Genomic DNA, 55,414 nt, shown 5'->3' with positions numbered 1-55,414 from the left:
AGCACGCCGGCCGATGCCAAGCGCGGGTGCAGCATCAACGCGTGCGTTGCCGCCACTGCGCGCGCGACTGCCCCCAGATCTCCAGCGGCCCGCCTTCGTAGGGTGGCGGCAACCGGCCCATGCGCAGCAGGCCGCTGCCCAGCTTGCGCGCCACCGCCTTGGACTTCTCGTTGTCCTCGGCGATGGTGTGGATGACCTCGTCCCAGCCCTGCGTGTCGAACGCCCAGTCAATGGCGGCGACGGCGGCCTCGGGGGCATAGCCGCGCCCCCAGCTGGCGCGGCGGATGCTCCAGCCGACCTCGGGACCGGGCCAGCCCAGGGGTTGCCACGGGCCCATGCGGCCGACCCACTCGCCGCTGGCCTTCTCGATGACGCTGAACATGGAGAAGCCGAACAGCTGCCAGGCGCCGGCCAGGCTGCAGAAGCTGCGCCAGGCCACTGAAGGCAGCTGCACGCCGCCCAGGCTGCGCATCACCTCTTCATCGGCACAGAAGGCCAGGTAGGGTTCCAGGTCCTGGGCCTGCGGCGGGCGCAGGATCAGCCGATCGGTTTCGATGCGCAGGTCGAAGATGCTCATGCAGGCTCCGTCATATGCCGTGGCCGGCCATCATCGCCGATCCGGGCGCGGTGACGATGCCCGCAAACGGAACAGGCCGGCAAAAGCCGGCCTGTCCGATGGACGCTGCGGCAGAAACGTTACTGGCGGTTGGCCGCCGCTTCGCCGGCCGCTGCGGTCTGGGTGACCAGCTGGCCATCCACCACCGGCAGGCGGTCGCTGGCAGGCTTGTTGTCCATGCGCACGGTCTTCTCGGCGCCATCGTAGCGGTAGGTCACGTTGTAGCCCTTGACCACATCGTTGGTACCCATAGCGATGCGCGTGCCCGGCTTGCTGGCCATGCGCATGGTGCCGGTGGTGCCGTCTTCGTTGCGGTAGGTCACGTTGTAACCGGTGACGCGGCTCGACTCGGAGGTCGCCGTTTCAGTGTGGCACTGGCGTTCGGTGCGGTTGACCACGCGGCCACCGACGTGGCGCTTGTCCACCTGGTTGCCGATGAAGCCACCGGCCACGGCGCCCGCGGCAGTGGCCGCCTTCTTGCCGTTGCCGCCACCCACCTGGTTGCCGAGCAGGCCGCCGACCACGGCGCCCACCACGGTGCCGCCCACGTTGCCATCGCGCTCGGGCAGGCGCTCCTGCACCACCACGTCCTGGCACACCTCATGCGGGGTCTGGGTGGTGGACGTCTCGCGCACCGGCTCGGTGCCGATGACCGTCGCGTAGGCCTTCTGCTTCTCGGTGAGCGGGTCGACCTTCAGCACATCGGCGTATTCCAGGCCACGCGGTGCAGTGGCATCGACCGCGTCGCCGCGCGCGCCATCATCGGCAGCGCTGCCATCGACCAGGCGCGACTCGGAAGGATTGGCGGCGCCCAGCGAATCCGGGGCCTTGTCACCACTCTTCATGAAGGCGGCGGTTGCGATGCCACCCACCAGCAGCGCGCCCGCTGCGACCAGGACAGTTGTAGTTGTGCTTTTCATGACCTGCTCCTTGCGGATCGTCCGCAACGTTCTCGATGCAGATTGCAGCATGGCCTGCCTGAACGGAATCTCCACAATTCCTGCTCATGGCCGTAACCCATTCAGCATCGGGAAATGCAGGGCCCGTGGTAGCGTTTGCACCTCGCCCACGTGGAGCCCCGCCATGGCCAACCCGATGCTGCTGCCGGTCCTGCAATGGGCACGCCGGCTGCGCTACCCCACCCTGTTCAAGCTGACCGCCGGCCTGTTCGCGCTGACGCTGTTCATCCCCGACCCCCTCCCGTTCGTGGACGAACTGGTGCTGGGCCTGGGCACCCTGTTGCTGGCCAACTGGAAGAACCGCAGCGCGGCGACGCCACCGCCGCTGGAACAGCGTTGAACATGCTGGTCGACAGCCATTGCCACCTGGATGCCAGCGAGTTCGACCCTGACCGCACGGCGGTGATCGAGCGCGCCCGCGCGGCCGGCGTGCAGGCCCAGGTGGTGCCGGCGGTGACCGCCGCCAGCTGGCCGAAGCTGCGCGAGGTCTGCCAGCAGGCGCCGGGACTGTACCCGGCGTACGGCCTGCACCCGATGTTCTTGGCCGAGCACCGCCCCGGGCACCTGGACCAGCTGCGCGACTGGATCGAGCGCGAGCGCCCGTGCGCGATCGGCGAGTGCGGCCTGGATTTCTTCGTCGACGGGCTGGACGCGCAGGCGCAGCAGGACTATTTCATCGGCCAGTTGAAGCTGGCCCGCGACTTCGACCTGCCGGTGATCGTGCACGCGCGCCGCGCGGTGGATGCGGTGATCGCCGCGATCCGTCGCATCGGCGGCCTGCGTGGCGTGGTGCACAGCTTCCCCGGCAGCCCGGAGCAGGCTGCGCAGCTGGACAAGCTGGGCTTCCTGCTTGGCCTGGGCGGGCCACTGACCTACGAACGCGCGCAGCGCCTGCAGCGGCTCGTGCGGGACATGCCGCTGCAGCAGCTGCTGCTGGAAACCGACGCGCCGGACCAGCCCGACGCCGGCATCCGTGGCGAGCGCAATGAACCGGCCCGGCTGTCGGTGATCGCCCGCCACGTGGCCGCACTGCGCGGCACGGATGTGGAAACCGTGGCGCAGGCCACCAGCGAGAACGCCCGCCGGCTGTTCGCGCTGCCTGCCAGACAAGGGTAGTGCCGGCCAGCCCCACGCCGGTAGTGCCGGCCGCTGGCCGGCAACCCAGGAATGATTGAATCAGCGCGGAAGCCGGCCAGCGGCCGGCACTACCGTCAAGCCTTGAGCTTCTTCGGCTCCAGCAGCATTTCCAGCGCCTTGCCGGCTGCAGCGAAGGCGAACGCGCCGGTGATATGCGTGGCCGCACCCAGCCCGGCACCACAATCCAGCTTCAACGCGGCATCGGCGCCCAGGTTCGGCCGCAGGCCGCAGACGCTGCCATCGGCCTGCGGGTACTTCACGTTTTCCAGCGAGTACACCGCCGGCACGCCGAAGTAGCGCTTGGCGTTCTTCGGGAAGTTGAACTCGCTGCGCAGCTTCTTGCGGATCAGCGCCAGCATTGCGTCGTGCTCGGTACGCGAGACATCGCGGATGCGCACCAGGGTCGGGTCGGTACGCCCGCCGGCGGCACCCACCGTCAGCAGCGGCAGCTTGCGGCGGCGGCACCAGGCGATGGTTTCCACCTTCACCCGGAAGCTGTCGCAGGCGTCGATGACCAGGTCGAAACCACGGTCCAGCAGTTCGGCCATGTTGCCGGTGGTGAGGAACGCCTGCACCGCATCGACCTCGATCTGCGGATTGATCGCGCGGCAGCGGTCGGCCATCGCCTCGGATTTATTGCGGCCGTAGTTGCCTTCCATCGCCGGCAGCTGCCGGTTGGTGTTGGACACGCAGATGTCATCGGCGTCGATCAGGGTCAGGTGGCCGACCGCCGAACGGGCCAGCGCTTCCACGACCCACGAGCCGACGCCGCCCATGCCCACCACCGCCACGCGGCTGCCCTGCAGGCGCTCGAGCGCGCCTACGCCATACAGCCGTTCGATGCCGGCGAAGCGTTGTTTGACCTGTTCGTTCATGGAGCTATTTTAACGTGCAGGCAGCGGCGGCCATAGCAGGCCGCCATCGAACCCACCGTTGCACGCCCGGGCATCACCCATTCGCGCATCACCCACGGAGGAGCAAGCATGAACGCCAGCCCGACCCGTCGTCCCTCCAGCGCCCAGCGCTACCTGTTCGTGCTCGGCCTGGGCCTGCTGATCGGCCTGGTCGCCACGGTGATGGTGGGCCGGGCCCTGCAGGCGGGCCGCGATCCCTTCCCGCACAGCCTGATGCACGTGATGCAGCGGCAGGCCGAACTGCTGCAGCAGGCCCAGCAGCAGAACCGCTGCAGCCTGGCTGACAGCGTGCCGCGCCTGCAGTCGCTGCGCCTGCTGTCCAACGACCTGGACCTGGCATTTCCCGGGCTGAAGGAGGATGCGCGCTTCCAGCAGCACGCCAGCCAGTACCGGGCCAGCCTCAATGCCGCGCTGGCCGCGCCGCCCGCCGACTGCGCCGCGCTGGCCAAGGTCGTGCAGACCGTGCAGGACGACTGCCGGGCCTGCCACCAGGACTTCCGCTGATTCATCTTCCAGCCGGGGAAGGCCGGCGTGATTGGCACCTTGTTCACGTTGAAAAGTGGACGATTCGATCACCCTGCTGCATGACGCAGTACCACCCTTCCATCCGCCTTCACGGCCAGGAGACGCCCCATGAAGATCCAGCTCATCGCTGCCAGTGCCATTGCTACGCTCGCCCTGGCTGGCTGCGCCACCTCGCCCGGTTACGGCGGCGGCGGTTACAACAACGGTGGCTACAACAATGGCGGCTATGGCAACAACGGCGGCTACAACCAGAACCGTTGCGCCGACTGCGGCATCGTCACCCGCATCAATACCGTGGCCTCGGGCCGCACCGCGCCCAGCGCGACCGGCGCCATCCTCGGTGGCATCGTCGGCGCCGTGGCCGGCCATGAGATCTCCGACCACACCGGCGGCAGCCGGGGCAACAAGAACGTCGCCGCCGCCGCAGGCGCGGTGGGTGGTGCTCTGGCCGGCAACCAGATCCAGAAGAACGTGACCAGCGATACCTACGACATCACCGTGCGCATGGATGATGGCCGTACCGTCGTGGTCAACCAGCGCGACCTGGCCGGCATCCGTGAGAACACCTACGTGCGCGTGGTCAACGGCCGCGTCGTCCTGCGCTGATCCGGCAGGCGATGGTGGCAATGAAAAAGGCCCGCTTGCGCGGGCCTTTTTCGTGCAGCACGCTGCAGGCCGTTCAGACCGGCTCTACGGCGTCTGCCTGCAGGCCCTTCTGGCCCTGCACGACGGTGAAGGTGACCTTCTGGCCTTCCTTCAGGCTCTTGAAGCCCTGGGTCTGGATGGCACGGAAATGCACGAATACGTCTTCGCCGTTTTCACGGCTGATGAAGCCGAAGCCCTTTGCATCGTTGAACCACTTGACGGTACCGGTCTCGCGATCAGACATCTCACTCACTCCCTGGTGACTCTCTTGTTGTTGGAAACGCCTGTTGGGCGGCTGACAAGCAAGGGGGAAGCGAGGTGCAACGATGCAGCGGATCGAAGAGATCTTGCTTCATCAGGCCACGATCCACGGTGACCTTGCCAAGCTCAGCGACTGCAACTTAACCCGACCAAAACGAAAAAGCAACTGCCAAAATTCTTCACTGTCAACCCCAAAAAGACCACCATACTGGACAGCATGGACCTCTCATTCATCTTGTATCTGCTAGCGGTCATTTTTGTCCTTGTGGGTATCGCCGGCATCATCCTGCCGGCGCTTCCGGGCGTGCCGCTGGTCTTCGTCGGACTGCTGCTGGCGGCATGGGCCGACGGCTTCGCACATGTCGGCTGGCCCACCCTGGTCGTCCTCGGCGTGCTGACCGCGCTGTCCCTGCTGGTCGATGTCCTGTCCACGGTGGTCGGGGCGCAACGGGTGGGCGCCAGCCGCAAGGCACTGTGGGGCACCTTCATCGGCAGCATCGTGGGCCTGTTCTTCATGCCCGTCGGCCTGTTTGCCGGCCCCCTGCTGGGCGCCCTGCTCGGCGAGTACTGGCACACCCGCGAGCTTGGGCGCTCGACCAAGGTCGGCCTGGCCACCTGGCTGGGCATCCTGCTGGGCCTGGCACTGAAGCTGGCCGTTGTGATCGCCATGCTGGGCCTGTTCGCCTTTGCCTGGTTCCTGTAACCGCGCCGCCTTCACGCCACGCGCACGCCCGCGCCGGGCATAAACCAAGGGGCTGGCCGTTGCCACGGGCAGCCGCCACACTGTGCGTCTTCCCGTATTCATCCCTGAAGGGCCTGCTGCAATGACCCTCCCCACGCTGCTCCCCCGCTTCGCGCCGCTGGCGCTGGCCCTGGCCAGTGCGCCGCTTGCCGCGCAGGAAATCGCGCCCACTTCAACCGCCACGCCGGCCGGCTGCGCCGCCGTCGACAGTGACGCCGCGCGCCTGGCCTGCTACGACCGGCTGTTCGGCCGCAACGTCCAGGCCACGGCCGAGGCGGACGCCGCCGCCCAGCAGGCCGCACAGGCCCTGCGCGAACAACGCCAGGCGTCACGCCTCAGCCAGGGCGAAGAGAAGCTGCGCACCCGCGTGGGCGACCTCTTCCGCCCGGCGCCGGACGACAGCGCCCTGGCCAATGCCGGCCGCGGCTCGCTGCTGGACAGCCGCTGGGAACTGGCCGAGGACTCCAAGCTGGGCCCGTTCCAGCTGCGCGCCTACAAGCCGGTCTACCTGTTGCCCGCCTTCTGGACCAGCGACAAGAACCAGATGCCGCAGTCGCCGAACCCGGCCAACAGCGTAACCACGCCGCAGGTGCTGGACAGCACCGAGCTGAAGTTCCAGATCAGCTTCAAGACCAAGATCGCCGAGAACCTGTTCGGCGACAACGGTGACATCTGGGCCGGCTATACCCAGAGCTCGCGCTGGCAGGCCTACAACGCCGAGAATTCGCGCCCGTTCCGCGAAACCAACTACGAGCCGGAAGTGATGATGGTGTTCCGCAACGGCTACTCCATCGGAGGCTGGCGTGGGCGGATGACCGGCATCGGCCTCAACCACCAGTCCAACGGCCGGCCCGACCCGCTGTCGCGCAGCTGGAACCGGGTGATGCTCAACATCGGCCTGGACCGTGAGAACTGGGCGCTGGTGCTGCGCCCGTGGTACCGCATTCCCGAGTCGCGCAGCGAGGACAACAATCCGGATATCGAGGACTACATGGGCCGCGGCGATGCGACCCTGATCTGGAACCGCAACGGCCATGAAGTCGCGCTGATGGCGCGCCATTCGCTGCGCACCGGCGACCGTTCGCACGGCGCGCTGCAGCTGGACTACGGCTTCCCGATCAGCAACCTGCTGCGCGGCCATATCCAGGTGTTCGATGGCTACGGCGAGAGCATGATCGACTACAACCACAAGGCCACCTACGTGGGCGTGGGCGTATCGCTGCTGGAGTGGTTCTGATGACCGTGACGATCTGGCACAACCCAGCGTGCAGCAATTCGCGCGGCGCGCTGGCGCTGATCCGCGAAGCCGGCATCGAACCGGTGGTGGTGGACTACCTGGGCGCCCCGCCCGACGTGGCCACCCTGCGCCAGGTGCTGGCCGAATCCGGCCTGGCCGCCATCGACCTGGTGCGCAGCAAGGAGCCGCAGTTCGTTGAACTCGGCCTGGCCGGTGCCGATGAAGCCACCCTGCTGGCCGCCATGGCCGAGCACCCGCGGCTGATCAACCGCCCCATCGTGCGCACTCCCAAGGGCACGCGCCTGTGCCGCCCGCCGGAAACCGTGCAGGAGCTCCTGTAATCCGCCCCGCACTGGTAGAGCCGGGCCATGCCCGGCTGCTTTTTCGTAGAGTCGAGCTTGCTCGACTGGATGTTGACGGCAGTCGAGCAAGCTCGACTCTACAGGGTGCGACGAGCAGCCGAGCATGGCTCGGCTCTACAGATCAGGCTACCGCCAATCGGTGATGCCTTCGCGGCGGTAGGTCTCGATGAATGACGGTCGCGCCTTCAGGCGCTGCGCGTAGACTTTCAGCACCGGCAGGCTGTCTGCCGGGGTAGGCATGTTGCGCGACCAGCGCATCAGCATCACCAGCATGAAATCGACCACGCTCGGCGCTTCGCCCAGCACGTACGGCCCCTGCGTCTGCAGGTGCGCGGCCATCCGCTGCCACGCGGCTTCCAGGCGCTGGCGCGCCATCGCCTGGGTGGCGGCCGCGTTGGCTTCGCCGGGGGCTTCATGCGGGTAGAACCACGCGCGGTAGGCGGGCTGCAGGGTGTTGGCGCACCAGAACATCCAGCGATATGCCTGGCCGCGCGCGGGCGTACCCGGCGCCGGCAGCAGTCCCGCCTCGGGGTGGCGGTCTGCCAGGTACAGCGCGATGGCAGCCGCTTCGGTCAGCACCTGGCCATCGATCTGCAGCGTCGGCACCACGCCTGCCGGGTTCAACGCCAGGTACGGCGCCGCCTTGTGCTCGCGCGTGTCGAAATCCAGCAGCACCAGTTCGTGCTCGATGCCCAGTTCGACCAGCAGCCAGTGCACCACCAGCGAGGCGGTGCTGACAGCCCCATACAGCGTAGTGCGCATGCGACGACTCCGGTTGCGGGAAGCGCCGATTATGCGCTCAACCGCCGCCGCACGAGGCCATGCAGCTGTCGGCGTCCTGGCTGCAGCTGATCAACGGCGACTGGTCCATGCAGGCCTGCGCCTGTGACATGCACGAGCGCCGCATCTCGTCATCCTTGATCCGGTCGCACTTGCTTGCCGCCTGCGCATCGCAGGTCGAGCGGCGGTCCGAATCGGAACGGGCCAGGCAGGCGTTGCGGTACTGCTGGCACGCCATCACGCATTGCGCGCTGGCGTTGTTGCCGGGTGCGCCGTCGTAGAGATCGCCGCCACTGCTGCAGGCGGCGAGGGAAACAACACACAGCACGACAAGGCAACGGAACAATGACATTGGACACTCCCTGTTCAATACACCGGAAAAACGCCAACCGAGCCTAGCAATGCAGACCTTTGCACGGCGTTAAACAAAAAAACGGCGCCCTGCGGCGCCGTTCTTATGCTCCCGGTGGAATTACTCCACCACCACCGGAATCTTGCCGATGCGGGCCTGCCATTCGCGCGGGCCGGTCTTGTGCACAGATTCGCCGGTGGAATCGACCGCGACGGTCACCGGCATATCCTGCACGGTGAACTCGTAGATCGCTTCCATGCCCAGGTCGGCGAAGCCGACCACCTTGGCCGCCTTGATCGCCTTGGACACCAGGTAGGCCGAACCACCGACGGCCATCAGGTAGGCCGACTTGTGCTTCTTGATGGCCTCGATGGCGGCCGGACCGCGCTCGGCCTTGCCGACCATGCCCAGCAGGCCGGTCTGTGCCAGCACCTGCTCGGTGAACTTGTCCATGCGGGTGGCGGTGGTCGGGCCGGCCGGGCCCACCACTTCGTCGCGCACCGGATCGACCGGGCCGACGTAGTAGATGAAGCGCCCCTTCAGATCGACCGGCAGTTCCTCGCCCTTGTTGAGCATGTCGACCATGCGCTTGTGCGCGGCGTCGCGGCCGGTCAGCAGCTTGCCGTTGAGCAGCAGGGTCTGGCCCGGCTTCCAGTTGGCCACGTCTTCCGGGGTGATCGTATCCAGGTCCACGCGGGTGCCCTTGGACGCGTCGTAGGTCAGCTTCGGCCAGTCTTCCAGCGACGGCGGGTCCAGCATCACCGGGCCGCTGCCATCCAGGGTGAAGTGCGCATGGCGGGTGGCCGCGCAGTTCGGGATCATCGCCACCGGCAGGTTGGCCGCGTGGGTCGGGTAATCGTTGATCTTGATGTCCAGGACGGTGGTCAGGCCACCCAGGCCCTGTGCGCCGATGCCCAGCGCGTTGACCTTCTCGTACAGTTCCAGGCGCAGTTCTTCGATGCGGTTGGACGCCCCACGGGCCTGCAGCTCGGTGATGTCGATCGGCTCCATCAGCGCTTCCTTGGCCAGCAGCATCGCCTTTTCAGCGGTGCCGCCGATGCCGATGCCCAGCATGCCCGGCGGGCACCAGCCAGCGCCCATGGTCGGCACGGTCTTCAGCACCCAGTCGACGATGGAATCGGACGGGTTGAGCATGGCGAACTTGGTCTTGGCTTCCGAACCACCGCCCTTGGCGGCGACGATGACGTCGACGGTGTTGCCCGGCACGACCTTGACGTTGACCACGCCCGGGGTGTTGTCCTTGGTGTTGACGCGCTTGCCGGCCGGATCGGCCAGCACCGAGGCGCGCAGCTTGTTGTCCGGGTGCAGGTAGGCACGGCGCACGCCTTCGTTGGCCATGTCTTCCACGCCCATGGTCGCGTCGTCCCAGCGCACGTCCATGCCGATTTCCAGGAACACGGTGACGATGCCGGTGTCCTGGCAGATCGGACGGTGGCCTTCGGCGCACATCCGCGAGTTGATCAGGATCTGGGCCATCGCTTCCTTCGCGGCCGGCGACTCCTCGCGCTCATAGGCGGCGGCGAGGTTCTTGATGTAGTCGACCGGGTGGTAGTACGAGATGTACTGCAGCGCGTCGGCGATGGACTGGATGAGGTCTTCCTGCTTGATCGATGTCACGGCTTGCTCGCTTGCTCGAGGCTGGCGGGGGGTAATCCGCCCATTTTACCCCCTCCCCCGGCCGCAGGGGTGGTAGTGCCGGCCGCTGGCCGGCAAGATCGCACGACGTCCGTGTCACGCTTCATCCCTCCCCGGCGTCCTGGTCGACATGAACACTGAAGCCACCTTCCAGACCCACCGCCCGCGCCTGATGGCGCTGGCCTACCGCCTGCTCGGCAGCCGCAGCGATGCCGAGGACGTGGTCCAGGATGCCTGGCTGCGCTGGTCCGGCGCCGATGCGTCCGCCGTCCGCGACCCCGAGGCCTGGCTGGTCACCACCACCACACGGCTGGGCCTGGACCGGCTGCGCGCGGCCCGGCGCGAGCGGGTCCACTACGTCGGCCCGTGGCTGGCCGAGCCGCTGGAGATCAGCCTGGAACCTGAACCGTCCAGCGACCCGGCCCTGGCCCATGCCCGCGCCGATGAGGTGTCGGTGGCCTTCCTCACCCTGCTGGAGCAGCTCGGCCCGGAGGAACGGGCCGCCTTCCTGCTGAAGGAGGCCTTCGACCACGACTACCGGCAGATCGCCGCCCTGCTCGGCCTCAGCGAACCGAACTGCCGCCAGCTGGTACACCGGGCAAAACAGCGCCTGCAGGCCGGGCGGCCGCGCTTCAACGCCGACGCCAGCCAGCACCGGCAGTTGCTGGCGCGCTTCATGGACGCCACCCAGCAAGGCGACAGCGAGGCCATCCAGGCGCTGCTGCATGCCAATGCGCGGCTGGTGTCCGATGGCGGCGGCGTGGTCACCGCGGCGGTGCGCCCGCTGCTGGGCGCCGAGCGCATCGGCCGCCTGTTCTGGGCCATCGCGCGCCGCGGCCTGGGCCATACCGCGCAACTGGGCTGGGTCAATGGCGAGCCGGCGATCCTGCGCTTCCAGGGCGACCGCCTGCACTCGGTCACCACCATCGAAGTGGCCGATGGCCGCATCGCCAACGTGTACAGCGTGCTGAATCCGGAAAAGCTGCACGGGACTGTCACGAACGCGGACGGTGCGGCGTCCTTGTAATGAAAGACGGCCACCGTGGCCGTCGTGGAGCTGAAAATGTCCGACCACGCCTCTCCCCGCGTCCCCTACACCCGCCTGGCCGCCGAGGCCTTCAAGGGCCTGCTGGCCACCAGCAAGGCGGTGCATGACAGTTCGATCGACCCGACGCTGATGGAACTGCTGTTCCTGCGCGTGTCCCAGCTCAATGGCTGCGGCTACTGCATGGACATGCATGGCACTGCGCTGCGCAAGAGCGGCATCGAGCCGCGCAAGCTGGACACCCTGCCGGCCTGGCATGAAAGCCGTTTCTTCGATGCGCGCGAACGTGCCGCGCTGGGTTGGGCCGAGGCCCTGACCCGGCTGACCGAAGGCGCACCTTCGCAGGCCGCATTCGATGCGCTGGCACCGCACTTCGATGAGAAGGGCATCAGCGACCTGAGCATGGGCATTGCGGTGATCAATGCCTGGAACCGGCTGGGCGCGGGCCTGCTGCCGCCGCTGCCGTAAAGGGGTTTTCCTGGCCGGGCTGCGCCCGGCACCCGCAGAGGCGACAGCCGGAGCAAGGGCAACGTCAACGGCTGGCGTTCTGTGGGATGGGGGTGGGTCAGCTGCTGTTGGTGGGTGCCGACCGTTGGTCGGCACGGTGGATTCATGCCATGGATGGAGGACGGGGTCAGAGCCCTTTGCGCTGCAAAGGGCTCTGACCCCATCTGCACGCCGCACGCGCGCACAATGGCGGCATGCCTGCTGCCCCCGAGAAGAAACCCAGCCTGCGCCAGCGCTTCAAGGCGATGCGCAACCTGCCGCCCTTCCTGCGCCAGGTGTGGCAGACCAGCCCCGCGTTGACCCTGACCAGCCTCGGCCTGCGCCTGATCCGCGCGTTGCTGCCGGTGGCGATGCTGTACGTGGGCAAGCTCATCATCGATACCGCGCTGCACCTGAGCCAGCACGACGCCGGCTTCCCGCCGCTGGGCGAGGCGCTGTCCAGCGGCGTGCTCAATCCGCTGCTGGGCCTGCTGGCGCTGGAATTCGGCCTGGCCATCGCCTCGGACCTGCTCGGCCGGCTGGTCAGCTATGCCGATGCACTGCTGTCGGAACTGTTCGCCAACGCCACCAGCGTGCGCCTGATGGAACACGCCGCCACCCTGGACCTGGAGGATTTCGAAGACCCCGACCTGCAGGACAAGCTGGACCGCGCGCGGCGGCAGACCATGGGCCGGATGAACCTGATGAGCCAGTTGTTCGGCCAGGTTCAGGATGCGATCACCGTGGCCAGCCTGGCGGTGGGCCTGCTGGTCTACGCACCCTGGCTGATCCTGCTGCTGGCGCTGGCGCTGGTGCCGGCCTTCATCGGCGAATCGCATTTCAACGCGGCCGGCTACAGCCTCAACTTCCTGTGGACGCCCGAGCGGCGCCAGCTGGACTACCTGCGCCAGCTCGGCGCCAGCGTGGAAACAGCCAAGGAAGTGAAGATCTTCAACCTGCACCGCTTCCTGGTGGATCGCTACCGGCGGCTGTCGGCGGCGCTGTTCCTGGCCAACCGGGCGCTGGCGCGGCGGCGCGCGTTCTGGGGCACGGTGCTGGCCGCGCTGGGCACGCTGGGTTACTACACCGCCTATGCCTACATCGCCTGGCGCACGGTGCGCGGTGATTTTTCCATCGGCGACCTGACCTTCCTCGCCGGCAGCTTCCTGCGCCTGCGCCAATTGCTGGAAGGCCTGCTGATCGGCTTCTCGCAGGTGGCCAGCCAGGCGCTGTACCTGGACGATCTGTACTCGTTCTTCCAGATCGAACCGGAAATCCATTCGCGCGAGGGCGCGGTGGCCGTACCGCGGCCGATCCGCGAGGGTTTCGTGTTCGAGAACGTGGGCTTCCGCTACCCGGATGCCGAGCAATGGGCGGTGCGCCACCTCGATTTCCAGCTGCACGCCGGTGAAGTGCTGGCCCTGGTGGGCGAGAACGGCGCGGGCAAGACCACCCTGGTCAAGCTGCTGGCACGCCTGTACGAACCGGACGAAGGCCGCATCCTGCTCGATGGCCGCGACCTGCGCGACTACGACCTGGACGACCTGCGCGCCAACCTGGGCGTGATCTTCCAGGACTTCGTCCGCTACAACCTGACCGCTGGCGAGAACATCGGCGTCGGCCAGGTGGAGGCGATGGCCGACCAGGCGCGCATCGCCGATGCCGCGCGCCGGGGCATGGCCGAAGAAGTGATCGATGCCCTGCCCGGTGGCTACGGGCAGCTGATCGGCCGCCGCTTCAAGCAGGGCGTGGACCTGTCCGGCGGGCAGTGGCAGAAGATCGCCATCGCCCGCGCCTGGATGCGCGACGCGCAGGTGATGATCCTCGACGAACCGACTGCCGCACTCGATGCACGCGCCGAATTCGAGGTGTTCCAGCGCTTCCGCGAACTGGCCGACAAGCGCACCGCGGTGCTGATCTCGCACCGTTTTTCCTCGGTACGCATGGCCGACCGCATCCTGGTGCTGGCCGAGGGCCGGCTGGAAGCCAGCGGTGCCCACGACGAACTGATGGCCCAGGGTGGGCGTTACGCCGAGCTGTTCGAACTGCAGGCCGCCGGCTACCGCTGAACGGCCCTGAGAACGCCTCTCGTTCCGGATAATGAGAACCCCTCTCATTTGAGGTAGAATGGCGGGGACGAATCCATTGCCTGAATGTGCCCCCATGTCTTCCGCTTTCGGCGCCGAAACGGTGCTTGAGGTCCGCCACTGGACCGATGCCTACTTCAGCTTCACCCTCACCCGCGACAGCGGTTTCCGTTTCGAGAACGGCCAGTTCGTGATGATCGGCCTGGAAACCGAGGCGCGGCCGCTGCTGCGCGCGTATTCCATCGCCAGCGCCAACTGGGAAGAGCACCTGGAGTTCTTCAGCATCAAGGTGCAGGACGGCCCGCTGACCTCGCGCCTGCAGCACATCAAGCCGGGTGACAAGGTGCTGGTCGGCAAGAAGCCCACCGGCACCCTGCTGATCAGCGACCTGCACCCGGGCAAGAACCTGTACCTGCTGGGTACCGGCACCGGCATGGCACCGTGGCTGTCGGTCATCAAGGACCCGGAAACCTACGAGCGCTTCGAGAAGGTGATCCTCTGCCACGGCGTGCGCTACGAAAAGGACCTGGCCTACCGCGATTACTTCGAGAAGGAACTGCGCGAGCATGAGTTCCTCGGCGAGATGATCGGCGACAAGCTGCTGTACTACCCGGCCGTCACCCGCGAGCCGTTCGCCAACCAGGGCCGCCTCACCCAGCTGATGGAAAGCGGCGAGATGCAGCGCACCCTCGGCCTGCCCGAACTGAGTCCGGAAAACGACCGCGCGATGATCTGCGGCAGCCCGCAGATGCTGGCCGACCTGCGCACCGTGCTCGATGCGCGTGGCTTCCAGGTGTCGCCGCGTATCGGCCAGCCGGGCCACTACGTGTTCGAACGCGCCTTCGTCGAAAAGTAAGCCGCCGCTGTAGCGCCGGGCCATGCCCGGCGGATGAGTCAGCGCCTGCATCGCTCGCCGAACAACAGCCGAGCATGGGCTCGGCTCTACAGGAGCGCTTCATCGGTAGTGCCGGGCCCCGCGCCTCGGTAGAGCCGAGCCGACGCTCGGCTTGCGCGCGCAGCGCGCCTGCATCGTTCGCCAAACAGCAGCCGAGCATGGGCTCGGCTCTATAGGTAGCGCCGGGCCATGCCCGGCGGATGACGGTCAGAGCAGCGCTTCGATCGCGCTGCGCAGCTGCTCCGGTGCGGTGGTCGGCGCATAGCGCGCCACCACCTGCCCCTGCCGGTCGAGCAGGAACTTGCTGAAATTCCACTTGATGCGGGCGATGCCGAGCAGGCCGCGCTTCTCGTGCGACAGCCACGTCCACAGCGGGTCGGCACCCTCGCCGTTGACCTCGATCTTCTGCGACAGCGGGAAGCTGACCGGATAGTCCAGCGAACAGAACTGGCGGATCTGCGCCGCGTCACCCGGCTCCTGCCCACCGAACTGGTTGCAGGGGAAGCCGATCACCACCAGGCCACGGTCGCGGTACGCCTGCCACAGCTGCTCCAGGCCGGTGTACTGCGGGGTGAAGCCGCAGCGGCTGGCGACGTTGACCAGCAGCATCGGGCGGCCCTGGTACTGCGCCAGCGCCTGCGCCTGGCCGTCCAGGTCCACGAAACCGAAGTCGAAGGCGTTGGGCATGGCGTACGGTCCGGGTGGGGTGTCCCATGGTAATCGCAGGCCGTGCCGGTTGGCGCTGCCGGGCATGTCTTTTGACACAAGTGGCGCCCACCCCGGGCGGGTTACCCTCGGGCACTTGTTTGCCTTACCGGAGTACCGCCTTGACCACCCGCCTTGCCCTTGCCGTGGCCATGACCCTCGGCCTTGCCCTGCCCGCCTATTCGGCCAGCGCCGCCACCCCGGCCGCTGCTGCCAACGCCCAGCAGGCCAACCCGTTCTTCGCCGAAAGCCCGCTGCCGCTGCACTTCCCGCAGTTCGACAAGATCAAGGACAGCGACTTCGCCCCGGCCTTCGACGCCGGCATGGCGCAGCAGCTGAAGGAAGTGGAGGCAATCGCCAACACCAAGGCCAAGCCGACCTTCGACAACACCATCATCGCCCTGGAAAAGAGCGGCGACGTGCTGGACCGCGCGACCACCGTGTTCTTCAGCCTGGTCGGCGCCGACACCAACGATGCGCGCAAGAAGCTGCAGGCCGACTACTCGGCGAAGTTCGCCGCGCACAGCGATGCGATCGCGCTGAACGGCAAGCTGTTCGCCCGCATCCAGGCGCTGTATGACACCCGCAACCAGCTGGGCCTGGACGCCGAAGGCGTGCGCCTGGTCGAGAAGTACTACGACAACTACGTGCGCGCCGGCGCCAAGCTGTCCGAGGCCGACAAGGCCACGCTGAAGGGCATGAACGCCGAGCTGGCCAACCTGGGCACGAAGTTCAGCCAGAACGTGCAGTCGGAAGTGAACGCTTCGGCGATCACCGTCGACGACGTCAAGCAGCTCGACGGCCTGTCCCAGGAACAGATCGCCGCCGCCGCCGAAGCCGCCAAGGCCCGTGGCCTGGACGGCAAGTACGTGATCACCCTGCTCAACACCACCGGCCAGCCGCCGCTGACCAACCTGGCCAACCGCGCGCTGCGCCAGAAGATCTACGAAGCCTCGATCACCCGCGGCAGCCGCGGCGGTGAGTTCGACAACACCGCGCTGGTCTCGCGCATCATGCAGCTGCGCGCCGACAAGGCCAAGCTGATGGGCTTTGCGAACTTTGCCGCCTACAACCTGACCAACCAGACCGCCAAGACCCCCGAAGCGGTCAACGCGATGCTGGGCAAGCTGGCCCCGGCCGCCGTGGCCAACGCCAAGCGCGAAGCCGCCGACCTGCAGGCGATGATCGACAAGGAACAGAAGGCCGCCGGCAAGAAGACCTTCGCCCTTGAGCCGTGGGACTGGGCGTTCTACAGCGAGAAGGTGCGCCAGGCCAAGTACAACTTCGACGAATCCCAGCTCAAGCCGTACTTCGAAATGAAGAACGTGCTGGAGAACGGCGTGTTCTTCGCCGCCAACCAGGAATTCGGCCTGACCTTCAAGCAGCGCACCGACCTGCCGGTCTACCACGACGACGTCACCGTCTATGACGTGTTCGATGCCGACGGCAGCCAGCTGGCGATCTTCATCTTCGACCCGTACGCGCGTGCATCCAAGCGCGGTGGCGCCTGGATGAACTCCTACGTCTCGCAGTCCAAGCTGACCGGCTTCAAGCCGGTGGTCGCCAACCACCTGAACATCCCCAAGCCGCCGGCCGGCCAGCCGACCCTGCTGACCTGGGATGAGGTGAGCACCACCTTCCACGAGTTCGGCCACGCCCTGCACGGCATGTTCTCCAACGTGAAGTACCCGTACTTCTCGGGCACCGCCGTGCCGCGCGACTTCGTCGAGTTCCCCTCGCAGGTCAACGAAATGTGGGCCGACAACCCGGCCATCCTGAAGAACTACGCCAAGCACTACCAGAACGGCTCGGCGATGCCGCAGGCGCTGCTGGACAAGGTGCTGGCCGCGGCCAAGTTCAACCAGGGCTTCGCCACCACCGAGTATCTGGGTGCAGCGATGCTGGACCAGAACTGGCACCAGCTGGCAGCCGACAAGGTGCCGGCGGCCAAGGACGTGATGGCCTTCGAGCGCGCCGCGCTGGAGAAGGACGGCATCTACTACGCGCCGGTTCCGCCGCGCTACCGGACCCCGTACTTCAGCCATATCATGGGCGGCTATTCGGCCGGATACTACGCCTACATCTGGTCGGAAGTGCTGGACGCCAACACCCAGAAGTGGTTCAAGGACAACGGTGGCCTGAGCCGCAAGAACGGCGACCACTTCCGCGCCACCCTGCTGTCCAAGGGCGGCAGCGTGGATGCCATGCAGCTGTTCCGCGATTTCGCCGGCCACGAGCCGCAGATCGAACCGCTGCTGGAAAAGCGTGGCCTGACCGGCGCCGGCAACTGATCGCCCGCGCAGTCGCGTGAAACGAGAACCGCCCGGGAGACCGGGCGGTTTTTTTTAGGGCCATCCACGCATGGCGTGGATCTACTACGGAAACCATCCACGCATGGCGTGGATCTACTGCGGCATGTGCGCGTGGCGTGGGGTTGCGTGATGCCAGTAGATCCACGCCATGCGTGGATGTTTGTTCCGATCAACGCGGCGCCACGTACCCGCCGCGCACGCCTTCCGGCGACAGCACCAGCTGCCACAGCTGCGCATGCCGGCAGCGGAAGGTGGCCATCGACCCGGCCAGGTAGAACCGCCACATGCGGCGGAAATGCTCGTCGTAGCGCGCATCCAGCTGCGGCCACGCCGCTTCCACGTTGCGCCGCCAGGCCTGCAGGGTCAGGTCGTAGTCGGTGCCGAAGTTGTGCCAGTCTTCCAGCACGAAGCGCCCCTCGAAGGCCCGGGTGATCTGCACCGCTGAAGGCAGCATCGAATTGGGAAAAATGTAGCGGGCGATCCACGGATCGGTGCGGTGCCGCGAGACATTCGTGCCGATGCTGTGCAGCAGCAGCAACCCGCGGGGCGACAGGCAGCGCCGGGCCACCTCGAAGAAGCTGTCGTAGTTCTTGTCACCCACGTGCTCGAACATGCCGATGGAAAACACCGCATCGAACGGCTCGTCCAGTTCGCGGTAATCCTGCAGGCGGATCTCGATCGGCAGGCCAGCGCACAGCTCGCGCGCGTAGGCCGCCTGCTCCTGCGAAATGGTCACGCCCACGCCACTGACGCCATGGCGCTCGGCGGCAAACTTCAACGCCTCGCCCCAGCCACAGCCGATGTCGAGCACGCGCTGGCCCGGCCGCAGGCCCAGCTTGCGGCAGACCAGGTCGAGCTTGGCCTCCTGCGCGGCATCCAGGTCGGCGGCATTGCGCCAGTAGCCACAGCTGTAGACCATGCGCCTGCCCAGCATGGCCCGGTACAGGTCGTTGCCAAGGTCGTAATGGCGGCGGCCGACTTCATAGCTGCCCTGCCCGGCCTGCAGGTTGAACAGCCGCGCCTTCAGTGCATCGGCCACCTCGCGCCAGCCATGCACGCGTTCGTCCAGGTGCGCCATCATCAGGTGGACCAGGAAGTCATCCAGGACGTTGGCATCCCACCAGCCGTCCATGTAGCTCTCGCCCAGGCCGAGCGAGCCGTGGCCCATGACCCGCGCGAAGAAGCGCGGGTCATGCACCTGGATATCCTGTGGCTGGGTGCCGCCGATGCGGACCCCTGCTTCCCGGAGCAGGTCGGCAACCCGCTCCTGCAACCCTGTATCCACGCGTCCTCCGTCTGCGGTTACCCGCGTGCGAACAGCGCCACGTAATCCTTGGCCACGTGCGGCAGCAGCACTGCGGCCGGCACATCGGCCGTCTGCGTGCCGTCCGAATACGGGCCCACCTGGTAGGGCGGGAACACGAAACGCAGCGCCGTGATCTGGCCCTTGTCGTCGGTCAGCGGCTGGAACTGGCTGAAGTTCTCGGCCTGCGGGCCAGTGCCCTCGGCAATCATCCGCGAGGCGTTGCGCAGCGATTCCTGCAGGTCCGCCGGCTCCATGTCCTCACCGCTGAGGCGGGTGGCCACGCGCTCGCGCAGCTGGTCGGCAACGAAATCGCTGATCGCCTTCCAGCCCTTGTCATCGGCCACCAGCGTGCTGGCGCTCAGCATCTGCTGCTGCTGCGGCAGCCACACGAAGCGCGCCACCAGCGGCTCGCCGTGGGCGCCACCGGTATAGCGGCTGCCATCGGCACTGACCACCACCAGCTGCGGGGTCTCCAGCACCTTCTCGAAGCTCAGCGACAGCTCGTAGGGCATGGTCGGCTTGTCGTTGCCCAGGCCGTCCAGCGCCTGCTGCAGATCGCCGCGGGCGGAGGTGGCGTATTCCTGCAGCGCGCGCGCCAGGCCCGGGTAGCGGTCGATGCCGGCCGGGTAGCTGATGCCGACGACTTCGCGTTCGTTGTTCTCCACCACATCGCGCAGATCCAGCGGTGCTTCAGTGGCAGGCGCGGGCTCGGTCGCGGTGGCTTCTGCCGCCGGCGCCGCCTCGGGGGCCGGAGCCGCCTCTTCGCCACGCTGGCAACCGGCCAGCAGCAGCACGCCCATTGCGCCGGCCAGCGCGCTCGCACGCAGTGGCCGGTTGTTTCCAGTCTTCATCGGGATCCCCTGTTCATGTTCGTACATCATCGCCTGCGATGGCTGAAGCGTGGCCCGCTGCATTCAGCCTACCAGCAGGTCGTGAAACTCCTCGTGGCGCTGCAGGAAGGCCTCGGCGTAGGCGCAGGCCGGCACCACCTTGTACTTGTGCTCGCGGGCGAAGCGCAGCGCGACGCGGGTCAGCTCACCGGCGATGCCGCGGCCGGCGATCGGCTCGGGCACCTCGGTGTGGGTGATGACCATGCGCCTGCGCTTGATCTGGTAGTCCAGCAGCGCCCGCTGTCCACGCACATGGGCGATGAAACGGTGGTTGGCCTGGTCGTGCTCGACCTCGTAGGCCAGACCGGGGGGCGTGACCGAAGCCATGGGACTGTCTCCTGCGACGACTGCGCGCATGGTGCGCAGCGGGGCGCCATGACCGCGTGAAGCCTGAACAGGGGCAGGTCTGGACGGTTTGCGTCATATCCCGCCCTCAAGCTGCAGCAATGGCGGCCGCTAACCCCTCTGGAGGGATACGGCCCGATTGGCACGCCCCTTGCGAACGTTGCCCCTGTGTCATGCCTTTGGAGGCCCGCCATGCACCCCAGCGATTCCCACACCGACACCGACCACGCCCTGCTGGAGGGCCTGCTGCAGCTGGCAGTGGAAGGTCAGACCGACGACCAGGATTTCCAGCGGATCGGCGAGGAAGTGTTCTCGCGCCTGCTCGACACCTACGGCCAGCAGACCCGGGCGGCCTGAGCCGCCACGCGGGCCGGATCCTGATGGATCCGACCCGTGCCCCTCAGCGGCCGAACCCGAAGGTCGGGTTCGACAGCTGGGCCAGGAAGTGGCTGAAGATGGCCGGCTGCATGGCCAGCATGAAGATCACGCCGAAGGCGGCACCGGCCAGGTGCGCGCTGTGGTTGATGCGGTCACCGCCACGCTTGTCCATCCAGATGCTGTAGCCGACGTAGAACACGGCATAGATGATGGCCGGCGCCGGAATGAAGAACACCAGGATGATCGTCCACGGGCTGAGCAGGATGAAGGCGAACAGCACCGCCGACACCGCCCCCGACGCCCCCAGGCTCAGGTAGTTCGGGTTCTTCTGGTTCTTCAGGTAGCTGGGCAGGATCGAGACCAGCAGCGCGCCCAGGTAGAACGCCGGGTAGGTCAGCCAGCTGCCGGTCAACGCCAGCATCACCTTCTCGATCTGCCCGCCGAAGAAGAACAGCGTGATCATGTTGAAGATCAGGTGCGACCAGTCGGCGTGGATGAAGCCGTAGGTGATCAGGCGGTCGTACTGGCGGTGGCGATCCACCGCCGGCGGCCACAGGATCAGGCGGTCGGCCAGCTTGCGGTTGTTGAACGCCATCCACGACAGGACGGCGGTGATGGCGATCAACAGCAGATTGACGGGGGTCATGTCGGCTCAGGCTCAGGCAGTGCGGTAGTTGTCGACCATACGATAGCGTTTTGCATACCAACCGAAGGCCAACGCCGCAACGAACGCGAACCCGGCGAAGAAGAACATCAGGAACGCCGCCTCGCTGAGGCCGGTACCGGCGATCTTCTCGGTCACCGCGTGGTTGCGCACCGCTGCATTGGACAGCAGCACCCACAGGTTGCCGATGGTGGTGGTCAGGTTCCAGAAGCTCATCACCACGCCCTTCATGGCCTGCGGCGCCTGGCTGTAGGCGAACTCCAGGCCGGTGGCCGAGACCAGCACCTCGCCGAAGGTCAGCAGCGCATACGGCAGTATCTGCCAGAAGATGGACATGGCGTTGCCGCCGTCCATCACCACCTGGATGCCGCCCACCACGATCCAGGCCAGGCCGCTGAAGGCGATGCCGGCGGTCATCCGGCGCAGCGCGGTCGGCTCGAAGCCGAAGCGGCGCAGGGCCGGGTACAGCACCAGGTTGTTGAACGGGATCAGGATCATCACCAGCAGCGGATTCAGTGCCTGCATCTGCGAGGCGGTGAACCAGCTCGGCATCTGCATCTGCTGGCCCTGCAGCACCCAGGTCGAGGCCTTCTGGTCGAACAGCGAGAAGAACGGCGTGGTCAGGGCGAAGATGACCAGCACGCGCAGCACCGAGCGCACGCCTTCCACGGCCTCGGCCGGGTGCTGGGCACGGGCGCGGTCCAGCTGCATCCAGGTGCCGCCGCCGATGCCGGCCAGGATCAGCACCAGCGCGATGCACAGGCAAATGACGATGCCCAGGCTGCCGACCAGACCCAGCGAGGCCACGGCCAGGACCACGCCGGCCACGGCGATGGCCAAGCCCGGACGGCCCTGCCCGGCCACGTGCGTGGTCAGCGCAGTGCGCACCACGTTGGCGAACGAATGCGGATCCTTCGGCGGCAGCGGCACCAGCACGTAGCGCTTGCGGCCCAGCCAGAACACGAAGGTGGCGATGAACATCAGGATGCCCGGGATGCCGAACGCCCACTGCGGGCCCCAGTTCTTCAGCACCAGCGGGATCAGCAGCGAGGCGAACAGCGAGCCGAAGTTGATGATCCAGTAGAAGGCATCGAAGACGAACTTGGCCAGGTGCTTGTTGCTCTGGTCGAACTGGTCACCCATGAACGAGGCCACCAGCGGCTTGATGCCACCGGCGCCCAACGCGATCAGGCCCAGGCCGAGGAAGAAGCCCTCGCGGCTGTTCTCGAACAGCGCAAGGCAGAGGTGGCCGGCGCAGTAGACCAGGCTGAACCAGAGGATGGTGTGGTACTTGCCGAAGAACCTGTCGGCCAGCCAGCCACCGAGCAGCGGGAAGAAGTACACGCCGATCATGAAGCTGTGCATGATGTCCTTGGCTTCACCGGCGCGGCCTTCTGCAGTGATTTCCTGCAGCAGCAGCGAGGTGATCAGGAACTGCACCAGGATGTTGCGCATCCCGTAGAAGCTGAACCGTTCGCAGGCCTCGTTGCCGATGATGTAGGGGATCTGGCGCGGCATCTTTCCCTGGCCGGCGATGGGGGCGACTGCGTCGTGGCTCATCCTGTAAGGCATTCCTGCAAAGCGAAAGCCGCAAGTTTACGGAAGGCGTGCCTGCTAAGCACGCTGCAGGGCTGCATGACAGCGCCGCCGATCCATGGCAGGCCACCGCGACCCTGCCGGAAGTCACGGCACATGCACGGCAAAAGCGTAAACTTATCGTTATGCGCCGCCTTCCCCCTGCCCGCCTCCTGCTCGGTTGCTTCGTGCTTCTGCTGGCCGTGCCCGCGTGGGCGCGACCGCAGGCGACGCCGCTGGCCCGCGGCGCGGGCGACGAGGGCCGCCAGCTGACCGTGGCCGCACTGGAACTGCCCAGCCGCGATGACGCGCTGTGGAAGCAGCGCCGCGAGCAGGTGCTGCAGCTGCTGGCCGAACTGCAGCCGGATGTGATCTCGGTGCAGCAGGTACTGCAGCAGCAGGGCCGCAACCCCGCCTGCTGGCTGGCCAGCCGGCTGCGCTACAGCTGCGATTTCGTCACCGCCGACCCGCCCAGCCAGCCCCTGCGCCATGGCAACGCCATGCTGACCCGCCTGCCGGTGAGCGAGGACGGGGTAACCCTGCTGCACCCGCCGGGCACCTTCAGTGCCGCCGGCATGATGCGCGTGCGGCTGGGCGATGCCCAGCTCAACGTCTACGTGGCCCGCCTGCGCCCGGACCCGGACGAGGCCAGGGCGCGCCAGCACCAGACCAGTGACCTGATGACCTGGATCGGCGCCACCGCCGAGGGCATGCCGAGCCTGATCGCCGGTGATTTTGCTGCCGGCACCAGCGAACTGGTACGCAGCACGCCCGGCTTCCAGCCGGCCCGGCGCAACCCCGGCGGCAAGCCGGAAGCCCCGGCCGCCAGCGGCGGCGGCGGCGGCGCCAGCGGCCACGGCCTGGACGTGCTGTTCCAGGTCAAGCATTTCGGCGGCATCCGCCAGCAACCGATCCTGCTGCCCGCCGACGGCGACCTGCCCGGCCTGCGGCTGGGGGTGATGGCCACGCTGCGGCTGCAGGGCGTGCCGGCTACAACCGAATGAACGCACCGCTGCGCTCGCCGGGGGGGGGCCCCCCCCCCCCCCCGCGGCGCGCGCGGGGCTGGGCCCGGCGCTACCCCCGTTTCAAGCGCCGCGTCACCCCGTTTCCGGCCCCGCGCCCCTCGTTTCAGGTAGCGCCGGGCCATGCCCGGCGGATGCGGTCGCACGAAAACAAAAAGGCCGGGGTTTCCCCCGGCCTCTTCGTTTCATGCCATTACGGCAATCAGGCGATCGCTTCCTGGTAACGGCGCTCGACTTCGTTCCAGTCGATGACGTTGAAGAACGCGCCGATGTATTCCGGGCGACGGTTCTGGTACTTCAGGTAGTACGCGTGTTCCCACACGTCCAGGCCCAGGATCGGCGTGTTGCCTTCCATCAGCGGGCTGTCCTGGTTGCCGGTGCTTTCCACCACGACCTTCTTGTCCGGGGTCACGCTCAGCCAGGCCCAGCCGCTGCCGAAGCGGGTCAGTGCGGCCTTGGTGAACGCGTCCTTGAACTTGTCGAAACCGCCCAGGTCCTTGTCGATGGCCTTGGCCACGTCACCGACCGGGTTGCCGCCGGCGTTGGGAGCCATCACGGTCCAGAACAGCGAGTGGTTGGCGTGGCCACCACCGTTGTTGCGCACCGGACCCTGCAGGTTCTCCGGCAGCGACTTCAGCTTCTTCACCAGCTCTTCGACCGGCAGGTCAGCGTACTCGGTGCCTTCCAGCGCCGCGTTGACGTTGTTGATGTAGGTCTGGTGATGCTTGGTGTGATGGATTTCCATCGTTGCCGCATCGATGTTCGGTTCCAGCGCGTCGTAGGCGTAGGACAGCTTGGGCAGGGTGTAGGCCATGATGCATCTCCTGATAGCGAGGGCACCCGACGGCGTCGTCGGGCGGTGCGCGTTGAATGATGGGGACAGACCGCCAGATTACCAAGGGGGATGTAAAGGAAATTGCGTCCTGCAGGTGATTGCACTGGCAATTGTTACGCAGCGGTGACGCATCGGCCGATCCTCATGCACGGTGCAGTGCGCAGGCGCTACAGTGCACGCATTCCCTTCGCCCGCCCGCCCATGCGCAACCCCCGGCTGTTGATCACCGCCATCGCCCTGCTGCTGCTCGGCCTGGTCGCCAACCATTTCCTGCAGCGGCCACCTGCACCGCAGTTCGCACCGGACCTGCAGGGCGCGGCCAACCGCAGCGCACCGGCTGCGCATGGCAGCGGCGGCGACCGCAACGACGGCCTGCCCGGCTTCCTGCCGGCCGAGGCGCGCCAGACCATCGCTCTCATCCAGCGCGGCGGGCCCTACCCGCACCGCCAGGACGGCACCACCTTCGGCAACCGCGAACAGCGCCTGCCGCAGCGGCCGCGCGGCTACTACCGCGAGTACACGGTCGACACCCCCGGCGCCTCCAACCGCGGCACGCGCCGCATCATCACCGGCGGCGATCCGCCGCAGGCGTGGTACTACACCGACGATCACTACGATTCGTTCCGCAGCTTCACCGTACCGGCCCCGGGAGAACGCCCATGAGCCACGACGATTTCGGCCTCGGCCTGCATGACATCAACAACGCCGGCGTCTACGCCATCGACACCGGCGACATCAGCGACCTGGCGGCGGCCATGCGCGATGCTTCGCTGAAGGTGATCCGCATCGACCTGCACGGCGTGGCCGACAAGCGCACCCTGCTGGCGCGGCTGGCCGCACAGCTCGATTTCCCGGCTGGCTTCGGCGGCAACTGGGATGCGCTGGCCGACAACCTGCGCGACCTGCAGTGGCTGCCCGCACCGGGCTATGCACTGTTCCTGGCCGACGTGGATGCGCTGCGCGCAGGCGCGGCGAAGGATTTCGACACGCTGCTGGATGTGATGGACGAAGCCAGCCGCGACTGGGTCGGGCGTGACGTGCCGTTCTGGGTGTTCCTCTCGCAGAGCGAGTGAGCGGTAGCGCCGGGCCACGCCCGGCGAGCGCGCAGCGCGGCATGCGGCGTACAGTCCGCCGTTACCGGCTGCCGTTGTCTTCCTGCAGCTCTTTCTTGAACGGGATGTCCGGTGGCGGCCTTGCCACCGCCGGCTGGTCCTGCATGTTCGGGTCGGTCAGGCCGCAGCCACCACCGGCCTGCAGGATCGAGATCACGCAGGAGATCTTCGTGCTGGTACCCGGCAACGGGATCTCCATCGCCTTGACGCCCTTGCGCACCCATTCGGCCAGCAGCGATTCCTGCGGCACCCAGTACTTGTCGAACGAGGTGGGCGTGTAGTCGTACGGCGGCCGCTTCAGCCATCGGCCCGACTCGGCGATGCGCTCTTTGGTCCAGCCATCGTTGGCCCCACCCGGGGCACCACGCTCGGCCTCACCCTTGCCTTCCCCGCCCGGCACCTTGACGCTGCCATCGGCATTGAACAGTCCCTGCCCCGCACCCTGCGCGCTGGCCTGCGCTGCACCGCTGCGCGCGCCGTCACGATTGCGGTCCGAGGCCCCCCAATCGTCGCCCTTTGCCGGCGTTGCCCAGTTGCCCGGGTCCGGCGCGGGACGCGCACCGGCCTGCGCGGGGGGCGCCGAACTGGCGGCCGGTCGCGCCGATGCCGTAGTGGATTGGCGGGCCGCACTGCCGGCCGGGGCCGGCGCCGGTGCATTGCTGGCGCCACTGGAGGGCGACGGCGCAGCGACCGGCGCGTTGGCCACGCTGCGTTCGCGCACCTGCACCTCACGACCGGTCGGCGCACGCACGCTGGGTTCGCGGCCAGGCACGGCCGCCATGCGCACCTGCGGGTCGACCACCGCCTGCACTTCGCGCTCGCGCACCTGCACCTCGCGCTGCTGCGGCAGGCGTACCTGCACGTCGGCGCTGCGCACCGGCTGCGGCGCCACGGGAGCTTGCAACGTGGCGACCTCACGCTCCTGCACCTGCACCTCGCGGACCGCCGGGGCAGGCACGGCCAGCGGCACCTGCCGCACCTGCATCGGTACCGTTGGCGCCTGCACGGTCTGCACGCTGCGCTCGCGCACGGCGGGCGTGGTGTCACGCGGCACGATGTTCACTTCGGTACGCGGCACGCTGACCGGTGGCACCACGAAATCAGTGGTGGCCTCGGCCACTTCGGTGGCCTGCACCGGTGTCGGCGGGGGCGAAGCCTGCGGCGCGGGTTCGCTCTGCACCGGCGGTGGCGGGGTCACCGCGGCGCTGGCGGCCACGGCCGGGGCGGCGGCGGCAGGCGCGGCCGGCTGCGGACGTGGCGCACTGACCTCGCCCGCCGGCTGGCCACTGGCCACCGCACCGGCTTCGGCAGCGGCCGCCGCCTCGGCGCCGGGCTGGTCGCCGCCGCCTTCCTGCGCACCACGGCCGACAAATTCAATCTGCACGCGCTCACCTTCGGCACCGGCATCCTCCGGCGCGCGGGTGCGGATCACCGCCACCCACAGCAGCAACAGGAAGAACAGCAGGTGCAGCAGCGCACTGGCCACGGCCGAGGTCCAGCGCATCCAGCGCTGGTCGCGCGGGGCCGGCTCCCAGTCCTGCCACAGCAGGCGCCGCGCGGCGCCCCATGGGCCCAGCGCCGGCAGCACCCCGGGACGACCGGGCAGCGGTCGTGGCAGCAGCACCGCGATCACATCGCCGGCGTGGAACGGCCGCGCGATCGGCTTCAGCGAGCGCAGCCAGATCGCCCAGCCATAGGGCAGGCGCGTGCGTTTTTCGAGGATGAGGGGGTGCTGCTGGCGTGCCAGCAGCAGATCGATGAGTTGCTCGGCTCTGGGCAGAGGCACGCGTTGGCGATCAGGCGGCGTTGCCGCGGGGGATGTACGGCGCGTGGCCGCTGTCATGGTCGGTCGCATCGCGCACGGCGGTGACGCCCGGCACGCGGCCCATCAGGGTCTTCTCGATGCCCTGCTTGAGCGTCACGTCGGCCATGCCACAGCCCTGGCAGCCGCCGCCGAAGCGCAGCAGCACCACGCCATCGGCCGAGACTTCCTGCACCGCGACCTTGCCGCCATGCGACGCCAGCTGCGGGTTGACTTCGTTTTCCACGACCCAGTGCACGCGCTCGACCAGCGAGGCGGCTTCACCGGGCGCTTCGCCCTTGATGCGCGGGGCCTTGATGGTCAGCTGCTGGGTGCCGGCGTTGCCCGGGACGATGTCGATCTCGGCACCGTCGAGCCAGCCCACGCTGAGTGCGTCGACGTAGAGAGTGAAGCCATCGCAGTCCACCGCCCACTCGTCACCGAGCAGGTCGCTGGGTTCGGCGAACTCCAGGCGGGCGTCTGCGCGCGGGGTGCCGGGGTCGACGGCGCTCAGGCGCACGCCCATGCCGGGCACGCCCTCGCGTTCGATCAGCTTGCGGAAGTGGGTCTGGGCAGTGTCGGAGATCTGGATCATCAGGCTATTCTAGCCAAGTCAGCGCCGGTCGCTCATACGGTTTATACACCGCCCGGCGCATTGTTCAGTCAACACGAGGTGGAGGAACCCATGTCCGACCTGATTCCGCTGGCGCAGGCGCGTTGCGTGCCGCGCAAGGGCAGCGATCACAAGCTGGGCGAGGCCCGCCTGGCCGAACTGCTGCCGCAGGTGCCGGGCTGGGAACTGGCCGAGGCCGGCCAGGCGCTGGTGCGGACGTTCCGCTTCAAGGATTACTACGCCACCATGGCCTTCGTGAACGCGCTGGCCTGGATCGCCCACCACGAGGACCACCACCCGGACCTGGGCGTGCATTACGACCGCGCCGTCGTGCGCTACTCCACCCATGACGTGGGCGGGCTGAGCGAGAACGACTTCATTTGCGCAGCCAAGACCTCGGCCCTGACGGAGCACGTGAAATGAATGTTCGACTGCTGAGCCTGTCCCTGCTCGCCGCCACCGGCCTGGCCGGCTGTGGTTCGTCCGAGCCGCCGGCGCCGCCGGCCGCCCCGCCCACCGAGGTGGCGGCAGTGAAAACCCCGCCGCCGCAGTACCCCATGGAACTGGCCTGCACCGGCGTGGGCGGCACCAGCACCTTCAAGGTCACCATCGGCACTGATGGCCGTCCCAGCGAGGTCCTGCTGCTGACCGGCGCCGGCAACGCGCAGCTGGACGACCTGGCCAGGACCGCCGTGCAGGCCTGGGAGTTCAAGGCCGCCACCCGCAACGGCCAGGCCGTGCCCGCCACCATCCAGGTGCCGGTCAGCTTCAACCCGCCGCAGCCGAAGCCGGACCAGTGCTTCGCCATCGAAGAGCGGATGCGCCGCGGCGGCTGAAAGCCGGCGTAGCGACGAGGCCAGCCGACGCCCGCCTCGCCCCCGCCGCCCCGGCCTGCCCGGGGCGGTTGCTGAATGACCAGGAACGCGTCGGTAAATGCTGCAGATCTCCCCGGAAAACTTCTGGATCGCGCTTGCGGTCACCCTTGCTGCCGGCCTGGCGACAGCCGTCGGCAGCCTGCTGGTGCTGTTCTCGCGCCGGCCCAGCCCCCGCCTGCTGGCGTTCGGCCTGGCCTTTGCCGGCGGCGCGATGGTGTATGTCTCGCTGTCGGAAATCCTGAACAAGTCCATCGCATCGTTCGCACTGGCCTATGGCGAGCGCAGCGGTTTCACCTACGGCACCATCGCCTTCCTGCTGGGCGTGCTGGCCATCGTGGCGATCGATCACCTGATCCCGAACCCGCACGAGACGCTGGATTCGAAGGAACCGGCGTTCCTCGACAACAACAAGGCCTACATCAAGCGCGTCGGCCTGCTGACCGCCGTGGCGATCACCGCACACAACTTTCCCGAGGGCCTGGCGACCTTCTTCGCGACCGTGGAAAGCCCGTCAGTGGGCATGCCGCTGGCCTTCGCCATCGCCATCCACAACATTCCCGAAGGCATCGCGATCGCGGTGCCGGTGTACTTCGCCACACAGAGCAAGCTGCATGCCTTCCTGGCCAGCCTGCTGTCGGGCCTGGCCGAGCCGGTGGGCGCGGTGCTCGGCTATTTCCTGCTGAAGGGCTCGCTGTCGCACGCCACGTTCGGCTGGGTGTTCGGGCTGATTGCCGGCGTGATGGTGTTCCTGGCGCTGGATGAGCTGCTGCCTGCAGCCAAGCGCTATGCCAAGGGCCACGAGACGGTGTACGGGCTCGTGGCGGGCATGGGCACGCTGGCGATCAGCCTGGTGCTGTTCAAATGGTGATCGGTCCCGAAGGGCACATCCACGCGTGGCGTGGATCTACCAACCCCAGGTAGCGCCAGGCCATGCCTGGCGGCAATGACCGGCGCCCGGCGCCATCGTCAGCGCAGGCGATCCAGCGCTTCGACCAACTCATCGGCCAGCGGCGCGTTCAGCACGTACGGGGTCTTGCCCGCGTCCAGCGCAAACTCCAGCGAGGCCGCGTGCAGGAACAGGCGCTTCAGCCCGATCTGCTCACGAAGCCGCTTGTTGACTGCCGGATCGCCGTATTTGTCGTCACCGGCCACCGGATGACCCAGATGCTGGGCATGCACGCGGATCTGGTGGGTACGGCCCGTTTCAATGCGCACTTCGCAGTACGAATGGCCGCCCTTGCGCTCAAGCACACGGAAGTGGCTGATCGATTCCTTGCCGATCGCGTTGACCTGCACGTGGCGCTCGCCACCCTGGCGCAGGCCCACGTGGAGCGGCGCGTCGACCGTCATCACGCCGTCAGGCATGCGCCCGGCCAGCAGGGTCAGGTAGCGCTTGCGGATGCCGGCGCCGTGGTCTTCACGCAGCAGTGCCTGCAGCTCGCTCAACGCTGAACGCTTCTTGGCCACGATCAGCAGGCCCGAGGTGTCGCGATCCAACCGGTGGACCAGCTCCAGGGTCTGCCCCGGGCGCAGGGCGCGCAGGGTCTCGATGGCGCCGAAGCTGATGCCGCTGCCGCCGTGGCTGGCCACGCCGGTCGGCTTGTTCAGGGCCAGCAGGCGCGCATCCTCGAAGACAATGGCCTGCTCCAGGCGGCGCATGAAGGACTCGGGTGGACCGGCCTTGTCTCCTTCTTCAGTGAGACGAACCGGCGGCACACGCACCTCGTCGCCGGCCTCCAGCTTGCGCTCGGCCTTGGCGCGGCCGCCGTTCACGCGGACCTGGCCGCTGCGCACCAGCTTGTAGACCAGGCTGCGCGGGGCGCCCTTGAGCTGGCCCAGCAGGAAATTGTCCAGGCGCTGCCCGGCACGGTCCTCGGGAACGGTGATCATGCGCACGGAAGGCTTGTCGCCGGCTGGCTTGGTGGGGTCTGAGGCAGTCATCTGGCTGTTTATTCTGTTACACTCGGGGGGCGAGATAAGGGATTGATTTTGTTGGAAGTTACTCAGGGCCAGAAGCCCAGCTTCCGACGAATCCGGCACAGTGCGCGACCACCGCCCGCGGGGCGGCCATGTTAGCGGCTCGCCGGCCTTCCCGGCCATCGCCGGATGCCTGACACGCAACCGTGCTGAACATGTCCCGCGCGGCGCTCCAGCCTGGCTGACAGCTGCCGCCGGCCCTGCAACACCCCAAAACCAGAAAAGTGAAGCGCTCCCGCGGCCTGCCGTGGTGTCGTAGCGCTGGAAACCCAAGCCGCCCTCCCCGCGCATGCGCGAATGGGCGGCGAACCGTGTCCAGAGGCGAAACCCCATGGCGTTCCGCGCGGTAGCCGCTTGCGAGGAACGCAACAATGAAGCGAATGCTGATCAACGCCACGCAGGCTGAAGAGCTGCGTGTTGCCATCGTCGATGGCCAGTCGTTGTATGACATCGATATCGAGCAGCCGGCGAAGGAACAGAAGAAGTCCAACATCTACAAGGGCCGGATCTTCCGCATCGAGCCCTCGCTGGAAGCGGCCTTCGTCGAATACGGTGGTGGCCGCCATGGCTTCCTGCCGCTGAAGGAAATTTCCCGCGACTACTTCCAGGCCGGTGTCGACCACAATAAGGCCGGCATCCGCGAGCTGCTGAAGGAAGGCCAGGAAATCGTCGTCCAGGTGGACAAGGAAGAGCGCGGCAACAAGGGCGCCGCCCTGACCACGTTCATCTCGCTGGCCGGCCGTTACATGGTGCTGATGCCGAACTCGCCGAGCGCGGGCGGTGTCTCCCGTCGCATCGAAGGCGAAGACCGGGCTGCCCTGAAGGACGCCCTGGACAAGCTGAACATCCCCGACGACATGGGCGTGATCATCCGCACCGCTGGCGTCGGCCGCGATGCCGAAGAGCTGCAGTGGGATCTGGATTACCTGCTGAACGTCTGGCGCGCGATCGCCGAGGCGGCCCTGAGCAAGCCGGCCCCGTTCCTGATCTACCAGGAATCGCGCCTGATCGTGCGTGCCCTGCGTGACTACCTGCGCGCCGACATCGGCGAGATCCTGGTGGACACCGAGGAGATGTACGAGCACGCCCGCGAGTTCATGCAGCAGGTGATGCCGCAGACCCTGCGCAAGCTCAAGCATTACAAGGACGACATCCCGCTGTTCAACCGCTTCCAGATCGAATCGCAGATCGAAGGCGCCTACAAGCGCAACGTGCGCCTGCCGTCGGGCGGCTCGATCGTGGTCGACCAGACCGAAGCGCTGACCGCCGTCGACGTCAACTCCTCGCGCGCCACCAAGGGCAGCGACATCGAGGACACCGCGTTCCAGACCAACCTGGAAGCGGCCGAGGAAGTGGCCCGCCAGCTGCGCCTGCGCGACCTGGGCGGCCTGGTGGTCATCGATTTCATCGACATGGCCTCCAACAAGCACCAGCGTGAGGTCGAGAACCGCCTGGCCAACGCGCTGAAGTACGACCGCGCGCGCGTCCAGGTCGGCCGCATCTCGCGCTTCGGCCTGCTGGAAATGAGCCGCCAGCGCCTGCGCCCGAGCCTGGGTGAATCCAGCCAGATCGTCTGCCCGCGCTGCGACGGCCACGGCCGCATGCGCAGCGTCGAGTCGCTGTCGCTGTCGATCATCCGCGTTGCCGAAGAGCATGCGATGAAGGAGAACACCGGGCAGGTGCTGGTCCAGGCCCCGGTGGAGATCGCCAATTACCTGCTGAACGAGAAGCGCAGCGCCCTGCGCGAGATCGAGAAGCGCCACGAGGCGCCGATCGTGATCGTCGCCGACGAGCAGCTGCACACCCCGCATTACACCGTGACCCGCCTGCGCGAGAACGAGCTGGGTGAAGAGAGCAACAAGCCGAGCTACCAGCGTGGCACCCCGCGCAAGCTGCCGGTGCACGCGCTGACCAAGGGCCAGCTGAACATCCCGCCGCCGGCGGTGACCCAGGTCAAGCACAGCGCGCCGGCCCCGGTGCGTGCCGAAGCCGAACCGGTGGCCGCTCCGGCCCCGGCACCGGTCGCCGCTGCCCCGGCACCGGCCGCCAGTGGCGGCGTGGTCGGCTGGCTGAAGCGCATCTTTGGTGGCGAGCCGGCTCCGGCCCCCGTTCCGGCCCCGGCTGCCCGCCAGCCGCAGCAGGATGGCGGCCGCAAGGACCGCAGCAAGGATCGCAACAAGGACCGCAAGGACCGTCGCGACGACAGCCGTGGCAATGGCGGCAACGCCAATGCCCAGCAGCAGAAGGACGGCGGCAACCGCAAGGACCGCGGCGAGCAGCGCAAGGAGGGCCGCCAGGGCGGCAACAACAACGGCAACGCCCAGCAGCAGGGCAAGCAGAAGGACGCCCAGCAGAAGGATGGCCAGCAGCAGCCGCAGCAGCAGAAGTCGCCGCGCAACGAGCAGCAGGGCCAGAACCCGCAGCAGCAGCCGAAGCTGAAGCAGCCCAAGCAGCCGCGTCCGCAGCAGGACGGCGACAAGCCGGCCGAGAAGCCGCAGCGCTCCGCCGCCGAAGCACCGGTCGATACCGCAACGGCAGCGGCCGCTGTGGCCGCCACCGCCGTCGCCGCCAATGCGGTGACCGCACAGGAAGGCACTGCGCCGGTCGCACCGGTCGCACCGGCCGCCGACGTGCTGGTGGCTGATGCCGCACCGGTCGCCGATGCCGCCGCCAACGCGGGCGCTGACGCCAACGCGACGGCCGTGTCCGGCGAAGACGCAGCAACCGACGCCTCGGGCGAGCAGGCAGGCGAAGGCGCGACCCGCCGCCGTCGTGGCCGTCGCGGTGGCCGTCGTCGTCGTCGCGGTGGCGCCGAGAATGCCGCCGGTACCGATGCCCTGGGCGATGACCAGGACGACGGTGACGAAGGCGATGACAACGACAACGACAGCACCGAACAGGTCACCGACCACGCTGCGCAGGCCACCCCGGTCGCTGCCGCGCAGGCGACCCGTTCGCAGCCGGAATTCGATTTCGATGATGAAGTCGAGCCGGTGGCCGTCGAAGCCGGCAAGCCGACCCGTGCGCCGGTGGCTGTCGCCGCTGCCGCCCCAGTGGTTGCCGTGAGCAGCGCCGTGGTCGACGCGGTGGCCCCGCAGGATGCTGCCGCCCAGGAATCTGCCGCCAAGGCCGAGCCGAAGCCGCAGCCGGTGCAGACCAGCATGCTGGACGAGATCGACGCCGCAACCCCGGCCCAGCCGGCAGCGCCGGTGGCCGTGGTCGCCGAGGCCAAGCCGGTTGTCGAGGAGGCCGCTGTGGTGGCCGCGCCGGCATCGGTGGCCGTCGAAGCCGCTCCGGTGGTTGAAGCCGCACCGGTCGTGGCCGAGGTCGCTCCGGTCGTTGAAGCCGCTCCGGTGGTTGAAGCAAAGCCGGTCGTCGAGGCCGCCCCGGTGGTCGAAACCGCACCGGTCGTCGAGCAGCCGGCCGCGCCGGTGGCCGTCGAAGCCGCGCCGGTTGAAGCTGCCGCACCGGTGGCCGAAGCCGTGGTGACGCCGTCCATCGACCCGGTGGCCGACGGCCATGCCGATTCGGCCAGCCAGGCCGCCGATGCCCAGGCATCGGACGAAGACGAAGAAGCCGCCAAGCGCACGCCGCCGGCGAACTGATCGTTCTTTGATCGTTTGAAACGAAACGGCGGGGATCGATGATCCCCGCCGTTTTTGTTTGTTCGTCCGGCACAGCATGGATGGATGCCAACCTTGGTTGGCGCCGTCGATTCAACGCACGCGGACACGCCCGTGCCGACCAAGGTTGGCACCTACCAGAGCGCTGTTGATTCAACGCGCGCGGACACGCCCGTGCCAACCAAGGTTGGCACCTGCCAGAGCATGAAATCCCGCGGCGTCAGCGCGCCGGGGCGAACTGCAACCGGGTCCAGACGCCGTAATGGTCCGAGGCAAAGCGGCCGCTGTCGTCGGGCTGGTCGAACAGGATCTTCGCTTCGCGCGCGACCATCCGGTCCTGCTGGAAGAAGATGTGGTCGATACGCGAGGGCGCCTGGTAGTAGTGGCGGTTCAACGTGCTCACACCGGCCAGGTCGGTGTTCACGTGCACGCTGCCATAGCTGTCGCCGTAATGGCTGCGCAGCTCGCTCAGGTCGCCCGCATCCACCAGCGCGTTGAAATCACCGGCGATCACCACGGGCGCGCCTGCCGAGGTCCCGGTGATGTAGCGCAGCAGATCTTCCACCTGGCTGCGGCGGATGCCTTGGCCACGCTCGTCGCTGCGTTCGTTCAGATGCGTGGCATAGACGTTCACCGGCTGTCCGTCCACGTCGATGCGCAGGTGGGCCACGGTGCGGTGGTCATCCAGCGGCTGCAGCAGGTGCTCGCCGTGGGCCAGGATCGGGCGGCGGGTCAGCAGCGCGTTGCCATAGCGCTTGGGCGCCCCCACCGGATCGGTGGAAACGAACACGTACTTGTAGCCGAGCTGGCTGGCCAGCCACTGCGCCTGGTTGCGCACGTTGCGGCGCTGGATCACTTCCTGCAGCGCGATGGCATCGGGTTGCAGGCGCTTGAGCTCGGCCAGGATCGTGCGCCGACGGGTCGGCCAATCCTCGCGGTCGTGGTGCAGGTTGAAGGTCACCATCCCCATGCCGGGCGCAGTGGACACCTCGGCCGCGACCGGCGCGGCCTCTGCCGCCTGCTGCGCCGGTGCCAGCCCCGGCAGGGCCAGTGCGATCGCCAGCCCCAGGCCGCGCACTGCCACGCGCGCCCTCCCCTGCTTCAACGCCATGCTTACTGTCCCTTGCGTTCTGCGCGGCGCACCGCGCTGGGCACGTCGATCTCGACCCGCGCCGGCAACTGGTGCACGCGCAGTTCGCGGTTGTTCCACTCGGCCGGCTCGCCATTGATGGTGGCCTCACCGGGATCGCCACTGTACGGCCACGGTAGCACCACGCCACCGGGCGGCGGCACCAGGCCCGCTTGCAGGTCGAGCACCAGCTGCTTGTCGCTGCGCTGCAGGCGGTAGTTCAACTGGCCCTGCGGCGTGCGCAGGCCCTGCACGGCGATGCCCTCCCCCTGGAACCAGGCGGTTGGAATGCCCGCTGCCAGCACCAGCGCCTCATCGGCGTCGCGGTTGTAGGCGAACATGTCCAGGGCCGAACGCACGAAGTCCGACGCCACCCAGGCATGCGGCAGGTCACCGACGAAGAACGGCTTGCGCGGCGTGCGCGAGACCACTTCGGCCCACTGGTTCCAGGGCTGCGGCGCACGGTCCTTGAAGAAGAACTGGGTGGCCTGCCAGGCACGGTCGCGCCAGCCCAGGCGCACGAAGGCCGCCACGTTGCGCCATTCGTAGGGCGTGTAGTCCTTCCACTCGCGCTTGCCATCGCGGCGCGCGACGAACTCGTTCCAGTAGCGCTCGAAGGTCGCCTCCAGCGCCTCCTGCGGCAGCCGGCCCTGCTCGCCACCCGGCGCCAGCGCGATGGTGGTGGAGGTGGCATCGAAGTCACCCAGCTCGGCCGAACCGGGCAGGTAATCGATCCTGTGCTGCTGCATGGCGGCCAGCAGCGAAGCCTGCAGGTCGTCGCGGAACTGGTCGCGCGACTCGCTGATCTGCATCGCCTCCACCTTGCCCAGCTGTGCCGCCACCTGCGCAGCATCCTTGTAGCCGCGCAGCGCCCAGAAGTTGTCCCAGTACGAGTGCATCGGCTTGGCCGAATAGCCCTCATGGCTGATCGACGCCGGCATCATCCCGTAGAAGGCAGGGTTGCGTGCGCGGTTGTCCTCGGTGCGCTCGCTGGCGCGCAGCTGCTCCATGTAATTGTAGGCGCCCTGCACGTGCGGCCACATCAGTTCCAGGAACGTGCCGTCGCCGGTGTAGCGCCAGTACTCGGCGATGTTGTAGATCAGCTCGCCGTGGCTGTCGTTCTCAGGCACCGGGTCGCTGCCGCGGGCATCGACACAGCACGGCACCTTGCCATTCTCGAACTGGAACGGCGCATACCAGGTCACGTAATCACGCACGGCGTCGCTGCGGCCCATGCGCAGCAGGCCTTCGGAAATCATTGCGCCATCGCGGATCCAACTGCGTGCATACGAACGCGTGCCCGGCTGCAGGCGCGGGCCCACGCGCGAGATCAGCATGTGCGCCACGGCGGTACGCAGGGTTTCAACCAGCGGCTGGCCGGCCGCCGGTACCTGCAGGTTGACCACGCCCAGCTTGTCGCGCCACATCGCCGCCACCTGCTGCTGCGCCTTGGCCACGTCCAGCGCCTGCGGCTTCCAGCCGCCGGTCTGCGGCAGCACCACGGCCACCTCGCGGCTCTGCCCCGGCTCCAGCTTGATGGTGTACAGCATCGCGCCGGAGGCCAGGCCCGTGCTGTCCTTCACCGCCGTGGTCGCCGGGAAGTTGCCCGACGCCAGGTGCATCGCATCGAGCTTGCCGTCGAAGGTCGTGGCAAAGCGCGCGTCCGGGACCTGCAGCGGGTAGATGCGCGGTTCGCCGTTGACGCGCACCAGCTGCTCGCCCACGTCCAGCGCTTCGATGCGGCTGAAGCCACCAGTGGTGTTGAGGAACTGGGTCGGCGGGTTGACCTGCCAGGGCCGGATCGCCAGCGCCAGGGTGTATTCGTGGGCGACCTTGTCCGGGTTGCTCAGGCGGTAGCGGCCGATCAGCTGGGCGCGCTCGGGCGTGCCCTGCACGAAACTGGTCACCGACAGGCCGGCCTTCTCATGCACCCAGTCAACCGTGGCGATGGGCAGGTAACGGTCCTGCAGCGACTGCGTGGTGGCCACGCTGGACCAGTCCAGCAGCTTGCCGTCCATGCGGATGAACGGCTCGATGCTGAAGCTGCCCTTGGCCGGCTCCAATGCGCCATCCTCGCTGATCAGCGCCTGCTCCTGGCCACCGTCGAGGCCCAGCAGGGTCCAGTACGGCTGCTCGCCCACGTAGGCACGCGGCAATGCACCGCGCGGCAGGTCGGCGGCCACCGAGGACAGGAAGGCATTGGGCGTGGCCGCGAAGGCCAGCGGCTTCAGCGCGATATCGCGGATGCCATAGCGCCAGTTCGGCCCGTCCTGCAGATCGAAGCGCACGTAGCGCGCATCGGTATCGGGCAGCGCCAGCCAGTCACGGCCACCGCCACCACCGGTGACTTCGCGCACCGTACGCCAGTCACGGCCGTCCTCGGAGGTGCGCACCGTGTAGCGGGTCGCCTCCAGGTTGGGCAGCCAGTCGATCACCGCACCGCCGATCTCGCGGCTCTTGTGCAGGTCCAGGCTGATGGTCTGCTGCTTGACCCCGCCGCTGACCCAGAACGTATCGCTCTTGCCATCGATCATGCGGTCCTGCAGCGCGGTGGCCGTGTCGGCGATCACCGACGGCATCAGCGCCGACTCGTCCTGCGGCGGCAGGCCCTGCAGGGTCAGCTTGTCGAAGCACACGGTGCCGCGGCCACCGACCTTGCTGTAGATCGTGAACTCGACCGCGGCGCTGCGCGCCATCTCCTTCTCGGCCGAGGGGCCCCAGGCCTTGTCGATCTGGCGGCGGCGGTACTCCACCGGCGCCCAGGCCTTGCTGAAGCTGTAGCCCGGCCGGTTGACCCACCACACGTTGTCGCCGCTGGCATCGATCAGCTTGAACTGCAGGTCGTTGCGCGGGGAATCGCCGCGCAGCTGGAACCCGAAGCGGTAATTGGCCGGGTACTCGATGTTCAGCGCGCGGCGCAGGCCGACGTAGCCGGACACCTTGTGGAAGTCGTAGTCCAGGCACAGCGCGCGGCCACCACCGGCGCCGCTGACCGGCCGCAGCGAACCGCTGACCTGGTCGGACAGCACCAGCTTCCACGCGCTGATGTCATCGAAGTCGTCCAGCACCTTGGGCGCCGGCAGCACCGGTGGTGCGGCGATCGCCAGGGAGGTCCACAACAGGCCCAATCCAACGGCGATCGCTCGCTTCATCCCTTGACGCTCCCCAGCAACAGACCTTGGATGTAGTACCGCTGCAGCACCAGGAACAGGGCCAGCACCGGAACCACGGTGACCACCGCGCCGGCCATCATCATTTCCACGTCCATGATGTGCTCGCGCGAGAGGGTGGCCAGCGCCACCGGCAAAGTGTAGTGCTCCTGATCGGTCAAGACGATCAACGGCCACATGAAATCGTTCCACGCGCCCATGAACGTAAAGATCGCCAGGGTCACCAGCACCGGCTTGAGCATCGGCAGCACGATCTGGAAGAAGATGCGCAGCTCCCCTGCCCCGTCGATGCGGGCCGCTTCCAGCAGCTCGTCCGGGATGGAACGGGCGTACTGCCGCACCAGGAAGATGCCGAACACGCTGGCCAGCGCCGGCACGATAACGCCGCCGAAGCTGTTGACCAGGCCCAGCTGCTTCATCAGCAGGAACAGCGGCAGCATCGCCACCTGCGCCGGGATCACCAGCGCCGCCATCAGCACCTGGAACAGGCGCTCGCGGCCGACGAAGTTCAGCTTGGCGAAGGCGTAGCCGGCCATGGTGTTGAGCAGCAGCGAACCGAAGGTGATCGCCACCGACACCAGCAGGCTGTTGGCGAAGTTGCCCCCCATGCCGGTGCGCGCGAACAGCTCGGTGTAGTTGTGGGTGGTGACGTGCGAAGGCAGCAGTGGCGGCGGGAAATGGGTCGCCTCGCCCTGCGGCATGAACGACACCGAGAGCATCCACAACAGCGGTGCCAGGCTGACCAGGGCCAGCACCAGCAACGCGCCATTGATCATCCACGGGTGCCAGCGCGACTGGCCGATCTCACGACTCATACCAACTGCCTCTTGCGGCCGAAACGCAGCATCACGGTGGTCACCGCCAGGATGATCAGGAACAGCAGGAACGCCACGGCAGAGGCGCGTCCCAGGTTCCACCACTTGAAGCCTTCCTCGAACATGAAATACAGCACGCTGACAGTGCTCTGCAGTGGGTCGCCGCGGGTCATGACGTACGGTTCGGCGAACAGCTGGAAGTAGCCGGACACGGTAATGACACCAACCACCAGCAGCACCGGGCCGAGCATCGGCAGGGTGATGTGCAGGAACTGCTTCCAGCGCGAGGCGCCATCGATGCGCGCGGCCTCGTACAGGTCATGCGGGATGGCCTGCAGGCCGGCCAGGAAGATCACCATGTTGTAGCCGAAGTTCTTCCACACGGCGAACAGCATGATGGTGGGCATGGCCCAGTTCGGGTCGCCCAGCCAGTCGATCGGGCTGATGCCGATATGGCCCAGGCCGTAGTTCACCAGGCCGTAGCTGGTATGGAACAGGTAGCGCCAGATCACCGCCACCGCCACCAGGGTGGTCACCACGGGGGCGAACAGCGCGGTGCGGAACAGGGCCTTGAAGCGGGCGGCCGGTGCGTTGAGCAGCATGGCCGCGCCCAGCGACACGCCGATCGACAACGGCACGCCGATCACCACGAAGTAGGTGGTGTTCCACAGCGACTTCCAGAACATCGGCGTCTGCAGCAGGTCGACGTAGTTGCCCAGCCCGACGAAGCGCAGGTTGCCGCCGTCAGCCAGCGCGTACAGGTCGAAGTCGGTCACGCTCAGGGCGAGCGCCGATGCCACCGGCAGGCCGAAGAACACGCCCAGCACGATCAGCGAGGGGCCGGCGAAGATCCAGCCGGCGAGGGACGAACGTTTCATTGCGGGCTCCCGGCCGCGACTGCACTGGTCGAGCCCGGGGGGGCATCGCTGCGCTGCAGGCGTTGTTGTTCATGCATCCAGCGGCGCTTGGCCAGCACCTTGTCCACGCGCTGGTCCAGCTCTTCCACGGCCTTGTCCTGCGGCATGCCGCCACGCACCACCTTCTCGGTGACGATGCGCATTTCCTGCACGATGCGCTCCCACTCGAGCACCTTCGGCGTCGGCTTGACGCGCTCCAGCTGGTCACGGAACGCGGCGGCCAGCGGATCGTTGGCCAGCGACGGGGCGTTCCAGGTACTGCGGCGCGGCGGCAGGTCACCGATGATCGAGTGGAACCGGGCCTGGATCTCCGGGCGTGACAGGAATTCGATCAGCTTCCAGGAGGCTTCCTTCTGCTGCGACTTGCGGAAGATCACCAGGCTGGTGCCACCGGCGATGCCCGCGCCCGGGCCGTCCGGGCCCGGCAGGGCGGCGGTGCCCCACTTCCCTTCCAGTTCCTTGGGCTGCAGCTTCTTGAACTCGCGGATGTTCCAGGGGCCGGAGATGTAGAACACGTTGAAGCCGCGGAAGAACTCATCCCAGACGTTGGAGATCTGCGTCTCGGACATCTTCGGCGCCCAGCCCTGCTCGAACATGTTGGCGTAGAAGGCCAGGGTGCGACGGAAACCGGGGCTGGAGAAATTGCCGCGGGTGTCCTCGTCGCGCAGCAGCGGATCGGGCTGCTGCAGGGCCAGCGACAGCTGCTGCTCGAACTCGTTGATCGGCATCAGCACCGCATAGCGGTTCGGGCCCTGCATCTTCTTGATCGCGGCCATCTGCTCGTCCCACTCCGCCCAGGTGCGCGGCGGATGGTCGAAGCCGGCCTGCGCCAGCAGGTCCTTGCGGTAGAAGATCAGGCGGGTGTCGACATACCACGGCACGCCCACCAGCTCGCCGTGGATCACGTTGGTATCCCAGATGCCCTGGAAGTAGTCCGTCGGATCGACCACGGACGACTGCTGCACGAACGGCTGCAGCGGGGTCAGTGCGTTGAGTTCGGCGAACTCGGGCACCCAGGTGTTGCCGAGCTGGCAGACATCGGGCAGGCCATCGGCCGCAAAGGCGGTCAGCAGCTTCTCGTGCGCGGCCGTCCAGGGAATGTTCTGCACATCCACCTTGATGCCGGGGTTCTCAGCTTCGAACTCGTGGATGAGTTCGCTGACCACTTCGGCCTCGCGGCCCATGGCCCAGAAGCGGACCGTCGTGGTGCCCTGCTCGGTGCGCGCGCAGCCGGCCATGGCCAGTGCGGCCATCGCAGGCAGGGCCCAGCGTCGCAGGCGGTCAATCCAATCGTGCACCTTGTTACTTCCCCTGGCCCGTGTTGCGGTTGGCATTGTTCTTCTGTTCCTGCGCGGCAGCCGCGCGCGATTCTGCGATACCGACCGCGCGTGCCGCCGCAGCCTTCTCATCCTTTTCCAGCACCAGCGGCTGGAACGACCCTTCCGGGGCCAGCCAGCCACCGCTGAAACCGGCCCGCTCCAGGCCCTTGCGGATGTACGGGTTCTTCTTCATCACTTCCCAGACGAAGTCATCGCGGTAGTTGGCGATCATCGTCAGGATCGGGCCCTGGTCGATGGCGATGTAATCGCTGGCCACCCAGCCGCGGCCCGGCACCATGCGGCCGGTCTTGATCGGGATGTCGTAGTTGAAGCTGGGGTTGAACGAATCCAGGAAGCCATAGCTGGAATAGATGTAGTCGCCGTAGCGCTTGTGCATCTCCAGCGTGGCCGGGATCACTTCCTCGGGCGCGAACACGATCGAGGAGATCGCCGCGGTCGGGGCGATGGTGCCGTCATCGAAGTTCTCGCGCAGGCCGGCGCCGCGCGAGGAATAATGGCGGAACTGGCGCTGCTCGCCGCGGTATTCCTGGGTGGTGTTCTGCGGGCCGTCGCTGGCGGTCAGGCCCCACACGTTCTCGCCATAGTCCTTCCACTGCATCGGGTTGGCGATGGCGTACTCGCGGTGGGCCAGCGCCGCCGAGCGGCTGTTGAGGAAGTAGGTGCTGCCACGCTCACGCATGTAGGCATCCTGGATATCGCGGAAATCGATCCAGACATGGCTGTACTGGTGGCCGAACAGCGGACCGAAGGACAGGTATTCCTGGCCCTGGTAGACGCCCCAGTCGTTGTCATAGGTGCGCGTCCACACCGTCCACGCATCCGGGCTCACCGGGTGGCTGGGCGAGCCGAGGGCGAGGATGTAGACCATCATCGCCTCGTTGTAGCCCATCCAGTCGTGGTCGATGAAGCCGCTCTCGGGGAACCAGCCCATCGAGATCAGCGGCGCACGCTGCTGCAGCCACGGCCAGTCGACCTGCTTGTACAGCTGGTCGGCGATCTGCCGGATTTCCTTTTCGCGCGGGTCGTCGCCGTCGTAGTACGACTGGGCGAACAGCACGCCCATCATCAGCAGCGCGGTGTCGACCGAGGACAGCTCGACCCAGCTGTCGTAGCGGCGGCCTTCCTGCATGTCCAGGAAGTGGTAGTAGAAGCCCTTGTAGCCGGCCTTGCCGGTGCGCTGCGGGCCCATCGGCACGTCGCGGAAGAACTTCAGCGTGGTCAGGGTGCGGTCGATTGCCTGATTGCGGCTGACCCAGCCGTTCTCGATGCCGATCGGGTACGCGGTCAGCGCGAAGCCAACCGAGGCGATGCTGGCGAACGGACGCGACGGGTAGCGGTCCGGGGTCAGGCCGTTGAGTTCATTGGTGGTGTCCCAGAAGAACTGGAAGGTGCGGCGCTCGATGTCATCGAACAGCGGCGGCAGTTCCGGCTTCATCGGCCGCGGCGGCGCGTCTGCTTCCAGCAGGATCACCGGCGGCTTGGGCTTTGCAGGCTCCTGCTGGGCCGGTTTGCAGGCGGCGATGGCCAGGGTCATCGCAGCGGCGGTCAACAGGTGGCGTGCCTGCATGGCGCGGTTCCTCCAGTGGGCTGATCGATGGGAAAGCATAACGTCCAATGGCCTGAAATCGTTTACAAACCAGACTCTTAAAAAACCACGCATTCGTGGCCGATTCAACACAGGCATTGTCCAGTCCCATGCAGCGCCGCAGCGACGCCGCATGGGGCTGGACAATGGACCGGCCCGCAGGCCGGCCATTGCCAGGTTCCGTTGCCAGCGGCGGGCCGCTGGCAACGGGGTGGCGCGTACGTCGTTGCTTAGAAGCGGAAGCCCACTTCGGCCTTGACCTGGCGCGGAGTACCGATGATGTCGCCGGTCTCGTTGTAGCTGGCCTGCAGCTTGCCGTTCGTCTTGACGTAGTTGTAGGTGGAGAAGTTGTCGAAGTTGAACACGTTGATGATGTCGATACGAGCGTACATCTCGGTGTCGCCCGGCATCTTGAACGTCTTCGTCGCCTGCAGGTCGACCGAACGGTAGCCGAAGATCTTGCCACCCAGCAGGAACTTGCCATTGGCATTGGGCACGGCAGCCTGCGGGGTCGGCAGGTTGAAGCCGCTGGCCTGCGGCACCGGGTACCAGTCGTTGACGGCGGTCGGGGTGGCCAGGGTGATCTTGCCACCGAAGGTGATGCCCCAGAAGCCAGCGTACGAACCGGTCATCACCAGGCGGTGGCGCGGTGCACCGTTGGAACGGATGGTCGGGTAGTCGCCGATCAGGCCGCGGTCAAAGGCGTACTTCTCGTTGATGTCGCGGTTGTGGCGCGCGGTCGTCCAGGTGTAGGCGATCGAGGTGCCCCAGCCGCTTTCCTTGGTGAACGGCTTCTGCGCCGACAGCAGGACCTGGGTCGCACGGGTCTTGATGCCCTGCTGGCCGATGATCAGGCTGCCGAAGCCCGGCACGTTGCAGCTCCAGGCCTGGCTCAGGCCCGCCTCGGTGCCACCGCACAGGCGCGGGTCATCGAAGAACTGGCCGGTCGGGTAACGGTTGCCCAGGGTGAAGGCGAAGCCGTCGTAGCTCAGGGTGCGGGCGATGGTGGCGTCGGTCAGCCAGTCACCGATCTGGTTGCTCATGCCCAGGCTGAACTGATCCGAGTACGGCGCCTTGAGCTTGTTGTTGAGCAGGTCGACTTCCAGGCCGGCATTGCTGGTCGCGCCGACCAGGTCCTGCAGGTTGCCGATGCCGTTGAGCAGGTTCGGGTTCCAGTCATAGCAGGCGGCCTGGCCGTTGATGCAGGTGCCGGTGGCCGGGTTGCGGAAGTAGATGGTCGGCTGCGGCAGGGCCAGCTTGGTGGTTTCCAGCTGCAGGTTGTCGAACAGGTCGCGGTCGTACGAACGGCCGGCACCACCGTGGATCACGTGCTGCTCGTCGGCGTTGATGTCATACGAGAAGCCCAGGCGCGGCTGCCAGGCATCCTTGAATGCCTTGCGGTTGTGGCCGTTGCTGATGTAGTTGCTGATGTCCAGGCCGCCCAGCGCCAGCGAATCGGCGTAGGTCTGGCCGGCGGGGGCGCGCGGATCCTGCGAGTAGATCGCATCGACCACCGCCTGCGGGGTCACGAAGTCCAGGTAGGACGGCGTGACTTCGTAGTCCCAGCGCAGGCCGAGGTTGATCTGCAGGTGGTCGTTGACCTGCCAGTCGTCCTGGATGAACACGCCGTACTGCTTGGACTTCGAACGCACTTCACCCGACACGCCGTCCACGCCGGTCACCGGCTTGACGAACTGCGCCTTGTACGGGATGGAATCCGGGAAGTCCGGATCGCCCAGGCTGTAGGTGAAGGTCGGGTTGATCTGCGCCGCATCGGAGGCGTACAGGTCGATGGCCTTGTACTTCACGCCCATCTTGATGGTGTGGTCGCCGGCCCACTGGATGCCGTCCAGGGTCAGGTTGTCTTCGATCGACCAGCCCTTCTGGCCCTTCACCTGCGAATCCAGTGCCGAGGCGCCACCGATCTTCACCACGGTGCGGTCTTCGGTGCCGTCCGGTGCGGTGTAGGTGATGCCGTTGGCCAGGGTCAGCGGGGTCGGGTTGTTGAAGGAATCTTCATGGGTGACCATCATTTCGTTGTAGAAACGCTCGCCGCTGTGGTTCCAGCGCAGCGCGTAACGACGGTCGGTGTTGACCACTTCACGACCGGCTTCCGGCGAGGTCTGGCCACTGAACTGCGACTGGGTTTCGTCGCGGTCCTGGAAGGTCAGCTCGATGCGGTCGTTGTCGGTCGGCTCGAAGTCGATCTTGCCGAAGATCAGGTCCTGCTGGAACGGCTGGCTGGCCGGGCCCAGGCCGGCGGCGCCCGCGGGCGGCAGCAGGCTGGCGGCACCGGTGACGGCGCCGTCCGGAGCGATGGTGACCGGCAGGTCGAAGCGCTTGGCTTCGTAGGTCACGAAGAAGTGTGCCTTGTCCTGGATGATCGGGCCGCCCAGGGCGAAGCCGTATTCCTTCTCGGCGGAGACCATCTTGTCCTTGCCGCCCTGGCGCTCGGCCGGGGTCTTGGCGCGCATGTCTTCATCGGTGTAGCGGTAGAACGCCTCACCCTTGAATTCATTGGTACCGGACTTGGTGGCAGCGGTCACTGCGGCGCTCGACACCTGGCCGTACTCGGCCTTGTAGTTGCCGCTGATGACCTTGTATTCGCCGATGGCCAGCTGCGGGAACGGGTTGCCGGCGCTGCCGGACTGGCCGGCCACGCCGCCGCCCTTGACGTAGCTCTTCTGGCCCACGCCGTCGATGTAGACGTTGGTGCCGTCGGAATTGGTGGCACCGCCGCGCAGCGAGGTGTTGCCCTTGGCATCACGGGTGAAGATCAGGCCCGGCACGGCATCGGCGAACTCCAGGAAGTTGCGCGACACCTGCGGGGTGGTCTGGATCTGCTGCAGGCTGACGGTCTTGCCGACTTCAGATGTGCGCACTTCCTGCAGCAGGGTCGGCGCGACGACGTTGACGGTGTCCAGGTTGGTCGCGGCGCTGCCACCGGCAGTACCACCGGCGGCGGCCTCGCTGAAGTTCAGCGTGGAGGTCGAGGCCACGGTGACGGTGACCTTCTGGGTCTGGCCATTGGCGGCCACGTCATAGGTGCCCGGATCCAGGCCCATCAGCGAATAGGTGCCGTCGGCGCGCACGGTGCCGCGACGGACGGTGCCGGTGGCGACGTTGGTAGCGGTGACTTCCGAACCGGCCTGGGCGCCGGCCACCTGGCCGCGCAGGCTGGCGTTGGCCGACTGCGCCATGACGTTCGGGGCGGCGGCCAGCATCAGGCAGCTGACCAGTGCGGTGCTCAGCAGCCGGCGGGCCGGCATGCGGATCGTGGAATGAATCATCAACTCAATCTCCGGGTGGCGGTATCCGCGAATGCGGTACCTGCGATCAATCAAGAAAGAAGGAACGCCTCTGGCTTCAATGGCCCGATGGCGGAGTGGTGGAATCGCGAACGATGAGGCGGGGAACGAGCGTCTGCTTGTCACCTGCCCCTTCGGGGGTGTTGCCGTCCATCAACTGCATCAGACGCGTCATCGCCCTATCGCCCAACTCAGCGATACTGACCTGCATGGTGGTCAACGAGGGGTGTACAAACCGCGCCAGTGGAATGTCATCGAAACCCGCCAGGGCGACATCGGTGGGAACATGGATGCCTGCCTGCGCGAATGCGTAGAGGCAACCCAGGGCCATCATGTCGTTGGCGGCGAACACGGCATCGGGCAGCGCGCCGGCTGCCAGCATCTCCTGACCGGCGCGATGGCCGGAAGCTTCGTCGAAATCACCGGGCAACTCGATGCCTTCGGCGCCGTTGCCAAAAGCCGCCAGCGCGTCACGGAAGCCGCGCAGGCGCTCACGCGCGTCGAAGTTGAGATCCGGGCCAGAAATGAACGCGATGCGGCGGTGGCCGGCATCGAGCAGGTGGCGGGTCATGGCCATCGCACCGGCGTGATCGTCGATGCTCAGGACCGGGTGATCCTGCCCCGGCAGATAGGTATTGATCAGGACCGTGGGCAGCGACTGCGGCAGGTTGTCGGTGAGGAAGCCGGGGCTCTCGGCATAGGGCGAGAGCACCAGCAGGCCATCGACGCGGCCGCGCATGGCACGCAGGGCGGCGCCCTGCTGTACCTGGTCGCCGTGGTAGCTGGACACCAGCAGGTGCTGGCGACGGTTGCGGGCAACGTTGTCGATGCCGCGCATCAGCTCGGAGAAGAATTCGCCGTACAGATCGGGCAGCACCACGCCCACCGTATTGGTGCGGCGGCTGCTCAGGCTGCGTGCGGCGGCGTGCGGGGTGTAACGCAGCCTCGCGGCGACCTCCAGCACAAGCTGGCGGACCGGTTCGGCGACATTCTCATGCCCGTTCAGCGCGCGGGAAACCGTGGCCACGGAGACCCGGGCTTCTCGAGCGACGTCTTTGATTGTTATGGCTGCCTTGTTCACGAAGCCGCCCTCCACGGCTTGGACCTACCAGCTTGGCGCGGAATGTAAGCGTTTCCATCTGCGCTTGTAAACACTCCGTTAGACGAATGTCCCCGGATGGACACAGAAATCTGACGTGGACAGGTCTGTTCCTGGACCTGGCAGGACTTTGCGGGACAGGCCATCAGCCCTGCTCGGACAGGGTGTATGCGCGGATGGACAGCGCATGGATATCGGTCTCCATCAGCCCGCCCAGCGCGGCATACACCGCGCGATGGCGCGCCAGCGGGGCCATGCCGGCGAACTGCTCGCTGACCACCAGCACGTTGAAATGGCCCCGCCCGTCACGTGCACCGGCGTGGCCGGCATGGCGGTGGCTGTCGTCTTCGATCTCAAGCGTGCTCGGCGCCAATGCCTGCTGCAGCGCAGCACGGATCAGATCGATGCGCTGCGCACTCATGGCAGCACCTTGCGGAACGGCCGCACGTCGACGCGGGTGTAGACGCCGGCAGCCACGTAGGGGTCGGCATCGGCCCACTCCCGGGCCTGAGCCAGCGAGTCGAACGCGGCAATCACCACCGATCCGCTGAAGCCGGCCGGACCCGGATCCTCGCTGTCGATCGCCGGGCACGGCCCGGCCAGCAGCAGGCGGCCTTCGTCGCGCAGCGCGTGCAGCCGCGCCAGGTGTTCGGGCCGGGCCTGCAGCCGCTGCGCCAGGACATCCTGGCCGTCGTAACCTTCAATCACATAGAACACGGGCATTCCTCGTTCATGTTGCGGTGCGTCGATTCTAGCCAATGGGCCACCGCCACCGGCCCGGCTGGACACTGGCCCGGCAAAGCCGTACCCTAGGCACCATTGCACGTGGCTTGATGCAGCAGCCCGTCGGTTTTTGCGGCCAACGCAGCCCCCGACGACCGTACCGCTGCTTCGAACCGGGCCAACCGGCCGGGCCACGTAGACGACCTCCCCGTAGTTCCGTCGCCGCCGTTTCCTGCGGCGCGTCCTGCTGTTTGATATGTGTGGAATCGCGCCGATCCCGGCGTGACTGGTGCCTGGGGCGCCGTGGCGCAGGCCCGGCAGGTCCGGTACCGCGACTGGTCCGTTGCAATCCTATTGTCCATTAGATGACTTCCGAACTCGCGCTCGACGCGAACCCGCCAACCCGGCCGCCCGCCCCCCAGCAGCAGGAAATGCCGCTGGCCGTGGTGCATGGGCAACCGGTCCTGCAGATCCCGCAGGACCTGTACATCCCGCCGGATGCGCTGGAAGTCATCCTGGATGCCTTTGAAGGCCCGCTGGACCTGCTGCTGTACCTGATCCGCCGGCAGAACCTGGACGTGCTGGACATTCCGGTGGCCGAGATCACCCGGCAGTACGTGGAATACATCACCGTGATGCGCGAGCTGCGCTTCGAACTGGCCGCCGAGTACCTGGTGATGGCCGCGATCCTGGCCGAGGTGAAGTCGCGCATGCTGCTGCCGCGCCCGGTCAGCGAGGAAGGCGACGAAGCCGACCCGCGCGCCGAGCTGGTGCGCCGGCTGCAGGAGTACGAACGTTTCAAGCAGGCTGCCGAGGATATCGACGCCCTGCCCCGCCAGGACCGCGACACCACGGTGGCGCACGCCTTCATGCCCGAGCGGGCGACGGTGAAGCTGCCGCCGCCGGTGGACCTGAAGGAGATGCTGCTGGCCCTGCACGACGTGCTCAAGCGCGCCGAGCTGTTCAGCGGCCACGCCATCAAGCGCGAGGCACTGAGCGTGCGCCAACGGATGGGTGAAGTGCTCGGCCGGCTTGAAGACGGCAGGTTCTACCGCTTTGAAGGGCTGTTCACCGCCGAAGAAGGCAAGCTGGGCGTGCTGGTCACGTTCCTGGCCGTGCTGGAACTGGCCAAGGAGCAGCTGCTGGACCTGGTCCAGGAAGAACCGCTGGCGCCGATCTACGTGAAGTCCCTGGCCGCCGGCAACACCAACGCCCCGCTGCAGTTCAGCAGCGAGTTCGACGACAACGACGCCGCCAATGAAAACGAGTGAGCGCTGACTGCCGATGGACCAGACGCTGATCAACCGCATTGTCGAAGGTGCCCTGCTGGCCTCCAGCCAGCCGCTCACCCTGGCCCAGCTGAAAGACCTGTTCCCGGAAGAGGAACCGGCACCGCCGGGCAGCATCGAACGTGCGCTGGAGCGCCTGCGCGAGGGCTGCGAAGGCCGCGGCGTGGAACTGGTCGAGGTCGCCTCCGGCTTCCGCTACCAGGTGACCGGCGAAGTGCACGGCTGGATCAGCCGGTTGTGGACCGAACGCAAGACCCGCTACACCCGCGCCACCCTGGAAACCCTGGCGCTGATCGCCTACCGGCAGCCGATCACCCGTGGCGAGATCGAGCAGGTGCGCGGCGTGGCGGTCAGCAGCAACATCATCCAGGCACTGGAAGAGCGCGAATGGATCCGCGTGGTCGGCCACCGCGACGTGCCCGGCAAGCCGGCGCTGTTTGGCACCACCAAGGGCTTCCTGGACTATTTCGGCCTGAAGCGCCTGGACGAACTGCCGCCGCTGTCGGAACTGAAAGACCTGGGCGAGCTGGAACCGCAGCTGGCGCTGGACCGTGATGGTCCCGCCGTTGCCGGTGCCGCCGGCCCGGACATCAGCGCCGACCCCGACGCGGCCGCCAATGATGACGCCGGCCTGCAGGGCGGCGATGGCAACACCCCCGATTCCGCCGACGCAGCTGCTGCGCCGGCCACCGATGAGCAAGCACCTTCGCCCCTCGATGATGGGCACCCCGATTCCGCGCCGGGCGAGCGCGCGGTGCCAGTGAACGAACGCGAAGACAACGCCGTCGCGACGACGACCGTGGCTGTTGACCAAGCCGATTCCGAACCAGAGGCCGACCTCGAAACCGTCGGCCGGAGCAAAACTGATGAGTGACACCCCCCGTAACAAGCTCTCGCTGAAGCGCGAAGCCACCTCCGAACAGTTCAAGCTGGAAGAGCGCCTGCACAAGGTGCTGGCCCAGGCCGGCCTCGGCTCGCGCCGTGCGCTGGAACAGCGCATCGCCGAAGGCCTGGTCAAGGTCAACGGCGAAGTCGCGCAGACCGGCATGTCGGTCAAGAGCGGCGACAAGATCGAGCTGGATGGCCGTGGCTTCGTCGCCACCGCGCTGGCCGAGCCGTCGCGCGTGCTGGTCTACAACAAGCCGGAAGGCGAAGTGACCACCCGCGAAGATCCCGAAGGCCGCCCGACCGTGTTCGAATCCCTGCCGCCGCTGAAGGGCGCGCGCTGGATCGCCATCGGCCGCCTGGACATCAACACCACCGGCCTGCTGCTGGCCACCACCGACGGTGAACTGGCCAACGCCATGATGCACCCGTCGTTCGAGGTCGAGCGCGAGTACGTGGTGCGTGTGCGTGCCCCGGAAGGCGAGGAAAAGGTCTCCGACGCCATTGTCGACCGCCTCGCCCGTGGCGTCGCGCTGGAAGACGGCCCGGCCAAGTTCGACGAGGTCGAGCGCATCGGCGGCACCGACTCGCACGACTGGTTCCGCGTCGTGGTGAAGGAAGGCCGCAACCGCGAAGTGCGCCGCCTGTGGGAATCGCAGGGCTGCCAGGTCAGCCGCCTCAAGCGCACCCGCTACGGCAAGGTCAGCCTGCCGCGCGAACTGGTCCGTGGCCATTCGGTGGAACTGCCGACCGCCCAGGTTGAAGCCCTGCGCGCGCAGCTGAAGCTGGAAGAAGGCGCGCCGTCGGCGCTGACCCTGCAGCCGGTGATCGGCCAGCGTCGCGCCGCCAAGACCACCGTGCGCGTGCGCGAAGGCGGTCGTGGCAATGCCTACGTCAACGGCCACAGCACCGCCGATGAAGGTCGCGAACTGCGCCGCTTCGACAACGTGCGCGAAGACCGCGGCCGTGGTCGCGGTGGCAAGGGTGGCGGCTTCAAGGGCGGCCTGACCGTCAGCGGCGAAGCAGCCGCCAAGCAGTCGCAGAAGCCTTTCAAGCAGCGCGCGCCGAAGAACGACCGTTCGCTGCCGGAAGGCAACCCGGCCGCGTTCCGTACCTGGTACGTGCCGGACGGTGTCAGCACCGGCCCGAGCGGCCACCGCAACGCCGGTCCGGGCGCACGTGGCCCGGGTGCCCGTGGTCCGGGCGCTGGCGCGGGTGGCCAGGGCCGTCCGTACGGCAAGCCGAAGGGTCCGGGCGCCGGTGCAGGTGGCGGCCAGGGTCGCGGCGGCTTCGGCGGTGAAGGCCGTGGTGGCGCCGGTGGTGGCCAGGGTCGTCCGGCCGGTGCGGGCAACCGCTCGCAGGGCCAGGGCAACAAGCACCCCTACGGCCATCCGGGCAACGCCCCGAGCTTCCCGTCCGACCACGCCAATCCGGGCTTCAGCCCGTACGGCAGCACGCGTCCGGCAGGCAACGGTCGTCCGGGCGGCAACGCCAATGCACGTCCGGGCGGCAATCGCGGTCCGGGCGGCAACCGTGGCCCGGGTGGTCCCGGTGGCAACCGTGGCCCGGGCGGCCCCGGCGGCAACCGTGGTCCGGGCGGCCCGCGCCGCAGCGGCCCGCGCGGCGGGTGATCGCACGCCGTGCTGAAATGAAAAACCCCGGCTCCGGCCGGGGTTTTTCTTTATCGGGTAGAACAGATTCCTGGTAGATCCACGCCATGCGTGGATGGACCGGGATCAGCGACGGCTGATGGTGAACGCGGTGCCGTCCACGCCCAGGTCCCAGCCCTTGCCGGTGCCGGACAGGGCCAGCGAAACGTCGCCCTTGGTCATCACCTGCGCGTTGCTGGATTTCACCGCGCCCGCGTGTGCGCCCACCGAAGCGTAGGTGCCCAGCAGCTCGTTGATGCCCACCGCGCCGGTGAAGCTGCCGCGGCCGTTGCTGATCTTCGACTTGCCCACGGTCAGGCCGCCGCCCTTGAGCTGGATGTGCACCGGCATGCTGGCGCCGTTGCTGCACTGGATGGTGCCGTTGCCCGAGGCGGTCTTGTAGATCAGCGACCAGCCGGACAGGTTGTAGCGCAGCTGGCAATCAAGGTTGCCACCGGCATGGGCGGCCGGGGCCAGCGAGGCTGCGGCCAGCGCCAGCAGCAGGACAAGGGGCTTGTTCATCGGCAGGACTTCCACTTCAGGTCGGACTGCCGGCGAATCTAGCAGCGCGCGCGTGCACGGTGGATGCAGGCACGCGCGCCGGTGCGGCAAGCGTTCAGCCGCCGGTCGAGCGCCCGCTCAGGCGCGCTCGTCCAGGTGGAACGCATCGGCATCGAGCATCGCCGGGAAGCGTGCGCGGTGCGCGGCCAGGGCCTCGGCCGAGATGGTGGTGGTGACCACCTGTTCGCGCTCGCGGATCTCCACCTGTGGCTGGCCGAGGAAATCGATCACCGCGCTGTCGCCAGCGTAGTGCAGCTGGTTGCCGTCCACGCCGATGCGGTTGACCGCTGCCACGAAGCACAGGTTTTCGATCGCCCGCGCACGCAGCAGGGTCGTCCACGCATAGGCACGTGCCGAGGGCCAGTTGGCCACGAAGATCTGCAGGTCGAAATCCATCTGCCCTGCCCGCTCCACGTTGTAGCGGTTGCGGCAGAACACCGGGAAACGCAGGTCGTAGCAGACCTGCGGATTGATCCGCCAGCCCTTCCATTCCACGCCCAGGCGGTCGCGCCCGGCGGCATAGCGCTCGTGCTCGCCGCCGTAACGGAACAGGTGGCGCTTGTCGTAGTACTGCAGCCCGCCATCGGGCGTGGCGAACAGCAGGCGGTTGTAGACGCCTTCGCCATCGCGCAGCTGCACGCTGCCGATCACCGCCGCGTCCAGCGCCCGGGCCTGCTCGCGCACCCAGGCGACGGTCGGGCCGTCCATGCCTTCGGCCTGGGCGATGGCCTCGTTGGAGAAGCCGCTGGTGAAGGTCTCCGGCAGGATCACCAGGTCGGTGCTGCCGGCCAGCGGCGCCAGCAACGCGCCGTAGTAATCACGGTTGCCCGCCGGGTCATGCCAGCGGGTGTTGCCCTGGACGAGGGAAATGCGCAGGTCCTGCATGGTCGTCAGTTCCTCACAGCAGGCGCAGGCGTTCGATCGCCGCGTCCAGGGTCGCTTCGTTCTTGGCAAAGCACAGGCGCACCAGGCGCTGGCCGACCGGCGCGGTTTCGTAGAACGGCGACAGCGGGATGGCAGTGACGCCCTTCTCGATGGTCAGCCACTTCACGAATTCATGGTCGGGCAGATCGCTGATGGCCGAGTAGTCGACCAGCTGGAAATAGCCACCCGGCACCGGCAGCGGCTTCAGGCGCGTGCTGGCCAGCTGCTCGCGGAAACGATCGCGCTTGGCCTGGTAAAACGCACCCAGCTCCAGGTGGTGCTCCGGTTCGTCGCGGATCATCGCGGCGAAACCATACTGCGCCGGGCCGAAGCTGGTGAAGGTGTTGTACTGGTGCACCTTGCGGAATTCAGCGGTCAGCAGCGGCGGCGCCACGGCGTAGCCGATCTTCCAGCCGGTGCAGTGGTAGGTCTTGCCGAAGCTGGAGATGACGAAGGTGCGCTCGCGCAGTTCGGGGTAGCGCAGCGCCGATTCGTGGCGGCGGCCGTCGTAGATGATGTGTTCGTACACTTCATCGGAGATCAGGTAGATCTGCGTGCCACGCAGCAGGTCGGCCAGCGCCTGCATGTCGGCCTCGTCCAGCATCGCGCCGGACGGGTTGTGCGGCGTGTTGACCATCAGCATGCGGGTGCGCGGGGTGATCGCCGCGCGCACGCGGTCCCAGTCCACGGCGAAGGTCTGCGGATCCAGCGGCACGTGCACGGCAATGGCGCCGGCCAGTTCGATGGCCGGTTCATAGCAGTCGTAGGCCGGGTCCAGCACGATCACCTCCTCGCCGGCACGCACCACGGCGTGGATGGCGTTGAAGATCGCCTCGGTGGCACCGCTGGTGACGGTGATTTCGGTGTCCGGGTCGATCGTCGCGCCGTACAGGTCCAGCGACTTCTGCGCGATGGCCTGGCGCAGCGGTGCCACGCCGGTCATCGGCGGGTACTGGTTCAGGCCGGCGGCCATCGCCTTGGTGGTTTCGTCGATCAGGCGCTGCGGCGCGGAGAAATCCGGGAAACCCTGGCCCAGGTTGACCGCGCCGTGTTCGGCGGCGAGCTGAGACATCACGGTGAAGATCGTGGTACCGACCTTGGGCAGCTTGGTGGTGGGTTGCATCGGCCTGGGGGAATGGGGAGACAGACCTCTGAGTTTACGCAATCCCTGCTTCGGTAGTGCCGGCCGCTGGCCGGCAACAGCGGCCAGACAACCGGCGCCGGGGGAATTGCCGGCCAGCGGCCGGCACAACCACCGGCATTAATAGCTAAAAATTCCCCCCCCCAC

Annotated in this window: 53 protein-coding genes; 23 read left to right on the top strand and 30 right to left on the bottom strand. The window is 67.3% G+C overall.

Going from position 1 to position 55,414, the window contains the following annotated elements:
* Positions 1 to 34: 34 nt before the first annotated feature.
* Positions 35 to 577: a GNAT family N-acetyltransferase gene (locus tag IAE41_RS04025; RefSeq protein ID WP_200732178.1), complete on the bottom strand. Its 543-nt coding sequence runs from the start codon at positions 575 to 577 to the stop codon at positions 35 to 37.
* Positions 578 to 696: 119 nt separating this feature from the next.
* Entirely contained in the window at positions 697 to 1,536 is an 840-nt protein-coding gene (locus IAE41_RS04020) for a glycine zipper 2TM domain-containing protein (RefSeq protein WP_108758247.1), read from the bottom strand.
* A 163-nt stretch (positions 1,537 to 1,699) separates the two neighbouring features.
* Here IAE41_RS04020 and IAE41_RS04015 point away from each other — a divergent pair, with 163 nt between their 5' ends.
* Both IAE41_RS04015 and IAE41_RS04010 read left to right on the top strand, forming a co-directional pair.
* On the top strand, positions 1,700 to 1,915 hold the full coding sequence (locus IAE41_RS04015) for a DUF6116 family protein (RefSeq protein WP_200732177.1): 216 nt from the start codon (positions 1,700 to 1,702) through the stop codon (positions 1,913 to 1,915).
* A complete protein-coding gene (locus IAE41_RS04010; RefSeq protein WP_200732176.1) occupies positions 1,912 to 2,691 on the top strand; it encodes a TatD family hydrolase in 780 nt (259 codons plus the stop codon). Before IAE41_RS04015 ends, IAE41_RS04010 begins: the two co-directional genes overlap by 4 nt.
* A gap of 95 nt (positions 2,692 to 2,786) precedes the next feature.
* Here the strand turns inward: IAE41_RS04010 and IAE41_RS04005 are convergent, their stop codons facing one another.
* On the bottom strand, positions 2,787 to 3,587 hold the full coding sequence (locus IAE41_RS04005; RefSeq protein ID WP_200732175.1) for a tRNA threonylcarbamoyladenosine dehydratase: 801 nt from the start codon (positions 3,585 to 3,587) through the stop codon (positions 2,787 to 2,789).
* Between the two features lie 108 nt (positions 3,588 to 3,695).
* Here IAE41_RS04005 and IAE41_RS04000 point away from each other — a divergent pair, with 108 nt between their 5' ends.
* Both IAE41_RS04000 and IAE41_RS03995 read left to right on the top strand, forming a co-directional pair.
* On the top strand, positions 3,696 to 4,130 hold the full coding sequence (locus tag IAE41_RS04000) for a cytochrome c (RefSeq protein ID WP_200732174.1): 435 nt from the start codon (positions 3,696 to 3,698) through the stop codon (positions 4,128 to 4,130).
* A 129-nt stretch (positions 4,131 to 4,259) separates the two neighbouring features.
* Positions 4,260 to 4,757 carry a glycine zipper 2TM domain-containing protein gene (locus IAE41_RS03995; RefSeq protein WP_079222448.1) on the top strand — a complete coding sequence of 166 codons (498 nt, stop codon included), beginning with the start codon at positions 4,260 to 4,262 and terminating at the stop codon, positions 4,755 to 4,757.
* 73 nt (positions 4,758 to 4,830) lie between these two features.
* Here IAE41_RS03995 and IAE41_RS03990 read toward each other — a convergent pair whose 3' ends face one another.
* Positions 4,831 to 5,040 carry a cold-shock protein gene (locus IAE41_RS03990; RefSeq protein ID WP_079222449.1) on the bottom strand — a complete coding sequence of 70 codons (210 nt, stop codon included), beginning with the start codon at positions 5,038 to 5,040 and terminating at the stop codon, positions 4,831 to 4,833.
* A gap of 234 nt (positions 5,041 to 5,274) precedes the next feature.
* On the opposite strand from IAE41_RS03990, the gene IAE41_RS03985 reads away from it, so the two are divergent.
* The 3 genes from IAE41_RS03985 to arsC all read left to right on the top strand — a co-directional run bounded on the left by IAE41_RS03985 (position 5,275) and on the right by arsC (position 7,377).
* Positions 5,275 to 5,760 (top strand): DUF456 domain-containing protein, encoded by a 486-nt coding sequence (locus IAE41_RS03985; protein ID WP_200732173.1) that lies wholly within the window; start codon positions 5,275 to 5,277, stop codon positions 5,758 to 5,760.
* A gap of 121 nt (positions 5,761 to 5,881) precedes the next feature.
* Entirely contained in the window at positions 5,882 to 7,036 is a 1,155-nt protein-coding gene (locus tag IAE41_RS03980) for a phospholipase A (RefSeq protein ID WP_079222451.1), read from the top strand.
* Positions 7,036 to 7,377 (top strand): arsenate reductase (glutaredoxin), encoded by a 342-nt coding sequence (arsC, locus tag IAE41_RS03975; RefSeq protein ID WP_200732172.1) that lies wholly within the window; start codon positions 7,036 to 7,038, stop codon positions 7,375 to 7,377. Before IAE41_RS03980 ends, arsC begins: the two co-directional genes overlap by 1 nt.
* A gap of 147 nt (positions 7,378 to 7,524) precedes the next feature.
* Here arsC and IAE41_RS03970 read toward each other — a convergent pair whose 3' ends face one another.
* The 3 genes from IAE41_RS03970 to IAE41_RS03960 form a co-directional block, all read right to left on the bottom strand.
* Positions 7,525 to 8,160 carry a glutathione S-transferase family protein gene (locus tag IAE41_RS03970; RefSeq protein ID WP_200732171.1) on the bottom strand — a complete coding sequence of 212 codons (636 nt, stop codon included), beginning with the start codon at positions 8,158 to 8,160 and terminating at the stop codon, positions 7,525 to 7,527.
* A gap of 37 nt (positions 8,161 to 8,197) precedes the next feature.
* Positions 8,198 to 8,530, bottom strand: coding sequence for a hypothetical protein (locus IAE41_RS03965; protein ID WP_200732170.1), 333 nt, complete (start codon positions 8,528 to 8,530; stop codon positions 8,198 to 8,200).
* Positions 8,531 to 8,650: 120 nt separating this feature from the next.
* A complete protein-coding gene (locus IAE41_RS03960; protein ID WP_200732169.1) occupies positions 8,651 to 10,168 on the bottom strand; it encodes a fumarate hydratase in 1,518 nt (505 codons plus the stop codon).
* A 148-nt stretch (positions 10,169 to 10,316) separates the two neighbouring features.
* Between IAE41_RS03960 and IAE41_RS03955 the strand changes: the two genes are divergently transcribed.
* From IAE41_RS03955 to IAE41_RS03940, 4 genes are all read left to right on the top strand, one after another.
* Positions 10,317 to 11,213 carry an RNA polymerase sigma-70 factor gene (locus IAE41_RS03955; RefSeq protein ID WP_200732168.1) on the top strand — a complete coding sequence of 299 codons (897 nt, stop codon included), beginning with the start codon at positions 10,317 to 10,319 and terminating at the stop codon, positions 11,211 to 11,213.
* A gap of 36 nt (positions 11,214 to 11,249) precedes the next feature.
* Positions 11,250 to 11,699, top strand: a complete 450-nt coding sequence (locus IAE41_RS03950) for a carboxymuconolactone decarboxylase family protein (protein ID WP_200732167.1) — start codon at positions 11,250 to 11,252, stop codon at positions 11,697 to 11,699.
* 233 nt (positions 11,700 to 11,932) lie between these two features.
* Positions 11,933 to 13,786, top strand: a complete 1,854-nt coding sequence (locus tag IAE41_RS03945) for an ABC transporter ATP-binding protein (protein WP_200732166.1) — start codon at positions 11,933 to 11,935, stop codon at positions 13,784 to 13,786.
* Positions 13,787 to 13,880: 94 nt separating this feature from the next.
* On the top strand, positions 13,881 to 14,660 hold the full coding sequence (locus tag IAE41_RS03940; RefSeq protein WP_049434844.1) for a ferredoxin--NADP reductase: 780 nt from the start codon (positions 13,881 to 13,883) through the stop codon (positions 14,658 to 14,660).
* Positions 14,661 to 14,906: 246 nt separating this feature from the next.
* Here IAE41_RS03940 and IAE41_RS03935 read toward each other — a convergent pair whose 3' ends face one another.
* Complete coding sequence (locus IAE41_RS03935; protein ID WP_200732165.1) at positions 14,907 to 15,386, bottom strand: glutathione peroxidase; 480 nt, start codon at positions 15,384 to 15,386, stop codon at positions 14,907 to 14,909.
* 140 nt (positions 15,387 to 15,526) lie between these two features.
* Between IAE41_RS03935 and IAE41_RS03930 the strand changes: the two genes are divergently transcribed.
* Entirely contained in the window at positions 15,527 to 17,695 is a 2,169-nt protein-coding gene (locus tag IAE41_RS03930; RefSeq protein WP_079222459.1) for a M3 family metallopeptidase, read from the top strand.
* Positions 17,696 to 17,885: 190 nt separating this feature from the next.
* Here IAE41_RS03930 and cfa read toward each other — a convergent pair whose 3' ends face one another.
* The 3 genes from cfa to IAE41_RS03915 form a co-directional block, all read right to left on the bottom strand.
* Positions 17,886 to 19,001, bottom strand: a complete 1,116-nt coding sequence (gene cfa / locus IAE41_RS03925; RefSeq protein WP_200732164.1) for a cyclopropane fatty acyl phospholipid synthase — start codon at positions 18,999 to 19,001, stop codon at positions 17,886 to 17,888.
* A gap of 17 nt (positions 19,002 to 19,018) precedes the next feature.
* Positions 19,019 to 19,873, bottom strand: a complete 855-nt coding sequence (locus tag IAE41_RS03920; RefSeq protein WP_200732163.1) for a DUF3298 and DUF4163 domain-containing protein — start codon at positions 19,871 to 19,873, stop codon at positions 19,019 to 19,021.
* Between the two features lie 63 nt (positions 19,874 to 19,936).
* A complete protein-coding gene (locus tag IAE41_RS03915) occupies positions 19,937 to 20,239 on the bottom strand; it encodes a GNAT family N-acetyltransferase (protein WP_079222461.1) in 303 nt (100 codons plus the stop codon).
* A 210-nt stretch (positions 20,240 to 20,449) separates the two neighbouring features.
* Here IAE41_RS03915 and IAE41_RS03910 point away from each other — a divergent pair, with 210 nt between their 5' ends.
* On the top strand, positions 20,450 to 20,614 hold the full coding sequence (locus IAE41_RS03910) for a hypothetical protein (protein WP_174208690.1): 165 nt from the start codon (positions 20,450 to 20,452) through the stop codon (positions 20,612 to 20,614).
* Positions 20,615 to 20,657: 43 nt separating this feature from the next.
* On the opposite strand, the gene IAE41_RS03905 is transcribed toward IAE41_RS03910, so the two are convergent.
* Entirely contained in the window at positions 20,658 to 21,281 is a 624-nt protein-coding gene (locus tag IAE41_RS03905) for a rhomboid family intramembrane serine protease (protein WP_079222462.1), read from the bottom strand.
* 12 nt (positions 21,282 to 21,293) lie between these two features.
* A complete protein-coding gene (locus IAE41_RS03900; RefSeq protein ID WP_200732162.1) occupies positions 21,294 to 22,859 on the bottom strand; it encodes an oligopeptide:H+ symporter in 1,566 nt (521 codons plus the stop codon).
* A 161-nt stretch (positions 22,860 to 23,020) separates the two neighbouring features.
* Between IAE41_RS03900 and IAE41_RS03895 the strand changes: the two genes are divergently transcribed.
* Positions 23,021 to 23,878 (top strand): endonuclease/exonuclease/phosphatase family protein, encoded by an 858-nt coding sequence (locus IAE41_RS03895; protein WP_200732161.1) that lies wholly within the window; start codon positions 23,021 to 23,023, stop codon positions 23,876 to 23,878.
* Between the two features lie 220 nt (positions 23,879 to 24,098).
* On the opposite strand, the gene IAE41_RS03890 is transcribed toward IAE41_RS03895, so the two are convergent.
* Entirely contained in the window at positions 24,099 to 24,710 is a 612-nt protein-coding gene (locus IAE41_RS03890; protein WP_079222465.1) for a superoxide dismutase, read from the bottom strand.
* A 222-nt stretch (positions 24,711 to 24,932) separates the two neighbouring features.
* Between IAE41_RS03890 and IAE41_RS03885 the strand changes: the two genes are divergently transcribed.
* Positions 24,933 to 25,394, top strand: a complete 462-nt coding sequence (locus IAE41_RS03885; RefSeq protein WP_200732160.1) for a ribonuclease domain-containing protein — start codon at positions 24,933 to 24,935, stop codon at positions 25,392 to 25,394.
* Positions 25,391 to 25,804, top strand: coding sequence for a barstar family protein (locus IAE41_RS03880; protein ID WP_079222467.1), 414 nt, complete (start codon positions 25,391 to 25,393; stop codon positions 25,802 to 25,804). The genes IAE41_RS03885 and IAE41_RS03880 overlap by 4 nt, the downstream gene beginning before the upstream one ends.
* A gap of 61 nt (positions 25,805 to 25,865) precedes the next feature.
* Here IAE41_RS03880 and IAE41_RS03875 read toward each other — a convergent pair whose 3' ends face one another.
* Positions 25,866 to 27,629: a hypothetical protein gene (locus tag IAE41_RS03875; protein ID WP_200732159.1), complete on the bottom strand. Its 1,764-nt coding sequence runs from the start codon at positions 27,627 to 27,629 to the stop codon at positions 25,866 to 25,868.
* Between the two features lie 10 nt (positions 27,630 to 27,639).
* Positions 27,640 to 28,239 (bottom strand): NfuA family Fe-S biogenesis protein, encoded by a 600-nt coding sequence (locus IAE41_RS03870; RefSeq protein ID WP_079222469.1) that lies wholly within the window; start codon positions 28,237 to 28,239, stop codon positions 27,640 to 27,642.
* Between the two features lie 90 nt (positions 28,240 to 28,329).
* On the opposite strand from IAE41_RS03870, the gene IAE41_RS03865 reads away from it, so the two are divergent.
* The 3 genes from IAE41_RS03865 (at position 28,330) to zupT (ending at position 30,000) form a co-directional block, all read left to right on the top strand.
* Entirely contained in the window at positions 28,330 to 28,680 is a 351-nt protein-coding gene (locus IAE41_RS03865) for a 4a-hydroxytetrahydrobiopterin dehydratase (protein WP_079222470.1), read from the top strand.
* Positions 28,677 to 29,093 carry an energy transducer TonB gene (locus IAE41_RS03860; RefSeq protein ID WP_079222471.1) on the top strand — a complete coding sequence of 139 codons (417 nt, stop codon included), beginning with the start codon at positions 28,677 to 28,679 and terminating at the stop codon, positions 29,091 to 29,093. The genes IAE41_RS03865 and IAE41_RS03860 overlap by 4 nt, the downstream gene beginning before the upstream one ends.
* Positions 29,094 to 29,190: 97 nt before the next feature.
* Positions 29,191 to 30,000, top strand: coding sequence for a zinc transporter ZupT (gene zupT, locus IAE41_RS03855; protein ID WP_200732158.1), 810 nt, complete (start codon positions 29,191 to 29,193; stop codon positions 29,998 to 30,000).
* 98 nt (positions 30,001 to 30,098) lie between these two features.
* On the opposite strand, the gene IAE41_RS03850 is transcribed toward zupT, so the two are convergent.
* Complete coding sequence (locus tag IAE41_RS03850; RefSeq protein ID WP_079222473.1) at positions 30,099 to 31,073, bottom strand: RluA family pseudouridine synthase; 975 nt, start codon at positions 31,071 to 31,073, stop codon at positions 30,099 to 30,101.
* Between the two features lie 407 nt (positions 31,074 to 31,480).
* On the opposite strand from IAE41_RS03850, the gene IAE41_RS03845 reads away from it, so the two are divergent.
* Positions 31,481 to 34,714 (top strand): Rne/Rng family ribonuclease, encoded by a 3,234-nt coding sequence (locus IAE41_RS03845; RefSeq protein WP_200732157.1) that lies wholly within the window; start codon positions 31,481 to 31,483, stop codon positions 34,712 to 34,714.
* A gap of 238 nt (positions 34,715 to 34,952) precedes the next feature.
* On the opposite strand, the gene IAE41_RS03840 is transcribed toward IAE41_RS03845, so the two are convergent.
* The 10 genes from IAE41_RS03840 to IAE41_RS03795 form a co-directional block, all read right to left on the bottom strand.
* Positions 34,953 to 35,843 carry an endonuclease/exonuclease/phosphatase family protein gene (locus IAE41_RS03840; RefSeq protein ID WP_200732156.1) on the bottom strand — a complete coding sequence of 297 codons (891 nt, stop codon included), beginning with the start codon at positions 35,841 to 35,843 and terminating at the stop codon, positions 34,953 to 34,955.
* 2 nt (positions 35,844 to 35,845) lie between these two features.
* A complete protein-coding gene (locus tag IAE41_RS03835) occupies positions 35,846 to 39,013 on the bottom strand; it encodes a discoidin domain-containing protein (RefSeq protein ID WP_200732155.1) in 3,168 nt (1,055 codons plus the stop codon).
* A complete protein-coding gene (locus IAE41_RS03830) occupies positions 39,010 to 39,846 on the bottom strand; it encodes a carbohydrate ABC transporter permease (protein WP_079222477.1) in 837 nt (278 codons plus the stop codon). The genes IAE41_RS03835 and IAE41_RS03830 overlap by 4 nt, the downstream gene beginning before the upstream one ends.
* Positions 39,843 to 40,724, bottom strand: a complete 882-nt coding sequence (locus IAE41_RS03825; protein ID WP_108747025.1) for a sugar ABC transporter permease — start codon at positions 40,722 to 40,724, stop codon at positions 39,843 to 39,845. The genes IAE41_RS03830 and IAE41_RS03825 overlap by 4 nt, the downstream gene beginning before the upstream one ends.
* On the bottom strand, positions 40,721 to 42,061 hold the full coding sequence (locus tag IAE41_RS03820; protein ID WP_200732154.1) for a sugar ABC transporter substrate-binding protein: 1,341 nt from the start codon (positions 42,059 to 42,061) through the stop codon (positions 40,721 to 40,723). Before IAE41_RS03820 ends, IAE41_RS03825 begins: the two co-directional genes overlap by 4 nt.
* 4 nt (positions 42,062 to 42,065) lie before the next feature.
* Positions 42,066 to 43,670, bottom strand: a complete 1,605-nt coding sequence (locus IAE41_RS03815; RefSeq protein ID WP_200732153.1) for a glucoamylase family protein — start codon at positions 43,668 to 43,670, stop codon at positions 42,066 to 42,068.
* A gap of 248 nt (positions 43,671 to 43,918) precedes the next feature.
* Complete coding sequence (locus IAE41_RS03810) at positions 43,919 to 46,978, bottom strand: TonB-dependent receptor (protein WP_200732152.1); 3,060 nt, start codon at positions 46,976 to 46,978, stop codon at positions 43,919 to 43,921.
* A 76-nt stretch (positions 46,979 to 47,054) separates the two neighbouring features.
* Positions 47,055 to 48,092: a LacI family DNA-binding transcriptional regulator gene (locus tag IAE41_RS03805; protein WP_079222482.1), complete on the bottom strand. Its 1,038-nt coding sequence runs from the start codon at positions 48,090 to 48,092 to the stop codon at positions 47,055 to 47,057.
* A 148-nt stretch (positions 48,093 to 48,240) separates the two neighbouring features.
* Positions 48,241 to 48,516 carry a BolA family protein gene (locus IAE41_RS03800; protein WP_079222483.1) on the bottom strand — a complete coding sequence of 92 codons (276 nt, stop codon included), beginning with the start codon at positions 48,514 to 48,516 and terminating at the stop codon, positions 48,241 to 48,243.
* A complete protein-coding gene (locus IAE41_RS03795) occupies positions 48,513 to 48,812 on the bottom strand; it encodes a YciI family protein (RefSeq protein WP_108747852.1) in 300 nt (99 codons plus the stop codon). Before IAE41_RS03795 ends, IAE41_RS03800 begins: the two co-directional genes overlap by 4 nt.
* A 371-nt stretch (positions 48,813 to 49,183) precedes the next feature.
* Here IAE41_RS03795 and IAE41_RS03790 point away from each other — a divergent pair, with 371 nt between their 5' ends.
* The 3 genes from IAE41_RS03790 to IAE41_RS03780 are packed head-to-tail and all read left to right on the top strand — an operon-like array spanning position 49,184 to position 52,623.
* Entirely contained in the window at positions 49,184 to 50,089 is a 906-nt protein-coding gene (locus tag IAE41_RS03790; protein WP_079222484.1) for a ScpA family protein, read from the top strand.
* A gap of 13 nt (positions 50,090 to 50,102) precedes the next feature.
* Positions 50,103 to 50,981, top strand: a complete 879-nt coding sequence (gene scpB, locus IAE41_RS03785) for an SMC-Scp complex subunit ScpB (protein WP_079222485.1) — start codon at positions 50,103 to 50,105, stop codon at positions 50,979 to 50,981.
* Positions 50,974 to 52,623 (top strand): pseudouridine synthase, encoded by a 1,650-nt coding sequence (locus IAE41_RS03780; RefSeq protein WP_200732151.1) that lies wholly within the window; start codon positions 50,974 to 50,976, stop codon positions 52,621 to 52,623. The genes scpB and IAE41_RS03780 overlap by 8 nt, the downstream gene beginning before the upstream one ends.
* Positions 52,624 to 52,728: 105 nt before the next feature.
* On the opposite strand, the gene IAE41_RS03775 is transcribed toward IAE41_RS03780, so the two are convergent.
* The 3 genes from IAE41_RS03775 to IAE41_RS03765 all read right to left on the bottom strand — a co-directional run bounded on the left by IAE41_RS03775 (position 52,729) and on the right by IAE41_RS03765 (position 55,249).
* Positions 52,729 to 53,163 carry a hypothetical protein gene (locus tag IAE41_RS03775; RefSeq protein ID WP_079222487.1) on the bottom strand — a complete coding sequence of 145 codons (435 nt, stop codon included), beginning with the start codon at positions 53,161 to 53,163 and terminating at the stop codon, positions 52,729 to 52,731.
* A 117-nt stretch (positions 53,164 to 53,280) separates the two neighbouring features.
* Positions 53,281 to 54,087, bottom strand: coding sequence for an amidohydrolase (locus tag IAE41_RS03770; protein WP_200732150.1), 807 nt, complete (start codon positions 54,085 to 54,087; stop codon positions 53,281 to 53,283).
* A gap of 13 nt (positions 54,088 to 54,100) precedes the next feature.
* Positions 54,101 to 55,249 carry a pyridoxal phosphate-dependent aminotransferase gene (locus IAE41_RS03765; RefSeq protein ID WP_079222489.1) on the bottom strand — a complete coding sequence of 383 codons (1,149 nt, stop codon included), beginning with the start codon at positions 55,247 to 55,249 and terminating at the stop codon, positions 54,101 to 54,103.
* Positions 55,250 to 55,414: the final 165 nt, after the last annotated feature.

Source organism: Stenotrophomonas sp. S39, from assembly GCF_016624665.1.
In the GTDB taxonomy this organism is placed as follows: Bacteria; Pseudomonadota; Gammaproteobacteria; order Xanthomonadales; family Xanthomonadaceae; genus Stenotrophomonas.
The sequence above is the reverse complement of the archived record's forward strand: the minus strand, read 5'-3'. Positions and strand labels throughout refer to the sequence as shown.

What these genes read in the sequence shown, in the direction of transcription:
- IAE41_RS04025 (WP_200732178.1), bottom strand. Translation starts at nt 577, where the DNA reads ATGAGCATCTTCGACCTGCGCATCGAAACCGATCGGCTGATCCTGCGC.
- IAE41_RS04020 (WP_108758247.1), bottom strand. Translation starts at nt 1,536, where the DNA reads ATGAAAAGCACAACTACAACTGTCCTGGTCGCAGCGGGCGCGCTGCTG.
- IAE41_RS04015 (WP_200732177.1), top strand. Translation starts at nt 1,700, where the DNA reads ATGGCCAACCCGATGCTGCTGCCGGTCCTGCAATGGGCACGCCGGCTG.
- IAE41_RS04005 (WP_200732175.1), bottom strand. Translation starts at nt 3,587, where the DNA reads ATGAACGAACAGGTCAAACAACGCTTCGCCGGCATCGAACGGCTGTAT.
- IAE41_RS04000 (WP_200732174.1), top strand. Translation starts at nt 3,696, where the DNA reads ATGAACGCCAGCCCGACCCGTCGTCCCTCCAGCGCCCAGCGCTACCTG.
- IAE41_RS03995 (WP_079222448.1), top strand. Translation starts at nt 4,260, where the DNA reads ATGAAGATCCAGCTCATCGCTGCCAGTGCCATTGCTACGCTCGCCCTG.
- IAE41_RS03990 (WP_079222449.1), bottom strand. Translation starts at nt 5,040, where the DNA reads ATGTCTGATCGCGAGACCGGTACCGTCAAGTGGTTCAACGATGCAAAG.
- IAE41_RS03985 (WP_200732173.1), top strand. Translation starts at nt 5,275, where the DNA reads ATGGACCTCTCATTCATCTTGTATCTGCTAGCGGTCATTTTTGTCCTT.
- IAE41_RS03980 (WP_079222451.1), top strand. Translation starts at nt 5,882, where the DNA reads ATGACCCTCCCCACGCTGCTCCCCCGCTTCGCGCCGCTGGCGCTGGCC.
- arsC (WP_200732172.1), top strand. Translation starts at nt 7,036, where the DNA reads ATGACCGTGACGATCTGGCACAACCCAGCGTGCAGCAATTCGCGCGGC.
- IAE41_RS03970 (WP_200732171.1), bottom strand. Translation starts at nt 8,160, where the DNA reads ATGCGCACTACGCTGTATGGGGCTGTCAGCACCGCCTCGCTGGTGGTG.
- IAE41_RS03965 (WP_200732170.1), bottom strand. Translation starts at nt 8,530, where the DNA reads ATGTCATTGTTCCGTTGCCTTGTCGTGCTGTGTGTTGTTTCCCTCGCC.
- IAE41_RS03955 (WP_200732168.1), top strand. Translation starts at nt 10,317, where the DNA reads ATGAACACTGAAGCCACCTTCCAGACCCACCGCCCGCGCCTGATGGCG.
- IAE41_RS03950 (WP_200732167.1), top strand. Translation starts at nt 11,250, where the DNA reads ATGTCCGACCACGCCTCTCCCCGCGTCCCCTACACCCGCCTGGCCGCC.
- IAE41_RS03945 (WP_200732166.1), top strand. Translation starts at nt 11,933, where the DNA reads ATGCCTGCTGCCCCCGAGAAGAAACCCAGCCTGCGCCAGCGCTTCAAG.
- IAE41_RS03940 (WP_049434844.1), top strand. Translation starts at nt 13,881, where the DNA reads ATGTCTTCCGCTTTCGGCGCCGAAACGGTGCTTGAGGTCCGCCACTGG.
- IAE41_RS03935 (WP_200732165.1), bottom strand. Translation starts at nt 15,386, where the DNA reads ATGCCCAACGCCTTCGACTTCGGTTTCGTGGACCTGGACGGCCAGGCG.
- IAE41_RS03920 (WP_200732163.1), bottom strand. Translation starts at nt 19,873, where the DNA reads ATGAAGACTGGAAACAACCGGCCACTGCGTGCGAGCGCGCTGGCCGGC.
- IAE41_RS03915 (WP_079222461.1), bottom strand. Translation starts at nt 20,239, where the DNA reads ATGGCTTCGGTCACGCCCCCCGGTCTGGCCTACGAGGTCGAGCACGAC.
- IAE41_RS03910 (WP_174208690.1), top strand. Translation starts at nt 20,450, where the DNA reads ATGCACCCCAGCGATTCCCACACCGACACCGACCACGCCCTGCTGGAG.
- IAE41_RS03905 (WP_079222462.1), bottom strand. Translation starts at nt 21,281, where the DNA reads ATGACCCCCGTCAATCTGCTGTTGATCGCCATCACCGCCGTCCTGTCG.
- IAE41_RS03900 (WP_200732162.1), bottom strand. Translation starts at nt 22,859, where the DNA reads ATGAGCCACGACGCAGTCGCCCCCATCGCCGGCCAGGGAAAGATGCCG.
- IAE41_RS03895 (WP_200732161.1), top strand. Translation starts at nt 23,021, where the DNA reads ATGCGCCGCCTTCCCCCTGCCCGCCTCCTGCTCGGTTGCTTCGTGCTT.
- IAE41_RS03890 (WP_079222465.1), bottom strand. Translation starts at nt 24,710, where the DNA reads ATGGCCTACACCCTGCCCAAGCTGTCCTACGCCTACGACGCGCTGGAA.
- IAE41_RS03885 (WP_200732160.1), top strand. Translation starts at nt 24,933, where the DNA reads ATGCGCAACCCCCGGCTGTTGATCACCGCCATCGCCCTGCTGCTGCTC.
- IAE41_RS03880 (WP_079222467.1), top strand. Translation starts at nt 25,391, where the DNA reads ATGAGCCACGACGATTTCGGCCTCGGCCTGCATGACATCAACAACGCC.
- IAE41_RS03870 (WP_079222469.1), bottom strand. Translation starts at nt 28,239, where the DNA reads ATGATCCAGATCTCCGACACTGCCCAGACCCACTTCCGCAAGCTGATC.
- IAE41_RS03865 (WP_079222470.1), top strand. Translation starts at nt 28,330, where the DNA reads ATGTCCGACCTGATTCCGCTGGCGCAGGCGCGTTGCGTGCCGCGCAAG.
- IAE41_RS03860 (WP_079222471.1), top strand. Translation starts at nt 28,677, where the DNA reads ATGAATGTTCGACTGCTGAGCCTGTCCCTGCTCGCCGCCACCGGCCTG.
- zupT (WP_200732158.1), top strand. Translation starts at nt 29,191, where the DNA reads ATGCTGCAGATCTCCCCGGAAAACTTCTGGATCGCGCTTGCGGTCACC.
- IAE41_RS03850 (WP_079222473.1), bottom strand. Translation starts at nt 31,073, where the DNA reads ATGACTGCCTCAGACCCCACCAAGCCAGCCGGCGACAAGCCTTCCGTG.
- IAE41_RS03845 (WP_200732157.1), top strand. Translation starts at nt 31,481, where the DNA reads ATGAAGCGAATGCTGATCAACGCCACGCAGGCTGAAGAGCTGCGTGTT.
- IAE41_RS03840 (WP_200732156.1), bottom strand. Translation starts at nt 35,843, where the DNA reads ATGGCGTTGAAGCAGGGGAGGGCGCGCGTGGCAGTGCGCGGCCTGGGG.
- IAE41_RS03835 (WP_200732155.1), bottom strand. Translation starts at nt 39,013, where the DNA reads ATGAAGCGAGCGATCGCCGTTGGATTGGGCCTGTTGTGGACCTCCCTG.
- IAE41_RS03830 (WP_079222477.1), bottom strand. Translation starts at nt 39,846, where the DNA reads ATGAGTCGTGAGATCGGCCAGTCGCGCTGGCACCCGTGGATGATCAAT.
- IAE41_RS03825 (WP_108747025.1), bottom strand. Translation starts at nt 40,724, where the DNA reads ATGAAACGTTCGTCCCTCGCCGGCTGGATCTTCGCCGGCCCCTCGCTG.
- IAE41_RS03815 (WP_200732153.1), bottom strand. Translation starts at nt 43,670, where the DNA reads ATGCAGGCACGCCACCTGTTGACCGCCGCTGCGATGACCCTGGCCATC.
- IAE41_RS03810 (WP_200732152.1), bottom strand. Translation starts at nt 46,978, where the DNA reads ATGATTCATTCCACGATCCGCATGCCGGCCCGCCGGCTGCTGAGCACC.
- IAE41_RS03800 (WP_079222483.1), bottom strand. Translation starts at nt 48,516, where the DNA reads ATGAGTGCGCAGCGCATCGATCTGATCCGTGCTGCGCTGCAGCAGGCA.
- IAE41_RS03790 (WP_079222484.1), top strand. Translation starts at nt 49,184, where the DNA reads ATGACTTCCGAACTCGCGCTCGACGCGAACCCGCCAACCCGGCCGCCC.
- scpB (WP_079222485.1), top strand. Translation starts at nt 50,103, where the DNA reads ATGGACCAGACGCTGATCAACCGCATTGTCGAAGGTGCCCTGCTGGCC.
- IAE41_RS03780 (WP_200732151.1), top strand. Translation starts at nt 50,974, where the DNA reads ATGAGTGACACCCCCCGTAACAAGCTCTCGCTGAAGCGCGAAGCCACC.
- IAE41_RS03775 (WP_079222487.1), bottom strand. Translation starts at nt 53,163, where the DNA reads ATGAACAAGCCCCTTGTCCTGCTGCTGGCGCTGGCCGCAGCCTCGCTG.
- IAE41_RS03770 (WP_200732150.1), bottom strand. Translation starts at nt 54,087, where the DNA reads ATGCAGGACCTGCGCATTTCCCTCGTCCAGGGCAACACCCGCTGGCAT.
- IAE41_RS03765 (WP_079222489.1), bottom strand. Translation starts at nt 55,249, where the DNA reads ATGCAACCCACCACCAAGCTGCCCAAGGTCGGTACCACGATCTTCACC.